General features: G+C 38.4%; 42 protein-coding genes. 23 read left to right on the top strand and 19 right to left on the bottom strand.

Annotated features, from left to right (window positions below; translation table 11 throughout):
- On the bottom strand, window positions 1–598 hold a 598-nt coding region (locus VIH09_RS04145; protein ID WP_331578179.1), incomplete at its 3' end, for an aminotransferase class V-fold PLP-dependent enzyme.
- Window positions 599–850: 252 nt separating this feature from the next.
- Here VIH09_RS04145 and VIH09_RS04140 point away from each other — a divergent pair.
- Together VIH09_RS04140 and VIH09_RS04135 are read left to right on the top strand one after the other, a co-directional pair.
- Complete coding sequence (locus VIH09_RS04140; RefSeq protein WP_331578177.1) at window positions 851–2197, top strand: serine hydrolase; 1347 nt, start codon at window positions 851–853, stop codon at window positions 2195–2197.
- A gap of 90 nt (window positions 2198–2287) precedes the next feature.
- Window positions 2288–2974, top strand: coding sequence for a hypothetical protein (locus VIH09_RS04135; protein ID WP_331578175.1), 687 nt, complete (start codon window positions 2288–2290; stop codon window positions 2972–2974).
- 190 nt (window positions 2975–3164) lie between these two features.
- Here VIH09_RS04135 and sufD read toward each other — a convergent pair whose 3' ends face one another.
- From sufD to VIH09_RS04110, 5 genes are all read right to left on the bottom strand, one after another.
- Window positions 3165–4481, bottom strand: coding sequence for a Fe-S cluster assembly protein SufD (sufD, locus tag VIH09_RS04130; RefSeq protein ID WP_331578173.1), 1317 nt, complete (start codon window positions 4479–4481; stop codon window positions 3165–3167).
- An 80-nt stretch (window positions 4482–4561) separates the two neighbouring features.
- Window positions 4562–5314 (bottom strand): Fe-S cluster assembly ATPase SufC, encoded by a 753-nt coding sequence (sufC, locus tag VIH09_RS04125; protein WP_331578171.1) that lies wholly within the window; start codon window positions 5312–5314, stop codon window positions 4562–4564.
- 36 nt (window positions 5315–5350) lie between these two features.
- A complete protein-coding gene (locus tag VIH09_RS04120) occupies window positions 5351–5839 on the bottom strand; it encodes an NAD(P)H-dependent oxidoreductase (protein ID WP_331578169.1) in 489 nt (162 codons plus the stop codon).
- 7 nt (window positions 5840–5846) lie between these two features.
- Window positions 5847–7295, bottom strand: coding sequence for a Fe-S cluster assembly protein SufB (gene sufB, locus VIH09_RS04115; RefSeq protein ID WP_331578167.1), 1449 nt, complete (start codon window positions 7293–7295; stop codon window positions 5847–5849).
- Between the two features lie 71 nt (window positions 7296–7366).
- Window positions 7367–7696: an iron-sulfur cluster assembly accessory protein gene (locus VIH09_RS04110; protein WP_331578165.1), complete on the bottom strand. Its 330-nt coding sequence runs from the start codon at window positions 7694–7696 to the stop codon at window positions 7367–7369.
- Window positions 7697–7955: 259 nt separating this feature from the next.
- Here VIH09_RS04110 and VIH09_RS04105 point away from each other — a divergent pair, with 259 nt between their 5' ends.
- From VIH09_RS04105 to VIH09_RS04090, 4 genes are all read left to right on the top strand, one after another.
- Window positions 7956–8816, top strand: coding sequence for an MBL fold metallo-hydrolase (locus VIH09_RS04105; RefSeq protein WP_331578163.1), 861 nt, complete (start codon window positions 7956–7958; stop codon window positions 8814–8816).
- 72 nt (window positions 8817–8888) lie between these two features.
- Window positions 8889–10511, top strand: a complete 1623-nt coding sequence (locus VIH09_RS04100; RefSeq protein WP_331578161.1) for a S8 family peptidase — start codon at window positions 8889–8891, stop codon at window positions 10509–10511.
- A gap of 180 nt (window positions 10512–10691) precedes the next feature.
- Window positions 10692–12305: a S8 family peptidase gene (locus VIH09_RS04095; protein WP_331578159.1), complete on the top strand. Its 1614-nt coding sequence runs from the start codon at window positions 10692–10694 to the stop codon at window positions 12303–12305.
- A 59-nt stretch (window positions 12306–12364) separates the two neighbouring features.
- Window positions 12365–14239, top strand: a complete 1875-nt coding sequence (locus tag VIH09_RS04090; RefSeq protein WP_331578157.1) for a M1 family metallopeptidase — start codon at window positions 12365–12367, stop codon at window positions 14237–14239.
- 46 nt (window positions 14240–14285) lie between these two features.
- Here the strand turns inward: VIH09_RS04090 and VIH09_RS04085 are convergent, their stop codons facing one another.
- Both VIH09_RS04085 and VIH09_RS04080 read right to left on the bottom strand, forming a co-directional pair.
- Window positions 14286–15521 carry an alpha/beta hydrolase-fold protein gene (locus tag VIH09_RS04085; protein WP_331578155.1) on the bottom strand — a complete coding sequence of 412 codons (1236 nt, stop codon included), beginning with the start codon at window positions 15519–15521 and terminating at the stop codon, window positions 14286–14288.
- 282 nt (window positions 15522–15803) lie between these two features.
- A complete protein-coding gene (locus VIH09_RS04080; protein ID WP_331578153.1) occupies window positions 15804–16751 on the bottom strand; it encodes an L-threonine 3-dehydrogenase in 948 nt (315 codons plus the stop codon).
- Between the two features lie 226 nt (window positions 16752–16977).
- On the opposite strand from VIH09_RS04080, the gene VIH09_RS04075 reads away from it, so the two are divergent.
- Together VIH09_RS04075 and mfd are read left to right on the top strand one after the other, a co-directional pair.
- Window positions 16978–17595 (top strand): hypothetical protein, encoded by a 618-nt coding sequence (locus VIH09_RS04075; RefSeq protein WP_331578151.1) that lies wholly within the window; start codon window positions 16978–16980, stop codon window positions 17593–17595.
- The gene (mfd, locus tag VIH09_RS04070) at window positions 17588–20962 is read left to right on the top strand and encodes a transcription-repair coupling factor (RefSeq protein WP_331578149.1); all 3375 of its coding nucleotides are present in this window, start codon (window positions 17588–17590) and stop codon (window positions 20960–20962) included. Before VIH09_RS04075 ends, mfd begins: the two co-directional genes overlap by 8 nt.
- Window positions 20963–21089: 127 nt before the next feature.
- Here mfd and VIH09_RS04065 read toward each other — a convergent pair whose 3' ends face one another.
- The 3 genes from VIH09_RS04065 to VIH09_RS04055 all read right to left on the bottom strand — a co-directional run bounded on the left by VIH09_RS04065 (window position 21090) and on the right by VIH09_RS04055 (window position 23188).
- Window positions 21090–21746, bottom strand: coding sequence for an aspartate kinase (locus VIH09_RS04065; RefSeq protein WP_331578147.1), 657 nt, complete (start codon window positions 21744–21746; stop codon window positions 21090–21092).
- Window positions 21747–21863: 117 nt separating this feature from the next.
- On the bottom strand, window positions 21864–22223 hold the full coding sequence (locus tag VIH09_RS04060) for a YraN family protein (protein ID WP_331578145.1): 360 nt from the start codon (window positions 22221–22223) through the stop codon (window positions 21864–21866).
- Between the two features lie 68 nt (window positions 22224–22291).
- A complete protein-coding gene (locus VIH09_RS04055; protein ID WP_331578143.1) occupies window positions 22292–23188 on the bottom strand; it encodes an LD-carboxypeptidase in 897 nt (298 codons plus the stop codon).
- A 263-nt stretch (window positions 23189–23451) separates the two neighbouring features.
- Between VIH09_RS04055 and VIH09_RS04050 the strand changes: the two genes are divergently transcribed.
- From VIH09_RS04050 to VIH09_RS04040, 3 genes are all read left to right on the top strand, one after another.
- On the top strand, window positions 23452–24561 hold the full coding sequence (locus VIH09_RS04050; protein WP_331578141.1) for an endonuclease/exonuclease/phosphatase family protein: 1110 nt from the start codon (window positions 23452–23454) through the stop codon (window positions 24559–24561).
- 121 nt (window positions 24562–24682) lie between these two features.
- Window positions 24683–25222, top strand: coding sequence for a 3-hydroxyanthranilate 3,4-dioxygenase (locus VIH09_RS04045; RefSeq protein ID WP_331578139.1), 540 nt, complete (start codon window positions 24683–24685; stop codon window positions 25220–25222).
- A 294-nt stretch (window positions 25223–25516) separates the two neighbouring features.
- Window positions 25517–27070, top strand: a complete 1554-nt coding sequence (locus VIH09_RS04040) for an aldehyde dehydrogenase family protein (RefSeq protein WP_331578137.1) — start codon at window positions 25517–25519, stop codon at window positions 27068–27070.
- A 103-nt stretch (window positions 27071–27173) separates the two neighbouring features.
- Here the strand turns inward: VIH09_RS04040 and VIH09_RS04035 are convergent, their stop codons facing one another.
- The 3 genes from VIH09_RS04035 to VIH09_RS04025 all read right to left on the bottom strand — a co-directional run bounded on the left by VIH09_RS04035 (window position 27174) and on the right by VIH09_RS04025 (window position 30104).
- The gene (locus VIH09_RS04035) at window positions 27174–27677 is read right to left on the bottom strand and encodes a DUF6646 family protein (RefSeq protein WP_331578135.1); all 504 of its coding nucleotides are present in this window, start codon (window positions 27675–27677) and stop codon (window positions 27174–27176) included.
- 47 nt (window positions 27678–27724) lie between these two features.
- On the bottom strand, window positions 27725–28459 hold the full coding sequence (locus VIH09_RS04030; RefSeq protein WP_331578133.1) for a metallophosphoesterase: 735 nt from the start codon (window positions 28457–28459) through the stop codon (window positions 27725–27727).
- 505 nt (window positions 28460–28964) lie between these two features.
- Window positions 28965–30104 carry an ATP-binding protein gene (locus VIH09_RS04025; protein WP_331578130.1) on the bottom strand — a complete coding sequence of 380 codons (1140 nt, stop codon included), beginning with the start codon at window positions 30102–30104 and terminating at the stop codon, window positions 28965–28967.
- A gap of 114 nt (window positions 30105–30218) precedes the next feature.
- Between VIH09_RS04025 and VIH09_RS04020 the strand changes: the two genes are divergently transcribed.
- Window positions 30219–31028 (top strand): DUF4382 domain-containing protein, encoded by an 810-nt coding sequence (locus VIH09_RS04020; RefSeq protein ID WP_331578128.1) that lies wholly within the window; start codon window positions 30219–30221, stop codon window positions 31026–31028.
- A gap of 130 nt (window positions 31029–31158) precedes the next feature.
- On the opposite strand, the gene VIH09_RS04015 is transcribed toward VIH09_RS04020, so the two are convergent.
- Together VIH09_RS04015 and VIH09_RS04010 are read right to left on the bottom strand one after the other, a co-directional pair.
- Window positions 31159–31911 carry an SDR family NAD(P)-dependent oxidoreductase gene (locus tag VIH09_RS04015; protein ID WP_331578126.1) on the bottom strand — a complete coding sequence of 251 codons (753 nt, stop codon included), beginning with the start codon at window positions 31909–31911 and terminating at the stop codon, window positions 31159–31161.
- Between the two features lie 79 nt (window positions 31912–31990).
- On the bottom strand, window positions 31991–32863 hold the full coding sequence (locus tag VIH09_RS04010; protein ID WP_331578124.1) for an aldo/keto reductase: 873 nt from the start codon (window positions 32861–32863) through the stop codon (window positions 31991–31993).
- 212 nt (window positions 32864–33075) lie between these two features.
- On the opposite strand from VIH09_RS04010, the gene VIH09_RS04005 reads away from it, so the two are divergent.
- The 8 genes from VIH09_RS04005 to VIH09_RS03970 all read left to right on the top strand — a co-directional run bounded on the left by VIH09_RS04005 (window position 33076) and on the right by VIH09_RS03970 (window position 42345).
- Window positions 33076–34080 carry a MoxR family ATPase gene (locus VIH09_RS04005; RefSeq protein ID WP_331578122.1) on the top strand — a complete coding sequence of 335 codons (1005 nt, stop codon included), beginning with the start codon at window positions 33076–33078 and terminating at the stop codon, window positions 34078–34080.
- Window positions 34081–34160: 80 nt separating this feature from the next.
- The gene (locus VIH09_RS04000; RefSeq protein ID WP_331578120.1) at window positions 34161–35024 is read left to right on the top strand and encodes a DUF58 domain-containing protein; all 864 of its coding nucleotides are present in this window, start codon (window positions 34161–34163) and stop codon (window positions 35022–35024) included.
- A 65-nt stretch (window positions 35025–35089) separates the two neighbouring features.
- Complete coding sequence (locus tag VIH09_RS03995; RefSeq protein WP_331578118.1) at window positions 35090–36724, top strand: hypothetical protein; 1635 nt, start codon at window positions 35090–35092, stop codon at window positions 36722–36724.
- Complete coding sequence (locus VIH09_RS03990; protein WP_331578116.1) at window positions 36724–37725, top strand: VWA domain-containing protein; 1002 nt, start codon at window positions 36724–36726, stop codon at window positions 37723–37725. The genes VIH09_RS03995 and VIH09_RS03990 overlap by 1 nt, the downstream gene beginning before the upstream one ends.
- A gap of 106 nt (window positions 37726–37831) precedes the next feature.
- Entirely contained in the window at window positions 37832–38866 is a 1035-nt protein-coding gene (locus VIH09_RS03985; protein WP_331578114.1) for a VWA domain-containing protein, read from the top strand.
- A gap of 53 nt (window positions 38867–38919) precedes the next feature.
- The gene (locus VIH09_RS03980) at window positions 38920–39690 is read left to right on the top strand and encodes a tetratricopeptide repeat protein (RefSeq protein WP_331578112.1); all 771 of its coding nucleotides are present in this window, start codon (window positions 38920–38922) and stop codon (window positions 39688–39690) included.
- 123 nt (window positions 39691–39813) lie between these two features.
- Window positions 39814–41562 (top strand): BatD family protein, encoded by a 1749-nt coding sequence (locus VIH09_RS03975; RefSeq protein WP_331578110.1) that lies wholly within the window; start codon window positions 39814–39816, stop codon window positions 41560–41562.
- Between the two features lie 39 nt (window positions 41563–41601).
- Window positions 41602–42345, top strand: coding sequence for a tetratricopeptide repeat protein (locus tag VIH09_RS03970; protein WP_331578108.1), 744 nt, complete (start codon window positions 41602–41604; stop codon window positions 42343–42345).
- Window positions 42346–42382: 37 nt separating this feature from the next.
- On the opposite strand, the gene VIH09_RS03965 is transcribed toward VIH09_RS03970, so the two are convergent.
- A complete protein-coding gene (locus VIH09_RS03965; protein ID WP_331578106.1) occupies window positions 42383–42904 on the bottom strand; it encodes a CvpA family protein in 522 nt (173 codons plus the stop codon).
- A gap of 144 nt (window positions 42905–43048) precedes the next feature.
- On the opposite strand from VIH09_RS03965, the gene VIH09_RS03960 reads away from it, so the two are divergent.
- The 3 genes from VIH09_RS03960 to VIH09_RS03950 all read left to right on the top strand — a co-directional run bounded on the left by VIH09_RS03960 (window position 43049) and on the right by VIH09_RS03950 (window position 45027).
- Complete coding sequence (locus VIH09_RS03960) at window positions 43049–43405, top strand: hypothetical protein (RefSeq protein ID WP_331578104.1); 357 nt, start codon at window positions 43049–43051, stop codon at window positions 43403–43405.
- Window positions 43406–43495: 90 nt separating this feature from the next.
- Complete coding sequence (gene pheS / locus VIH09_RS03955) at window positions 43496–44515, top strand: phenylalanine--tRNA ligase subunit alpha (RefSeq protein ID WP_331578102.1); 1020 nt, start codon at window positions 43496–43498, stop codon at window positions 44513–44515.
- A gap of 104 nt (window positions 44516–44619) precedes the next feature.
- Complete coding sequence (locus VIH09_RS03950) at window positions 44620–45027, top strand: hypothetical protein (RefSeq protein WP_331578100.1); 408 nt, start codon at window positions 44620–44622, stop codon at window positions 45025–45027.
- A gap of 105 nt (window positions 45028–45132) precedes the next feature.
- Here the strand turns inward: VIH09_RS03950 and VIH09_RS03945 are convergent, their stop codons facing one another.
- Both VIH09_RS03945 and VIH09_RS03940 read right to left on the bottom strand, forming a co-directional pair.
- Window positions 45133–46128, bottom strand: a complete 996-nt coding sequence (locus VIH09_RS03945; RefSeq protein WP_331578098.1) for an NAD(P)H-dependent glycerol-3-phosphate dehydrogenase — start codon at window positions 46126–46128, stop codon at window positions 45133–45135.
- 296 nt (window positions 46129–46424) lie between these two features.
- On the bottom strand, window positions 46425–47334 hold a 910-nt coding region (locus VIH09_RS03940; RefSeq protein ID WP_331578096.1), incomplete at its 5' end, for an iron-containing alcohol dehydrogenase.

The following is a 47334-nucleotide window of genomic DNA, read 5'->3' as shown; positions in this document are numbered from 1 at the left end:
CCCCATCTATTAAAATTGCAGCACCAAACTCATGGGCTTTGTCAATCATGTATTTTATGGGATTGACTGTTCCCAATGCATTCGAAATATGATTTACGGTTACGATTTTGGTTTTGTCCGACAGTAATTTGTCGTATTCCGCCATAATCAATTCGCCGTTGTCATTCATGGGAATCACTTTTAGCGTAGCGCCTGTTTTCTCGCACAACATTTGCCAAGGCACTATATTGCTGTGGTGTTCCAATGCGGAAACTAAAACTTCATCGCCTGGTTTTAAAATCGTAGCGAAGCCGTTGGCGACTAAATTAATCCCAAAAGTCGTTCCCGATGTAAAAAGCACTTCGTGCGAAAACTCAGCATTGATGTGGTTTTGGATTTTTCCGCGTGAGGCTTCGTAGGCGTCGGTTGCCAGTTGGCTCAAAGTGTGTACTCCACGGTGAATATTGGCGTTTATCTCCTCGTAATATTTTGAAATTGCGTCAATGACCACTTGCGGCTTCTGTGAAGTGGCTCCGTTGTCGAAATAAACCAATTGTTTTCCGTTTACTTTCTGGGAAAGGATAGGGAAATCGGCTCTAATTTTATTTATATCTGACATTGCTTTATTTAGAATTTTTCTAAATACAAAAGTAAGAAAAACTAAATTGTTTTAGCCATGAATTCGCCAATTTACTTGGATTAATTTCTGGGCTTTTATAAAATTGAATTGGAGATTTAGTAACTTAAAAATAATTATATTGCATTGTTTTACAACTGACTGCTATGAAATGAGCATAGTGAAAACTCGATATGAAAACCGATGAAGATATCCGAATTCCATATTCCGATACAAAACAAATATTAACTACGTATGAAAAAAATCTTTAAGCTTTTTAGTTTCGCTTTTTTTATAGCGATATTTTATTTGGGATTCACCACCTATCCAAAACTGGATTTGATTTCTGGATTTTCGGCCAAGAGTGTCGCTTCGGGTCATTTTATCGATAAGCGCTCACAGGAATTGATAGAAAAAGGGGACAACGATATCGATATGATTGATTTGGCTACCAACACTATTAACGAAAACGGAAAATTCGCTACCGCTTCAGTATATGGTTTGAAAGGGCGAAAAGCAATTTACCGCGAAGGTTTGGGAGCGACTTTAATCGACGATGATTTTGATGTGACAAAACCGTATTTGGTTCCCAAAAGAACAAAACTGAACAATGATTTACCTTTTCCGTATGGGAATAAGGAACAAAAAGACACGGTTTTTGAAAACGTTGATTATGCCAAATTAAATTCGGCTGTCACCAATGCTTTTGACGTTGAAGGGAAAAAGGACAAAAGAACCCGCTCGCTATTGGTGATTTACAAGGACAAAATCATTGCCGAAAAATACGATACGGGTTTCGGTAAAGACAGTAAAATTCTGGGCTGGTCAATAACCAAAAGCATAACCAGTGCGATGTTCGGAATCCTTGAAAAGCAAGGAAAATACGATATTTACAAACCTGCACCAATCAAGGAATGGGCAAACGACGAGCGCAAAAATATCACGACAAACGATTTGCTTCACATGAACTCAGGTTTGGAATGGGAAGAAAATTACAGTACGATTTGCGATGCGACCAAGATGCTTTTTCAGGCTGTAGACATGTCACGGTCACAGTTGGAAAAACCAGCGGCATTCAAACCCAACACGCATTGGAATTATTCGTCAGGAACTACTAATTTGCTTTCCGGGATTTTACGTCAGCAATTCAAAACGCATCAGGAATATCTAGATTTTTGGTATTCGGCCTTGATTGACAGAATTGGCATGAACTCCATGGTTATAGAAACGGATATGGCAGGGAATTATGTGGGTTCTTCCTATGGCTGGGCCACTACAAGAGATTGGTCAAAATTTGGTTTGCTGTATTTGCACAAAGGAAATTGGAACGGGGAACAGATTCTTGACGAAAGCTGGGTGAAATACTCGGCAAAACCAACAGATACATCCGACGGACAATATGGTGCGCAGTTTTGGTTGAATGCCGGCGGGAGATTCCCCGACGTCCCCAGAGAGATGTATTTCTGCAGCGGTTTTCAGGGGCAGATGGTGGCCATTTTCCCGTCACTTGATTTGGTGATTGTCCGTATGGGTCTGAAAGAAGATCCTGAATTTGACTTTAATGGGATGTTGAGCGGAATTATCGGGAGTTTGAAGAAGTAGTTGTTATTTTTGATTGTTTTTATTAATTTTTGCTGAAATATTAACAAATATTGTTAAAATTTAATATATTAGATTAACAAATATATAAATATGAAAAAAATTAATTTTTTAGCCTTATTAACGTTGCTTGCTTCTATGTTAATCACATCATGTTCTAGTGATGATTCTTCTTCCGATGTTTCAACTGAGGTTGCTAGTGATAGTTATTGGCCTTTGGCCATAAACAATCAGTGGGTCTATACTGAAAATGGAGAGCCTTATACCGTGAAAATCACAGGGACAGATACATTTGATGGAACTACCTATTACAGTATTACGGAGAAAAATGAGTATAATTTGCAAATATGGGTAGCTAAAAAGGACAACACTTATTTTTTAAAAACAGGAGCCTTAGACATTACAGAAGGTGACATTAATATTAAAATGGATAGTTATGAGTTGCCTGTATTGAAAGATAATTTAGCAAATAATGGGCAGTGGAATGGAACAGCGACAGTAAAAGTAACTTATAAAACAGGTACTGAATCTGCTTCTATTGACATGACTATAAAATGCTTGGGTGTCATTTTAGATAAAGACGCAACTGTAACGGTTAATAATAAGGTGTATACAAATGTTATTAATATGAGTTTAAGGCAAGAAGTTAGTATTGCCGGTGAAAGTACCATAACTGAATCCCTATACTGGTATGCAAAGGGAATCGGGCCAATAAAATCTATAAATACAGTCGACGGTAGTACTGTAGAGAGTATCTTGGTTAGCTATATTGTTAATTAATTATTGATCGCATTTTCAAAAATCTTGAATATAATTCTTTTCAATTTTTAGCCCCGATAGAAATGGAAATCCTTTTTGAGGTTTTTCACCGAAAAAAGATTGCAATGGATAGCGGGATTAGCTGCTAAAAAACAAACCCGACAGGTTTCTAAAATCTGTCGGGTTTTTTTATATCTGTTTTTGAATTATACTACAAATCAAAACCCAGCTTCACACCTAATTTCGTTGCGATAATTTTGGTGATTCGTTGTTTCAATTCGGGTATTTTGATGTTTTCGATAACAGAGTTCGAGAATGCGTACATCAATAACGCTTTGGCTTCTTTTTTAGGAATTCCGCGTGCTTGCATATAGAACATTGCCGTTTCGTCCAATTGTCCAACCGTGCAACCGTGAGAACATTTTACGTCATCGGCAAAAATTTCCAACTGCGGTTTTGCATTGATAGTTGCCTTGTCGCTCAACAAAATGTTGTTGCTTTTTTGGAACGCATTCGTTTTTTGAGCTTCTTTCTCGACATAAACCTTTCCGTTGAAAACGCCTGTGGAGCTGTCGGAATAAATTCCTTTGTAATCCTGGAAGCTCTCGCAATTTGGGGTGGAATGCTTCACCAAGGTGTAATGATCCACGTGTTGCTTTTCGCCAATAATCGTGATTCCGTTCAAGGTGCTTGTCAATCTTTCGCCAAAATGGTAAAAATTCAAGTTGTTTCTGGTTAGGTTACCTCCAAAAGAGAAGGTGTGTACCGAAACGTGACTTTCCTGTTTCTGGGAAACGTAGGTGTTATCTATAAGATTGGCCTTCAGACTGTCATTCTGTATTTTGTAATAATCAACAATCGCGCGTTTTTGGGCGAAAATCTCCGTCACGGAATTCGTCAACACTGGGTTTTCGGTCAAACTTTGGTGACGTTCGATAATTTGGACATGAGAATTCTCACCTACAATCACCAAGTTACGGGGTTGCACCATAAGAGCCGCTTCGTTCCCTGTAGAGAAATACATGATTTCAATAGGCTTGTCGGCAACTTTGCTTTTTGGGATATTAATGTAGGCACCTTCATTGGCGAAAGCCGTATTCAGTGAAGTCAAACTTTCCTCTTTGTTGACAATTTGGTTAAAATAGGTATCGATAACCATTTTATATTTTGGTTTGTTCAATGCCGATGACATTAGACAAACATCGATCCCGTCGTGAGTTGTTGACGACAAATGCGAACTGAAAACACCGTCAATAAACACTACCTTGTAGGTGTCTACTTCGTGTAAAAAGTATTTTTTTACTTGGTTGAATTCAATTGCTGTATCCTGCTTTGGAAAAACGGTAAAGTCATTTTTTAAGATGGCATTTAGCGAAGTGTATTTCCAAGCTTCGTCTTTTTTGGTTGGGAAACCTTTATCTTCAAAGTTTTTTATGGCCTCAGTTCTCACGTCATGAAGTTCAGAGTGAACATCGACGCGCTCCTCAAAAGCCATAAAAGACGATAATAATTTTTCTTTCAAATCCATTTTTTTATTGTTTAAAGTTTAAGGTTTAAAAGTTTAAAGAAGCTCGAGGCAACTTTAAAGTTTAAACTTCAAACAAAATTTTAAGCTTCTTGTTCTTGTTTGATCCAGTCATATCCTTTTTCTTCCAGCTCGTGAGCCAGCTCTTTTCCGCCCGATTTTACAATTTTACCATTGTAAAGAACGTGTACGAAATCAGGAACGATATAATCCAATAACCTTTGGTAGTGCGTGATGACTACTATTGCATTTTTGTCGCTTTTTAGTTTGTTGACACCATTGGCAACAATGCGCAAGGCATCGATATCCAATCCAGAATCGGTTTCGTCAAGGATAGCCAATTTTGGTTCCAACATCGCCATTTGGAAAATTTCATTACGTTTTTTCTCTCCACCTGAAAAACCTTCGTTTAGGGAACGGGAAAGGAACTTTCTGTCGATTTCCAATAATTCTGATTTCTCACGAATCACCTTTAGCATTTCGTTTGCTGGCATTTCTTCTTTGCCGTTTGCTTTGCGTGTTTCGTTGATGGCCGTTCTAATGAAATTCGTCACCGAAACTCCCGGGATTTCCACTGGGTACTGAAACGACAAGAAAACACCTTTATGTGCTCTTTCCTCTGGTGCTAAATCAGAAAGGTCTTCTCCATCTAGAGCGATTTCCCCTTCGGTCACTTCGTAAGTTTCATTTCCGGCAATGATTGACGCCAATGTGCTTTTTCCGGCACCGTTCGGTCCCATTATCGCATGAACCTCTCCTGCTTTCACTTCAAGATTGATTCCTTTTAATATTTCTTTGTCCCCGATCGAGGCGTGTAAATTTTTAATACTTAACATTTGTTTCTTTAATTTTAAAAAGATTTAAATTCTCTTTTATTCTAAAATACTGTTTATGTGTTCTTGGTCTTTTATTGTTTGATAGGATAAATGTTTTTGTCCTAAATAGGTCATTCCTAAATACTCTGCCGATAATCGGAAAGGCATATGGAAATCATAATCTAATTCATCTTGATCAGAATTTGAGATCACAAACATGTTCTTACCCCTTAATTTCCGGCCGAGTTCTTTTTCGATTCTGATCAAATCGGAAAAACGGTCAAAAAACACTTTCATGATCCCACTCATGGTGTACCAGTAAACCGGTGTCGCGAAAACCAGAGTGTCATATTTTTCAATTATTGATGTGATCAAAGGCATAAAGTCATCTTCCCTATTTTCACTTTCGTAATCATAATAGGAAATAGAATAGTCCCTTAAATCGATAACATCTGCATTTATTTGGGTGGAAATTTTGTCAACTATTTTTGAAGTGTTTCCATTGCTTCTGGAAGATCCCACTATAATAACGGTCTTGTTTTCCATGCTTGAATTATCCAACGCTTCCCTCAAGGGAAATTTCTAATAGTTTTTGTGCCTCTACCGCAAATTCCATCGGCAACTTATTCAAAACCTCTTTGGAGAAGCCGTTAACGATCAAAGCAATGGCTTTCTCGGTTGGGATTCCACGTTGGTTGCAATAGAAAACTTGGTCTTCGCCAATTTTACTTGTCGTAGCCTCATGTTCAATTTTGGCGGTTGGATTTTTACTTTCGATATATGGGAAAGTATGCGCTCCACAACGGTTCCCCATTAATAAGGAATCACATTGCGAAAAATTTCGGGCATTGTCAGCAGTTGGTCCAATTTTAACCAGACCACGGTAACTATTTTGCGATTGTCCAGCAGAAATACCTTTGGAAATGATCGTCGATTTGGTGTTTTTACCGATGTGGATCATTTTTGTTCCCGTATCGGCTTGTTGGAAATTATTGGTTACTGCAATAGAGTAAAATTCCCCTACTGAATTATCTCCTTTTAAGATAACAGAAGGATATTTCCAGGTTACTGCGGAACCGGTTTCTACTTGTGTCCAAGAAATTTTGGCGTTTTTCTCGCAGATTCCTCTTTTGGTAACAAAATTGAAAACCCCGCCTTTACCTTCTTTGTTTCCCGGATACCAGTTTTGTACTGTTGAATATTTGATTTCGGCATCTTCAAGAGCTATCAACTCCACTACAGCTGCGTGTAATTGGTTTTCATCGCGACTTGGTGCCGTACATCCTTCCAGATAAGATACATAACTTCCTTCATCTGCAATCAGTAATGTTCTTTCGAACTGTCCTGTTCCTGCTTGATTGATTCTGAAGTAAGTAGAAAGTTCCATCGGGCAACGAACGCCTTTTGGGATATAACAAAAAGAACCGTCAGAGAATACTGCTGAATTCAAAGCAGCATAAAAATTGTCTTTTTGTGGAACAACGGTCCCCAAATGTTTGCGAACTAATTCTGGATGCTCTTTGATAGCTTCAGAAATACTCATAAAGATAATTCCTTTTTCGCCTAATGTTTTCTTGAATGTTGTAGCTACTGAAACAGAGTCAACCACGATATCCATGGCCACATTATTCATCATTTTTTGCTCATCGACAGAGATACCTAACTTTTTGTACATTTCTAAAAGTTCAGGATCTACATCGTCTAATGTTTTATTAGGGTCAACCGCTTTTGGCGCTGAATAATAGGAAATTGCCTGAAAGTCTGGTTTTGTGTAATGCACATTTGCCCATTCCGGTTCGGTCATCTCTTGCCAAGCGCGAAAAGCCTCAATGCGCCAGTCGGTCATCCATTGCGGTTCTTCTTTTCTGTGGGAAATGGCGCGAACAATGTCTTCGTTTAAGCCAATAGGAAAAGTATCCGATTCTAATTCGGTATAAAATCCGTACTCATATTCTTTAGTTTCGAGTTCGATTTTTAAGTCGTCTTCAGTATATTTACTCATTCTTGTTTAAAGATTTAAAGATTTAAAGATTCAAAAAATGAATATTAAACTTTATTATTTGTGTCTAAATTTTAAAGAGAGAAACTCTCTCCGCAACCGCAGGTCCTGCTTGCATTCGGATTGTTGAAAACAAATCCTTTCCCATTTATTCCGCCTGAAAATTCCAGAATAGTCCCTGCCAGATAGAGGAACGATTTTTTCTCTACTGCAATTGTTATATCATTGTCTATGAATATCTTATCGTCTTCCCCCTTGGTTTTATCGAACTTCAAATCATAAGACAAGCCCGAACATCCGCCGCTTTTCACTCCGACTCTTACGTAGTCGACTGTAGCGTCAAAGCCATCTTCTTCCATCAAATCGATGATTTTCTTTTTGGCTGTATCAGAAACTTTTATCATTGTTATATTGATTTTGTCTAAATTAACCACAAAGGTACTATATAAAAATCTTTTTCCATAATCGATAACATTTTTATAACTAATGATAAAATAGAAAAAGTCTATATGATTTCTTTTAAAGCAGATCAATTTTCATAAATTGCAATCAATAATCGAAAAAGTGAAAGATGCAAAGTCTTTTCTTTTATCTACGGAAGGCCTAGAGAATCTAATTTGAATCCTCTGGTTCTTCAAATTTTTAACTTTTCAATTCAAAAAAATGAAACTATATCCTATTGAGACCGGTAATTTTAAATTGGATGGCGGCGCGATGTTTGGTGTGGTGCCCAAAACAATTTGGAACAAAACCAACCCGGCAGACGAAAATAATTTAATTGATATTGCGGCAAGATGTTTGCTGATAGAAGAGGGCAATCGGTTGATTTTGATAGACACCGGAATGGGGAACAAGCAATCGGAGAAGTTTTTTGGCTATTATTCGCTTTGGGGATCCCATTCGATGGATAAGTCCTTGGCTAAATATGGTTTTCATCGCGATGACGTCACCGACGTTTTTATGACGCATTTGCATTTTGACCATTGCGGCGGAAGCGTGCAGTGGAATGCGAACAGGACGGGATACGAACCCGCTTTCAAAAACGCCAAATTCTGGAGCAATGAAAACCATTGGGAATGGGCCACAAAACCGAACCCCAGGGAGAAGGCTTCTTTCCTTTCGGAAAATATTCTTCCAATGCAGGAAAGCGGCCAGTTGAACTTCATAAAAAGACCCGAAGGGGATTTCCTGGAAAAATCAGAGTTGGGGTTCGATATCTTTTTTGTCGATGGCCATACCGAAAAACAGATGATTCCGCATATTAAGTACAAGGATACAACAATCGTTTTTTGCGCTGATTTATTGGCGACAGCCGGACACATCCCAGTTCCTTACGTAATGGGTTACGATACGAGACCTTTGTTGACCATGCCAGAGAAAACAAAATTCCTGAATGCCGCTGCAGACAATAATTATTATTTGTTTTTGGAACATGATGCGCACAATGAAATTATCACAGTGCAACACACCGAGAAAGGCGTTCGATTGAAAGAAGTTTTCATGGCTGAACAAATATTAACTTAATGTTAATCATATTTTTATTGTAACAAAATAATTTATTTTAGACAAATATTTAAAACATAAACAAAATATTCAATGAATAGCATTAAACCCATTTGCCTTTCTGCTTTTGCCGTTTTGGTTTTAGCAGGTTGTGGAGCCCAAAGACAAGTTTCAAGTACTAGTTCACTAGTTCAAATTACCGCTCCTTTAAACATAAAAAAAGTTGCCCCATTAAAAGAAAACGAATTAAAACGTTGGAGTCACTTGGATATCGTAAATGATACGATTCCGGGAATGAGTGTTGACAGAGCTTATTCGGAATTATTGAAAAATAAAACTGGAGTAAAAGTTATTGTTGGAATCGTGGATTCGGGAGTGGATATCGAACATGAAGATTTGAAATCGGTGATTTGGACCAATTCCAAAGAAATTCCCGAGAATGGAATAGATGACGATAAAAACGGATATGTCGATGATATTCACGGTTGGAATTTTCTTGGGGATATCACCAAAGAAAATTTGGAGTACGAAAGAATCATCAAAAATAAAGACCTAGTTGATGAGGTAACGTACCAGGCTGCAAAAGCGGTAAATGATAAAAAAATTGCCGACGCTACTGCAGGTAAGGCTCGTACGGAACAAATGATCTTGACCTTAAATGAAAGCGACGCGACTTTGGTAAGACATTTTGGAAAATCGGTTTACACGATGGATGAGGTAAAGGCGATCGTTTCGCAAGAGCCGGAAATACAAAAAAGCAAAGCTGCTATGCAACAAATGCTTTCTTTTAATATGCCCATTGCGGACTTAAAGGTTGCTGTTCAAAAACAATTGGATGGTTTTAATGCGCTTCTAAATGGCGACAACCTAAAAACCGATTATAGAAAAGTCGTGGGTGATAATCCAAACGATATAACGGACACAAAATACGGGAACAACAATGTTATGGGGCCGGACAAGAATGAAATTCTTCACGGAACGCACGTTGCAGGAATCGTCGCTCAGGTTAGAAACAACGATATTGGAGGCGACGGAATTGCTAACAATGTTCAAATCTTGACTGTTCGTGCTGTCCCGGACGGTGATGAGTATGACAAAGATATTGCTCTTGGGATTCGTTATGCGGTTGATAATGGTGCAAAAGTGATTAACGGAAGTTTCGGTAAGAGCTTTTCTCCACACAAACAGTGGGTTTATGATGCCATTAAATATGCTGAAAAGAATGACGTATTAATTGTTCATGCAGCTGGAAATAGTGCGGAAGACATCGATAGTTACGATAATTACCCGAACGATTCAGATGATAAAGTGACTGAGTTTGCGGATAATATGATCACTATTGGAGCTTTGAATTTTGAATATGGTGATAAAGTGGTCGCCCGTTTTTCAAATATTGGGAAAGTGAATGTCGATGTTTTTGCTCCGGGGGTAAAAATTTATGCGACGACACCAAACGATACTTTTAAATACCTACAAGGAACTTCAATGGCTTCTCCAAATGTTGCCGGAGTGGCTGCCGTGATACGTTCTTATTATCCAAAATTATCGGCATCTCAAGTGAAACACATCTTGATGGATTCAGGAGTTTCGATTTCTACCGATGTTGTTGTTGGAGGAAAACCTGCTGACATGCGTTCGTTTACCACCTTATCCAAATCAGGGAAAATAGTGAATGCTTACAATGCTTTACTGATGGCACAAAAAATGTCTAAATAACAGTTTCAAACATTTATAAATGGAAGGGCAAATTGTCCTTCCATTTTTATTTTATCTAATTTGAAAAACGCTTTCATTTATTTTTTTACTTTCGACAAATCTTAACGGAGTGTTAATCCATCGATATTCTGATACAAAAAAACATAATTTAGGCCCGCATTCAATTTTAAAAATTTACAGATGAACACGATTAAACCTATCTATTATTTCGCGGTTGCTTTTTTTGCATTAGTGGGATGTAATGCCCAAAAACAAGCTATTAAAGCTAATGCACCAATGGCTGTAAGTTCGCCTTTGATCATTAAAAAAATTGCACCCATTAGCGACGTTGATTTAAAAAGGTGGAGTCATCTTGACCTAGTGAAGGACACGATTCCCGGAATGAGTGTTGATAAAGCGTATTCTGAATTGCTGAAAAACAGGAAAGGGGTTAAGGTCATCGTTGGTGTTATAGATTCAGGGGTTGATGTTGATCACGAAGATTTAAAATCCGTTATTTGGACGAATGCCAAGGAAATAGTGGGAAACGGAATCGACGATGACAAAAATGGGTTTGTCGACGATATTCACGGTTGGAATTTTCTCGGCGATTCGGGGCTTGAAAATTTAGAGATGACCCGCATTCTGAAAAAACCGGATGATGGATCTATGACCTATAAAAATGCTAAAGCGGATTATGAAAAAAAGTATAATGAAGCCTTGGAAGGAAAACAGCAGGTAGATTTTCTTTTGAGCACCCATAAAGCAATTCAAACGTATTTAAAGAAAGACGATTACACTCTTGAAGAACTGAATTCAATTGTCACCATTAATGAAGAGTTGAATAGAAGCAAAATGATTATGACTCGCATTATTGGCCAGTCAGGTCCTACATTCAGCGCCGATCTGGAAGAATACAGAAAGTATGTTTATGACCAATTAAACTACAATTTGAACAAGGAATTTAACGGCAGGGAATCAGTTGGCGATAATCCGGATGATATAAATGACACTGTATACGGCAACAACGTTGTGTACGGGCCTGACAAGGAAGAAGCACTTCACGGAACCCACGTTGCGGGAATAATTGCCCAAGTTAGGAATAACGGCATTGGAGGCGATGGAATTGCAAACAATGTTGAGATTATGGCGGTAAGAGCCGTTCCTAATGGCGACGAATACGACAAGGATATTGCTTTGGCGATACGTTATGCCGTTGATAATGGGGCGAAAGTAATCAACGGGAGTTTTGGAAAAAGCTATTCCCCTCGCAAGCAATGGGTTTTTGACGCCATTAAATATGCCGAAAGCAAAGATGTTTTGTTTGTGCATGCATCCGGAAACGATGGAAACAACATTGACTTGGAAAAAAACATCAGTTTTCCAAATGATTCTGAAGACAACAAAAAAGAGTTTGCCGGTAATGTCCTCACTGTTGGGGCGGTAAATAATATTTACGGACCAACTCTTGTGGCGGCATTTTCTAATTACGGCTCAATTAATGTAGATGTATATGCTCCGGGAATGGAAATTTATGCCTCGGTTCCAAATAATAAATATAAATACGAACAGGGAACATCAATGGCTTCGCCAAACGCGGCCGGAGTCGCAGCTTTAGTGCGTTCGTATTACCCTAAATTATCGGCCAAGCAAGTAAAACAGATTCTAATGGATTCCGGAACACCATTACCAGCTTCGATAGAACTGGGTGAGAACAATGATAAAAAATCGGCAGCCGACAGTTCAAAATCAGGTAAAATGATTAATGCTTATAATGCGCTCATTCTTGCGGATGCCATCTCCAAAAACAGCTAATAATAGATTTACTAATCCACTGGACGGACATTAGTCCTTTCATATATCAATTAAATACCATGAGAAAATTTCTTTTACTTTCAATTATGATGCTCCCTTTTGGGTCTATTTATGCACAAAGCGCCAGCTATTGGCAACAACATGTAGATTATAAAATGGATGTTACGATGGACGTTAAAAACTACCGATACAAGGGAAAACAGGAATTGGTTTACACCAATAATTCTCCTGACACCTTAAAAAGAGTTTATTATCATTTGTTCAACAACGCTTTCCAGCCAGGGAGTGAGATGGATGCGCGTTTGCATAGCATTAAGGATCCTGATGGAAGAATGGTCGTTAAAAAAGTTGTTGACGGAAAAGAGGTTAAAGTAAGCAGAATTGAAAGTTTGAAGCCAAATGAAATTGGTTACTTAAAAATCAGCAATTTCAAGCAAGACGGAGTTGACGCTTCCGCAAAAACAGTAGGGACAATACTTATTGTTGATTTGGCAAAGCCAATTTTGCCCAATTCCAAAACTACTTTTTCCCTAGATTTTGACGGGCAGGTGCCGGTTCAAATTCGCCGTTCAGGCAGAAACAACTCTGAGGGAGTTGAATTGTCGATGGCGCAATGGTACCCAAAAATGGCCGAATTTGATTTTGAAGGCTGGCATGCCGACCCTTACATCGCCAGAGAATTCCATGGAGTTTGGGGAGATTTTGACGTAAACATCACTATAGACAAGGACTATACATTAGGAGGGTCAGGTTATCTGCAAAACCAAAATGAAATAGGGCACGGTTACCAAGACGAAGGTGTTGAGGTGAAAATTCCGAAAAGAACAAAAAACCTGACTTGGCATTTTGTCGCGCCAATGGTTCATGATTTTACTTGGGCTGCCGATAAAGACTATGTTCATGATGTAGTAAAAGGGCCTAATGACGTTGCGTTGCACTTTTTGTACAAAAATTATCCGAAGACAGTTGAAAACTGGAAAAAACTGGAGCCGATGATGGTCAAGGTAATGGATTCTTACAATAAGAACATCGGGGATTATCCTTACAAGCAATACTCTTTCATACAAGGTGGCGACGGAGGAATGGAGTACGCCATGTGCACTTTGATGTTAGGGAACGGTACTCTTGAGGGGCTTTATGGAACCGCAACCCATGAATTGGGGCACTCTTGGTTCCAACATATTTTAGCTTCAAACGAATCCAAACACCCCTGGATGGACGAAGGTTTTACCACCTATGTTGAAGATTTTACAATAAACGAGCTATCTGGAAACAGAGTTGAAAACCCTTTCAAGGGGAATTATACTGCCTACTATAAATTAGTGGAATCGGGTAAGGAACAACCGCAAACGACGCACGGTGACCGTTATGATGAAAACAGACCCTATAGCATTTCGTCTTACGTGAAAGGAAGCATCTTCTTGTCGCAGTTAGCTTATGTAATTGGACAAGAAAATCTTGTTAAAACGATTAAAAGATATTACCATGATTTTAAGTTCAAGCATCCTACTCCAAATGACATCAAAAGAACGGCAGAACGTGTTTCAGGAGCCAATTTAGACTGGTATTTGGTTGATTGGACAGAGACAGCCAATACGATCGATTACGGAATAAAAGACGTGAAAGAAAATGGTGATTCAACTAAAATTAGCCTGGAAAGAATTGGAAGAATGCCAATGCCTATCGATTTGACTGTTGAGTATACGGATGGAACAACAGAGAGTTTCTATATTCCGTTGCGTATGATGAGTTTTGAAAAAGAAAACCCAAATCCATCAGTAAAAAGAACGGTTTTAAACGATTGGGCTTGGGCTGAATCCAACTATGATTTCAATATCTCTAAGGCAAAAAGCACGATCAAAAGAATCAGCATTGACCCAAGCGGATTGATGGCTGATGTGAGGCAAGCGAATAATGTTTATGAAATAAAGTAATTTTAAAAAGCCCCGAAAAAGGGCTTTTTTTAGGGTTTGTTTTTTCTTAATTCACTTGGAGTTTTTCCAGTTTATGTCTTGTTTCTGGAACTTCCATAATAGATAATGCTTTTTTGTAAGCCGTAATTGCTTTTTCTTTGTTCTTCGTGGCATCATAAAAATCTCCCAAAGAATCATAGGTATTAGCACTTTGGGGATAATTGGCAATATTTCCTTTAAATAAAGATTCAGCTTCTTCAAAATGCTTGGAGCTTAATGCTTGATAACCAAGAGTATTTATCAGGCCTTCTGGAGCTTTTACCTCATACCCAAATTTCTTTGACAAGTCTGCATAATGCGTTTCAATTTTAAATAGTAATGCCTTATTAACATTCATATAGTCAGACATACTTAGCTTTAATTTATAGTAATCAAAAATAAAACGAAGCGCATCATATTCGGTAATTAATGTTACAGAGTTGTGGTCATCGTCGTTATAATATTTGGACTGGTATTTTAATTGGTTTTGCTTATTCAGACTCAAATAGTTATCCAACTCCAAAATGGAACGAATATGTTTTGTGATATCGGATCTGTCCTTTTTGACTTTTGTGATATCCATTCCTTTTTCCATTGTATTGGCAATTCCTAAAAATAAGGAAACATTCGGGTATTTAGTAATAGCTAAAGCTTTTTTAGTTTCCATTAAAAGTTTTTTATTATCCCACCACATGCTGGGGTCGATGGCTACATAAGCGTTGAAAAGATTGGTATGATGAATGAAGGTATTCATTACGGTCAAACCACCGAAAGAATGTCCAATTAACATTCGGTAGGGTTCGGTAGGATACAATGAATCAATATGTGGCATTAGTTCTTTTTCCATAAAAGAAATGAAGGATTCACCTCCTCCGCTATTTTTTGCTGCAATGCTATCCATCATAGGCAGGTCAGATTTAATACGTGTTGGGGTTAGATCTCTCGTCCTGTCTGTATTTGGGATACCTACAACAATCATTTCAGGAAAAGAACTGTTTCTGCCAATTGAACTTAGTTGTTCAATCATCCCAACAATTGAATTAAAATGATCGTCCCCATCTAATATATAAATAACAGGATAGCGTTGTTTTGAATAAGGAACATTTTGAGCACTCTTGGGAATATGGATCAAAATCTTTCGTTGTTCCTTCAGTATTTTAGAATAAACACTATCAATAGTGCCTATTTCAATTTTGTTGTTTTTTTGGGCAGTTGCATAAAAAGAAAGAATTATTAGGGTAAAGGGGAGAAGAATTTTTTTCATAGCGAGGAATTATGGTTTAAAATTAGAGGATGAAAATGTGTTTCTTTCTTATTTAAAATTCGAGCAACTCAAAAGTAAGATTTTTTTTAACAATAAAGTTTAAATTCAGTATTATTTGTAAATCAATCAGTTAAGTCTATTTAGTCAATTAATTTGTCTTGTAAAATGGAATGTTGCATTCCATTAACTTCTAGAAGAGAGCAAACGCAAAAAAGTCCTGTTTTAGAAAATCAGGCAAATTGCCGAATTTCTAAAACAGGACTTTTTATAAGGGTTGTTTTTTTATTTAAATTTTTTCAAATTCTCCAGCATTTCCACAGTCATCGATTTTAAATCGTACTTGTGTTTCCATCCCCAGTCAGCTCTTGCATGACTGTCATCGATACTTGCTGGCCAGCTGTCGGCTATTTTTTGACGGAAGTCCGGTTCATATGTGATCGTAAATTCTGGAATGTGTTTCTTGATTTCTGCGGCAATTTCTGTTGGCGTAAAACTCATCGCAGCCAGGTTGTATGAAGAGTGAATTTTGATCTCCTCAACTGGTGCTTGCATAATTTTTATCGTCGCCGCAATCGCATCGTCCATATACATCATCGGCATTTTTGTTTCCGACGATAAAAAACATTCGTATTTTTTGTCAGAAAGCGCTTTGTGAAAAATATCCACCGCATAATCGGTAGTTCCGCCACCCGGAGGTGAAGACCAGCTGATTAAACCTGGATAACGGATGCTTCGCACATCAACTCCAAAGATATTATGGTAGTATTCGCACCATCTTTCACCGGCCTGTTTGCTGATTCCATAAACCGTAGAAGGCTCCATGATGGTATATTGTGGGGTGTTTTCTTTAGGTGTAGTAGGTCCAAAGACAGCTATACTGGATGGCCAGAATATTTTTTTTATTTTTTTGGCTTTAGCCAAATTCAAAACATGAAATAAGGAATTCATATTCAAATCCCAGGCAAAAGCGGGATTTTTCTCTGCCGTTGCCGATAGTAATGCCGCCATCAGATAGATCTCATCTATTTTATGTACTTCTACAAGATGCTCAATCTGATTGAAATCCAGGGCATTTATTACCTCAAAAGGGCCTGAGTTGACAACGTCATTGTTCAGTTTACGGATATCGGAAGCGATAACATTATCGGTTCCGTATATTTTTCTCAATGAATGGGTTAACTCGGTTCCAATTTGGCCACAAGCGCCAATAATCAATATTTTTGTACTCATTTTGAATAGGTTTTGAAATGCAAAGGTAACGTTTTCGTAAATATTTTCGCAGTACTGAATCAAGATTGCAAATACCATATAAAAACGGCTAAATCCATAATTTTCTTTCTGTTTTTTTGGCATATTTGGTGCTGAAAACGCAGTGTTTAGCGCGGAATTGCAATTCGCATTTTCGAATCTGTAATTATAAATTTACTTTGTAACTTTGTGCTTTAATGCAATAACAATGAAATACAAATTATCCTGTTTTCTTTTTCTGATTATTTTGCTTTCCTCATGTAAAAATAATGATCAAAAACGGCTGGCCGAAAATGAAAAAGATACCCAAAAAAAGGAAGTCATTTTCTCAAACATAAGCAAAGGCTGGGTCTTTTATGACACTCCTATTAATACCACTTCAGAGGCCAGTATGGCCACTTGGAATGAGTTGCGCCTTTTTTTGGCCGAACTGGCCATAAAACCAAAAAAAACCATTGGCGCTTTTCAACAAAAATCAGCGGCTATTTCTAAAAAAGCAATGTCGTTGAATGATAATATACCTGATCAGTTTAACAAACCGCAAATTAAAAGCAGGATTTCGACTTTGATTACCAAGGTGCGTTTGCTGGATTTATATATTCATTTGGACAACATTCCGGACAAAAAAGTGGTTCAAACGATTGCAGAAATTAATAATGAATTGTCTTCCCTGCAGAGACAAATGGATAAAATCACAGAAAAAAGCAAAATTCCCGTTGAAGAAGGGGAGTCTGAATTGAAGAAAATGATGGATGCCTCACGTGCAATCCCAAATACACCAAGTCCGAATACACCGGCCGACCCAAATACCCCTCGAGTTGAGTAAAACAGCCTTATATAATACATACGACAATTCCCCTAAAGTTAAACAAATTGTGGAGCGTTTGGTGGAGTCAAACCCAATAAAATTGCAGCTCGACGGCTTGTTGGGGTCTGCAGTTTCATTCATCATTCGTGCTTTGTTTAAAAAGGCGGAGCGTCCCTTTTTGGTTGTTTTAAACAACAAGGAGGAGGCGGCTTATTATTTGAATGATTTAGAACAGATGATTGGCGAACAAGACGTATTGTTTTATCCGGGCTCCTACCGTCGTCCATATCAAATTGAAGACACGGATAACGCCAATGTTTTGCTCCGTGCCGAAGTTCTCAACAGAATAAATTCGCGCAAAAAGCCAGCAGTTATCGTTAGCTATCCCGAGGCGCTGTTTGAAAAAGTGGTCACTCGAAAAGATCTGGACAAAAACACTTTAAAAGTCTCTGTTGGAGACAAAATTTCTATTGATTTCATCAACGAGGTTTTATTCGAATATGAATTCAAAAGGGTTGATTTCATTACCGAACCGGGCGAGTTTTCGGTGCGTGGAGGTATTGTCGATGTTTTTTCGTTTTCAAACGATAACCCATACCGTATCGAGTTTTTCGGGAACGAAGTGGACAGCATCCGAAGTTTTGATGTAGGCACGCAATTGTCCATAGAAATACAAAAAAAGATTACCATAATTCCAAACGTGGAAAACAAGATTTTTCAGGAAAATCGGGAGAGCTTTCTGGATTACATCTCGGAGAAAACGGTGATTTTCATTCAAAATACGGAGGACCTTTTATCGCAATTGGACAAGCAATTTGCCAAAGCGGAAGAGGCTTTCGAAAAATTGTCTAAAGACATAAAACATGCCACTCCAGAGCAGTTGTTCTTGAATCAATCCACTTTCATTAAAAGGGCATTAGACTTTTCTATAGTGGAACTGGGTTCCAAACCGATATTTAAAATAGACAAAAAATTCGAATTCCATATTCAGCCGCAGCCGTCATTCAACAAACAATTTGATCTGTTGTTGAATAACCTGAACGAGAATCATTTTAACGGATACAAAAACTATTTGTTCTGTTCTAATGAAAATCAGGCCAAACGTTTTCATGATATTTTTGAGACTTTGGACGAAGCTAATTCGGAGAACATTCGAAAACAATATAACACTATAGTTTTTCCTTTGTACCAAGGTTTTATTGATGAGGAGAATCAAATTACATGTTATACGGACCACCAGATTTTTGAGCGCTATCATAAATTTAGCATCAAGAACGGCTATTCTAAAAAGCAAAATATAACTTTAAAGGAACTCACCACTTTGTCTGTTGGGGATTATGTGACGCATATCGACCATGGAATAGGACGTTTTGGAGGACTGCAAAAAATACAAGTAGAGAATAGAACGCAAGAAGCCATCAAATTGGTGTATGCGGATAATGATATCGTATATGTAAGTATCCATTCACTGCACAAAATCTCGAAATACGCCGGAAAAGACGGAGCACCGCCCAAAATTTATAAATTGGGTTCGAATGCGTGGAAGGTTTTAAAACAAAAAACCAAGGCAAGAGTTAAGCATGTGGCGTTTAACTTGATACAGTTGTACGCCAAAAGGAGGTTAGATAAAGGATTCCAGTTTGCGCCTGACAGTTACCTACAAAATGAATTGGAAAGCTCATTTATTTACGAAGATACGCCGGATCAAACCAAATCGACGCAGGAAGTAAAGGCCGATATGGAAAGCGACCGACCGATGGATCGCTTGGTGTGTGGCGATGTGGGTTTTGGTAAAACTGAGGTAGCAATTCGTGCGGCTTTTAAAGCCGTTGACAATAGCAAACAGGTCGCTATTTTAGTGCCGACAACCATATTAGCATACCAACATTACCGTACCTTCACGGAGCGATTAAAAGACATGCCTGTTTCCGTTGGCTACTTAAACCGATTCAGAACGGCAAAACAAAAAGCGGAAACTTTAAAAGATTTAGCAGATGGGAAACTGGATATTGTTATCGGAACGCACCAATTGGTCAATAAAAATGTAGTCTTCAAAGACTTGGGATTGTTGATTGTGGATGAAGAGCAAAAGTTTGGGGTTAATGTAAAAGACAAATTAAAAACGATAGCCGCCAATGTCGACACATTGACTTTGACCGCCACGCCGATTCCAAGAACCTTGCAGTTTTCGTTAATGGCGGCAAGGGATTTATCCGTAATTACGACGCCACCACCCAACAGATATCCTATTGAAACGAATGTGGTTGGTTTCAGCGAGGAACTGATCCGGGACGCGATTTCGTACGAAATCCAGCGTAACGGACAGGTTTTCTTTATCAATAATAGAATTGAGAACATAAAGGAAGTCGCCGGAATGATTCAGCGATTGGTGCCCAATGCAAGAGTGGGGATCGGCCACGGACAGATGGAAGGCAGAAAACTCGAAGAGTTAATGCTGGCTTTCATGAACGGTGAATTTGATGTTCTGGTGGCGACTACCATTATCGAGAGCGGATTGGATGTTCCCAACGCCAATACGATTTTCATCAACAATGCCAATAATTTTGGCCTGTCTGATTTGCACCAAATGCGAGGTAGAGTTGGGCGAAGCAATAAGAAAGCCTTTTGTTATTTTATCTGCCCACCCTATTCGGCGATGACAGATGATGCCCGAAAACGAATCCAGGCATTGGAACAGTTCAGTGAACTGGGAAGCGGATTCAATATCGCCATGAAAGACCTCGAGATTCGCGGAGCCGGAGATTTATTGGGAGGGGAACAAAGCGGGTTTATCAATGAAATTGGTTTTGATACCTACCAAAAGATACTGAACGAAGCCATCGAGGAATTGAAGGAGAACGAATTCAAAGATTTGTATCCGGCCGAGAATGACATAGAGACCAAGGAATACGTAAAAGACCTTCAGATCGACACTGATTTCGAGTTGTTGTTTTCTGATGAATACGTCAATAATGTTACGGAGCGATTGAGTTTATACAACGAATTAGGCGCTGTGAAAAATGAAGAAGAATTACAGCTCTTCCAGAAAAAACTAATCGATAGATTTGGTCCTATGCCACCACGCGCTATTGCCTTGATGAATAGCATACGCATTAAATGGATTGCCAGCCGCGTGGGAATCGAGAAATTAGTGATGAAACAAGGGAAAATGGTTGGCTATTTTGTGTCCGACCAGCAATCCGATTATTACCAGTCGAATCGTTTTACTGATGTTATGCGTTTTGTCCAGAAACACAGTTCCATTTGTAAAATAAAGGAAAAAGAAACGAAGAACGGCTTGCGCTTGTTGTTGACTTTTGAGAATGTGAAATCAACAAGAAGGGCATTGGAATTGATGGAGTTGTTGGGTGGGGTAGAAAAATAATTTTCTATTTTTTGATATGTCTTAACTTTTTAATGGTTTTAAAAAAGTTAATTTGTCACTTTAAGGCAAATAAAAAAGCTTCCAATAATTTTCAATTGGAAGCTTTTTTTATGAAGTTGAATTTTTATTAATTCTTCAAATCCTTAATCACTTTAAAAGCGACATCTACCTGTTCTTCGCTCACTAATATCGTGAATTCATTAGAAGTCGAAATTACTTCGTTAATGATAATCCCTTCCCAAGCCAAACGTTGAAAAATGAAATAGTAGATCCCAGGTATGACGATATTTTCTTTTGGCAATTTAACGGTGATTGAAGCCAAATCATCCAGTTTTTGAATTAGTTTTTCATTGACAAAATGTTTGTCAACCAGTTGGTTTACACTTTTGCTCACCACAAGGTTAATTTCGTTTACCCCTCTGGATGAGGTATAAAAAACATCTGGGAAAGCGTTGATATCGGATATTAATTCCGCTTGTTTGTTTAGCACAGTTTCCGAAACTGCAAAAGTATAATCGGTCAAGGCAGAGCGAACTGTGATTTCACCTATGTTTTTTATCACTTTATTGATTTTGTGGTTTAGTCTAAAATCAAGTTCTTCGGTCAGTCTTTTTAATGACATTACAACCGCGCCTTGTTTCACTTCTTTCCCAAACTCACTTTCCAATTCGGACATGATGTTTCTGGATAATGAAGTCAGGTTGATAATCCCAAGCGACAATGCGTTTAATAAAAAGGGCTTTGTTTTGATGTAATTTTCTACAATTGAAGAGACGGTTTTCATAATTTTAAAATGTTTGCGTTTGGTAAGAACAACAAGATTGTTTGGTTTGTGTGACAAAAGTCTCTGCAAATATAAATAAAAAACAATTTGTTACAAATACAACATCGAAAAATATGCTTAAAAATGATAAAATGCGTCTATAAGGTGTTCAATCACAAAAGATTTGCCCTGTTTATGGACGGCAATGATGTCAAAACGGACATCAAGGTCCAAATCTTTTTCGTTTACATAGGCATCTACCGCTTTTACCAATAGTTGGATTTTTTTGGTTTTCACAAAATCTTGCGGCAAACCAAAATCTAAAGAAGAACGAGTTTTCACTTCTACAACGGCAAGGATATTTTCTTTTTTGGCGAGAATGTCTATTTCCGCCTTTTGGAAAGTCCAATTGGTTTCTAGGATGGCATAGCCATTTTTCTGTAGATATTCTACAGCCAACTCTTCCCCCAGTTTTCCTAATTCGTTGTGTTCGGCCATCAAAACTGTGTTAAGCGTTCAATCACGGTATGCGTAGATCAGCAAGCCAAAATCGTCAATCGATTTTATTATTCAAAAACAACGCTTGAACTGTTAGTGTCCACATTTAGGGTTACTTTGCTCCCCAGAATCAGGGCTCTATTATCACGAATATGCCCCGCCGGAAAACTGTATAGCACTGGGATGTTATATGTTTTTGTTACGTCTTCTATGATTTCAACGGCATTTTTTCCCCATGGAATATCATTGTCCCTCATTTTTGACATTGAGCCCACGATAATTCCCTTTATACTCTCAAGACAGCCATTGCGTTTTAAATTCATCATCATGCGATCGATATGGTATAAATATTCATCCAAGTCTTCTATAAACAAGATTTTATCGCTGCAATCAATAGCTGATTGCGATCCCAATAAACTGTATAGGATTGATAAATTTCCGCCCACTAACTCCCCCGTTGCGGTTCCAATTCTGTTCATCGCGTCGGGAGCGATCTGATAAGTCAAGCGGTCTCCAAATAATGCGAGCCTTAAACTTTCAACGGCTTCTTCAGATGCACGTGCTGTAGTGACAGGCATTATACCATGTATGGATTTAAAACCCATAGTATTCAAATGATTGTGCAAAACTGTAACGTCACTAAAGCCGATAATCCATTTTGGATTTTGTTTAAATTTAGTAAAATCCAATAAATCGACCATTCTAACAGTACCATATCCGCCTTTTACACACCAAATTCCTTTGATGTTAGGATTGTCTAATTGCTGCTGAAAATCAGCTGCTCTTTGTTCATCTGTTCCCGCAAGCTGGTTGTCATCTAAGCCAATCGTATTCCCAATAACGACTTCCAATCCCCAACTGTGTAGTAAATCTATTGCCGGTTTAAGATTGTCATCAATGTTTTTTCGGGCTGTAGCCAAAATGGCGATAGTGTCTCCTTTTTGTAAAGTTGGTGGTGTTGTCATCAGTGTATGGGCTTGGCTAGTGTAGGATTGTAAAATAAAAAATAAAAGTAGGAATTTGTATAAACCAAACCTACAGTTTGTAATCCAAAATCGAGTAGTATGCATGTTTTTATTTTCCTTATTTATTAATGTGAGTGCAGTCTATCTAACAGACAAAAACAAAGATAGGCAAATTGAAAATAAATTGGAGTTTGTTATTCAAATGAAGTATTTTTACTAGTGTTGAAGTATTTCCTATAGAATGTTTTTTTAATATATCAGATATGAGAACTATACGATTGTTTCCCTATTTCATTTTACTTTTCTCATTAACTAAGACTTCTGCGCAGCAAAAGAATTATGCGATCCATACTTTAGCGTTCTATAATTTCGAAAATTTGTTCGACACCATCAATGATCCCAACACCAATGATGATGAATGGACGCCAAAAGGAGCGCAGCATTGGACTTCCAAGAAATACCATCAGAAACTGCAAAACCTGTCCAGAGTCTTGCTCGAAATTGGTTCCTCCGAAAACACCAATTCCCCTACATTTATAGGTTGTTCCGAAATTGAAAACAGGGGCGTACTGGAGGATCTGATAAAAGAACCCAAACTCATCAATAAAGAATATGGGATAATTCATTTTGACTCTCCCGATAAGCGAGGTATTGATGTGGCCTTGTTGTACCAAAAGAAGTATTTCCGGCCTGCCACATACACCAATATTCCATTGATAGTATATCGAAAGGAAACGCCCACGAAAGTTCTCGCTAAATTCGAAACTGGCGACAAAACAGATGACAGCCTGGAAGTGAGTAATCAAAATAATCGGGTATTTACGCGGGACCAACTTCTGGTAACCGGTTTTCTCGATGGTGAAGAAATAAATATCATAATCAACCATTGGCCCTCCCGTTCCGGTGGAGAAAAAAAGTCCAGCCCATTCAGGGAAGCGGCAGGGGCATTGAACCGAAAAATAATCGATTCCTTGCAACGGATTAATCCTGATGCGAAAGTGATTACGTTGGGAGATTTAAACGACGGCCCTTTTAACAAAAGCGTAAAATTGGCCCTTGGCGCCAAAGCCAATAAGGCAGAAGTGCTTCCGTTAGGGATATACAATCCGTTTGAAGAAATGGGCAAAAAAGGATTGGGAACCATTGCCTATCGAGATTCATGGGATATTTTTGACCAAATAATGGTTTCGCAATCGCTGATTCAAAATGACTTCACATCCTTTCGATACTGGAAAGCGGGGATTTACAACAAGTCTTTTTTGATACAGGCATCTGGCCAATACAAAGGCTACCCGAAACGGCATTCCGCAACCGAGGTTGGTTTTAGCGATCACTTTCCGGTTTACATCTATCTGATCAAAGAAATGAGGTAGAATTAACAAAAGGAGTTAAAGAGAACGGTAAAAGCTCAGCAAGACTTTATGGGTTTATAAACTTCAAGACATGCGACTTTTTATTAACTTAGCAACTCATAAACTAAACATCTCTACAAACATGGCAATAGTGGCACCTTTTAACCTGAATAAATGGATTGACGAAAACCGCCATTTGCTCAAACCGCCCGTAGGCAATAAAAATTTGTACAAGGATTCTGGTGATTATATTGTTATGATTGTTGCGGGACCTAATGCTCGAAAAGATTTTCATTACAACGAAACTGAAGAACTGTTTTACCAACTCGAAGGTTCCATAAAGGTGATCGTTCAAGACGATGGGGAGCGAAAAGAACTCGAATTACATGCTGGTGACATGTACCTCCATAAGGCGAAAACGCCGCATTCCCCGGTCCGTTCCGAGGGTTCCATTGGCTTGGTGATCGAGCGTAAGAGAGCCGGAAAGGGATTTACGGATGGCTTGCTTTGGTATTGCGATAACTGCAACCATAAATTATATGAGGTATATTTCGAATTAAACGACATCGAAAAAGACTTTTTACCCCATTTCAAGCATTTCTACAATTCTTTGGCACTAAGAACCTGCGAAAAATGCGGGACAGTAATGGATACTGATCCCAGTTTCACGGACGAGAAGTAATATAGATCTGATATTTTTTAGTTTTTTGTAGCCATTTCCCGCTGTTCGTTTTATCTTTTCCTCCTTAAAGAAAGGAGAAAAAGGATGTCACTTCCATCGGGGCTAGAAAGCGGCTGTCATTAAATTTTATGAATTATTTCGAAGTTTCGGAATGCACAAGCCCACATGGCAGATGATTTAAATAAAAATCTCTCCGGACCTTAAGGATATTTTACAATCTGAATTTTGTATAATACGTCTTTAAACAATATCTTTACAAAAAATATTATAACAATTTATACCAAAAAAGTTACAATGATAACAATAGCAAATCAATTCGGAATGGAAGAGGCTTTGGCTCAGTTGGGCATAAAAGACATAAATGAAGGTACTTCAACAGGTTTAAATCATTTTTCAAACGGAGAAATCCTAGAAAGTTATTCACCTGTCGACGGACAATTGATAGCAAAAGTGAGAACTTCAACAGCTGCCGATTACGAAAAGGTAATGCAAACGGCAACAGAAGCTTTCAAAACATTCAGAACGATGCCAGCGCCACAACGTGGTGAAATCGTGCGTCAATTTGGAGAGAAATTGCGTAAAAACAAGGAAGCATTAGGGAAATTGGTTTCTTACGAAATGGGGAAATCATTACAAGAAGGATACGGAGAAGTTCAGGAAATGATTGACATCTGTGATTTTGCAGTGGGACTTTCCCGTCAATTGCACGGACTTACGATGCATTCTGAACGTCCTGGACACAGAATGTACGAACAATACCATCCAATGGGAGTTGTTGGAATCATTTCGGCTTTCAACTTTCCGGTAGCCGTTTGGGCTTGGAATACCGCTTTGGCTTGGATCTGTGGTGATGTTTGCGTTTGGAAACCATCAGAAAAAACACCGTTATGCGGAATTGCCTGTCAGAACATTATTGCTGAGGTGATTAAAGAAAATAACCTTCCAGAAGGAATCTCTTGTTTGATTAACGGAGATTACAAAGTGGGAGAAATGATGACTAACGACAAACGTATTCCTTTAATTTCTGCAACGGGTTCAACTCGTATGGGAAAAATTGTGGCACAAACAGTTGCTGGTCGATTGGGTAGATCATTATTGGAATTAGGAGGAAACAATGCGATTATTGTGACTCCGGATGCTGATATAAAAATGACTGTTATCGGTTCTGTTTTTGGAGCGGTAGGGACAGCGGGACAACGTTGTACGTCAACACGTCGTTTGATCATTCACGAAAGTATATACGATAAAGTAAAAGAAGCAATTGTTTCAGCATACAAACAATTGCGCATAGGAAATCCATTGGATGAAAACAACCATGTTGGTCCGCTGATCGACACGCATGCAGTTGAAATGTACAACAAAGCTTTAGCGAAAGTAGTTGCCGAAGGTGGGAAAATCCTTGTTGAAGGTGGCGTTCTTTCTGGCGAAGGTTACGAAAGCGGATGTTACGTTAAACCGGCAATTGCCGAAGCAGAAAACACATTCGAAATCGTGCAGCATGAGACTTTTGCACCAGTATTGTATTTGTTGAAATATTCTGGAGACGTGATGGATGCTATTGCTATCCAAAACGGAGTGGCACAAGGATTGTCATCTGCGATCATGACCAATAACTTGCGTGAGGCAGAATTGTTTTTATCTGTTGTAGGTTCAGATTGTGGGATTGCCAATGTAAACATCGGAACCTCAGGTGCTGAAATCGGTGGTGCTTTTGGAGGAGAAAAAGAAACGGGTGGCGGACGTGAGTCTGGATCTGATGCTTGGAAAGTGTATATGAGAAGACAAACCAATACCATCAACTACACCACAAGTTTACCTTTATCACAAGGAATAAAATTTGATTTGTAAGAAGAAATAATCATAATAAAAAAGGCAATTTGAAAACTCAAATTGCCTTTTTTTATTTTAGAACCTTTTTTAATCTTTTATAGAAATTGTTGCCTTAATGCTTCTACAAATTAAAAGAAGCACCAACATTTAATGTAAACTGGTTGTTTAGATTGTGTCCAAAATCAGTGTTATTTTTGTCATATTTGGCAATAGGAATTCCCGCTTCTCCAAACAATCCAAAACCGTCAGTGAAGAAATAGCGGAAACCCAGATGGGCACCAAAATTTTTCAATCCTAAATCCAGTCCAGGATAGATATCCATGTTAGGCTCTAGCTGCATTACACTTCCCAAGTTTGCATTAAATCTGGCTTTTAGGTCCACTCGATCTCCAAAAGTCGGGTTTTCACCATTCAATGGGTTGGTACGTACAGATAATAAGTAATTTCCGGTAAGCCCCAGAGACATGTTTTCCCCAATCCCAAAATCAGACGATAAAAAAATGCCGGTTCCGCCGTCTTGCAGGTTAAGCCCCACTTGTCCCTTAACATCTCCATTTCCTTTGAAGGCTTGAGCATTAATTAGACCAAAAGATAATAGTAATGATAGTGTAATAAATTTTTTCATGTTTCAGATGGGTTATAAATTCAGCGGCGAAATTAGTTTAATAAATCTTAATTCCGTCCTTTTTCATCAAAATACAGTACGTTCAAGGGTTCGCTTTGCCAGAATTCTTTAGTGTTGACATCCATGATTGTCAATGCGCCTTTGAATGCAGCCCCCGTGTCCATGTTCCAGACGCAGGCCATTTGGAGCGGAGTGGTTTTTCCGATGCGCGTAACAGGGGTGTGCCCAATATAGACTTCGTCATATAAAGTAAGTCGTTTGGGATATAATAAATCATTTGGCTTGATGCTCCGGTCCAACGATAAGGCAGTTTCCCACAAGGTTCTGTCCCAATAAAATAGTTTGGGGTAAAACTCATAGGTTACACCATTCATATTGGTAAAGCCCGCATGTACAAACAGACGATTCTTTTCATCAATATGATAATCTTGCAGAGAATCCAAGAAATCAATGTGCAGTTGCCTTCTGGTGGAATCCACGTCCTCATACGCTAAAACCGTTGCTTCGCCGCCATGTTTATACCATAAAAGGTTATCTGTATTGTCTTTGTTGTCTTTGAGCCAATGGAGGACCAGTTCGTCATGATTCCCACGAATGAAAATGCAGTTGTTTGTGCTGTTCAATTCGATTAAGAAATCAATGACCTGCGGAGATTGGCTCCAGCCATCGACATAATCTCCCAGAAAAATCAGGCTGTCTTGGGGAGTTACCTTCGCTCTTTCCATTATTTGATGCAGCGCGCGCAAACCGCCGTGTATGTCGCCTATGACTAATGTTCTCATTTGATGTGTTCTCAATTGGGTTTTCTAAAATAGATTAAATACTGTTTTATTAGTTCATAAAAATAGGCAAAAGAGGGAACACCCAAGGATTTTTAACTGTTTTTTTCGAAAAAAAATAGTATAAAGCGGCTCAATTTCATCCGTAATTTAACGAAAAATTCAATTTTGCTTGGTGACTAAACCTATGGGAACGAAATGATTGTTTTCGCCGACACTGAAATATACCCAGATTTGGTGATTGATTAGATTAAAAATTAAGGTTAACTTTACAAAAAAATTAAAACGCCAAGAAAATGAATGCAATTATCGCTTTTTCACTTTTAATTATACGTGCTATATTCCATTTTATAAATGATATTTTATTTGCGTAGAAGTATCGCTGTCTTTCTGCCAGAACTAAAGTAGGAGGTTAATAAAGCGCCTCTTGGTTTTATTAAAACAGTTGGGTCAGTTTGATGGTAGTGAAATAATACCCGTCATTGCCCCTGAAAAAGGCAACGGCGGCTTACTGCACGTCATATTTCATCTTCCGCAAAATCCTCATGGCTTCCTTAAAAGACAAATATATTTGTGGATAAGGTTTCAAAAACGGTTTGGCTTCAATCAGTTTTTCTTTGGCATCATCAAATCCGTTAAGATAACAAATCATGAAAGTCGAAGACAGATTTTCCATATCCTTTTGTTCCCGTTCATTTAATGTCTGCCCATTTTTCAGTTTTTTTAATAAGGCGATATTGGAGTTATAAATATGGTAAAGCATTTTACGATTGAATTCCGGCGGCTGAAAAAGCATTTCGCTTTCAATCTTATAGTAACCATTCTCATAAAAATAAATGGTTTGTTTCTCCAATGGATAATAGCTCGTTTTGTCATTCAAGCCCAAGGGAACATATTCCGTAATGGTAAATGAATCCTCGTCATAGGTAATCGTGACCACATCATGTGCCGAATAGAACAGCTTTACTTGTTCATTAATCAGTTCAATGTCAACACGGGACAAAAAAGTTTTATCACGGACTCTTTTAGGAACCCCAGCCCAGCAAATGACAAATAATTCCTTGAACACTTTGTATTTTGGAGACATGTCTTTATGGCGAAAATTCATGAAATCAAAAACGCCGTCCAGGGTATATTCGATGTTGTTGCGGGAACTGTTTTCAATTCCTATGACGGTTTCGGCGTTTTGATAGCTCTTTTCAATTTTGCCCTCGGTTGGTGTGGTATTGCTTCCCCGTCTGATAAAAACACTGCTGGCAGAAATGGTGTGAATTCCTTTTTTGAAAAAGGAACTGTTCTTTTTTGGTTTTATGGTTACCAGCCCAACCACTTTATCTTTGGGTAGATTCGGAAAAGGGACATTCTCATATTGGATTTTCGGCGGGTTTTCCAGATAGGCATTCACCAAATTCTGAATATGACTGTCGTCAAAAAAATCGTCCCCGACAATCTCGTTGTCCTGGTCTTCAACCCCTACAACAATATAGGAATTGTTTGCGGGATTAGAATTAGACAATGCGCAAATATGTTTCAAGAACTTTGCTTTTCCTTCTCGAGTGTGTAAATTCAACTGCCGTTTTTTGTCATAAAAACTGCACTCGTCATTGTAGGCGAGTAAGTTTTTGATTAAGAGGCGTTTGTTGATCATTTGATTGGTATTAGCGCGACTCGAGGCGTAGCTAAAAGCACATCTGTTCTTTTGACTTGCAATTTTAGTGTTTTTTTGCCGTTGTTAATATACTAATTATAATAAACAAAAAATATGAAAAGGATTAAAAATTACCTATTGGGTTTTTTCACAATGTCGTTAATGGGACTGGTTCTCGTAGGATGTGAAAGTAATAATGATGCCTCAGGGACATCAACGATCATGGTCAGAATGACCGATGCCCCGGGAGATTATGACGAGGTAAATATTGATGTTAAGGACGTTCTGATGAAAACAACGACAGAAACTGATGACAGCGAAGGCTGGGTTAGTATCGGGAACGTTACTCCAGGAATGTACAATTTATTGGATTTAACCGGCGGAGTAAATGTTTTATTGGCAGACAATGTCGTTCCTTCAGGTTATTTGGGGCAAATTAGATTGCTTCTGGGGGATAATAATACGGTGGTTAAAGATGGTGTGACTTATCCATTGAAGACGCCAAGCGCTCAACAGTCAGGATTGAAGTTGAAAATTAACCAAACCCTACTTGCTGGTGCGACCTATGATTTTCTGTTGGATTTCGATGTAGAACATTCAATTGTTGTTCAAGCCGGGACTTCAGGGAATTACAACCTACATCCAGTGATTAATGTGTCAACAATGGTGACCTCAGGAGTCATCAAGGGGGTTATTGACCCGGTTCTGGTAGGATTTCAGGTTATGGCTTCCGTTCAAGTGGGAGACGTCACAGTTACTGCTTATGCAAACGAAGAAGGTATGTTTCAACTAAACGGCATTCCGGCAGGAACATACAGCGTTACTTTGACTCCGGATGTGGCTTCAGGGAAGGAAATAAAAACAATTTTGGATGTGGTTGTGACAAATGGAATAGTTACCGACATGGGTAATATTACGTTGTAAAACACTAATCAAAAAATATTTAAACAAAAAAACAGCTGTATTTCAGCTGTTTTTTTTGTTCTCTTAATTTGCAAAAGATTTATGGCTATTTCGGTATTCCATACCAATTAAAAACTGGCTCTTAGTTTAATTAATTTTTTTTCACAATGGTCGACGATGCTTGAGCCGTACCCATAACGACCAAATCGGCAATGTTGACGTGATACGGTCTGGAAACCACAAAATGAATGATGTCAGCGATGTCCTCAGGCTGCAATGGATCGAAGCCCTTATATACATTTGAGGCTCTGTCAACATCTCCTTTGAAACGGACCTCACTGAATTCCGTTTGCACCATTCCGGGATGAATGGCTCCAACCCTTATTCCAAATGGGTTCAGGTCCATACGCATTCCTTGGTTCAAGGCATCAACGGCGTGTTTTGTGGCGCAATAGACATTTCCGTTCGGATACACTTCCTTAGCGGCAGTGGAACCGATATTGATGATATGACCCGATTTTCTTTCGATCATCTGGGGGATGATGGCTTTTGAAACATATAAAAGTCCTTTTACATTGATGTCAATCATGGCATCCCAATCGTCCAAATCACCGTTTTGAATGGGGTCTAAACCATGTGCGTTACCCGCGTTGTTAATCAGAATGTCGATTTTGGAAAAAGCTTCGGGTAAAGAATCGATTTGTTCCGAAACGGCTTTCTTGTCACGAACATCAAATTGCAGAGTGTGAACTTCGGTTAGTTTTGAAAGTGCAGATTCAAGGTCAACCAAGCGGTCTTCTCGCCTTCCGCAAAGGACGATCTTATACTTGTTTTTTGCCAATAGTTCCGCTGTTGCTCTACCGATTCCGCTTGTGGCACCAGTTATTAGGACTGTTTTATTCATAGTTTGTATTGCTAATTTCGATTGTTTGTAAATGTTTACTTGCGGAAGCAATTGTGAACGGGACAATTGAAGTCGTGATTTAAGGGACGTCCTCTCCCATGCTTTCTGCCCAGATGGCAAACCAATCTTCCTTGTCGAGATCCAATTCGACCGCTTTCATCAAGGATTGTATTCGGGCCACATTTACGGTTCCCGCGATCGGAATCACTTTTGCAGGATGTTTCAAAACCCAAGAAAGCAAAATCGTGTCGGAACCCAAATGGTATTTGGAAACTAATGTCGCCAATAGTTTTTTCAATCGGTGCGTTTGCGGAATATCTTTCCTGAAAACACAGCCTAAGGGATTCCATGACATGGGACGAATGTCATGCATTTGCATATAATCAAAACTTCCGTCTAGCATAGGTTCGAAATTAGTTGCCGAGAACTGTACCTGATTGTAGCCGATTTCTGTTTTCTGACGAATCAGTTCAGTTTGTGAAGAGGTGAAATTTGAAAGTCCAAAAGCGATGATTTTTCCCTCAGATTTTAGTTTTTCAACCGCTTCTGCAATCTCGTCGGCCTGCATCAAAGGACTCGGTCTGTGCAGCAAAAATACGTCTAAATAATCAGTCTGCAGATTCTTTAACGATTGTTCAACCGAGCGGATAATATGCGATTTGGAATAGTCGTAATGTTTGACGGTATTGTTTCTATTTTCTGACGGCATCTGAATGCCGCATTTAGAAATCAATTGCATTTTTTCTCTGGGTATTTTGCTTGAGGCAAATGCTTTTCCGAAATCGGCTTCGGTGGTATATGAACCATAAATATCGGCGTGATCAAAGGTGGTTATTTTGTTTTCCAGACAAACGTGAATCATGTTTTCCATTTCCTTTGGAGTGAGGTTTTTATCCCAAACTCCCCAATTCATGGTGCCCGCGATTATGGGTGATAATGTTGTTTTATTCATGTTTTTTATTTTTTGATGAAATCCGCGATTCTGCGATTCCGAAGTATATTTTTCAAAGTTCTTAAAAATATAAAAATTGTATCATAATTCGACCTTAAAATTAGGGCATTGGCCGAAGTTTTAACCATTTTTTAACATCTTACCTCTAAAAAAAAATTCAATTTGCACTCTCAAAAGTAAGGCATTAAACTCAAGGTTTTAAAAATATCAATATGGAAGAAAATACATCGACTTTAGACATTAGAGCAATCAATGAAAAAATAGAAAGAGAGAGCGCTTTTATCGATCTCCTGACTATGGAAATGAATAAGGTGATTGTGGGTCAAAAGCACATGGTGGAACGATTATTAATTGGACTTTTGGGTCAGGGGCATATTTTGTTGGAAGGTGTTCCTGGATTGGCAAAGACACTGGCCATAAATACGCTTTCGCAAGCGGTGCATGGCTCATTCAGCAGAATCCAGTTTACGCCCGATTTATTGCCTGCGGATGTTGTGGGAACCATGATTTACAACATAAAACAAAATGAATTCTCCATTAAAAAGGGGCCAATTTTCGCCAATTTTGTGCTAGCCGATGAGATTAACCGTGCGCCAGCCAAAGTGCAATCGGCATTATTGGAAGCGATGCAGGAAAAGCAAGTGACCATTGGCGACACTACTTTCAAGTTGGAAAGACCTTTCTTGGTTTTGGCGACTCAAAATCCAATTGAGCAAGAGGGGACATACCAACTTCCGGAAGCGCAAGTCGATCGTTTTATGTTGAAAACGGTTATCGATTACCCGAAAATGGACGAAGAGCGAATGGTTATTCGTCAAAATCTAAAAGGAAGCTACGAGAAAGTGAATCAAGTGGTTTCTGTGGAACAGATTTTACGCGCACAAGAAGCGGTTCGCGAAGTCTACATGGATGAAAAAATAGAAAAATACATTCTTGATATTGTTTTTGCCACTCGTTTTCCGGAGAAATACAAACTTGCCGATTTGAAACCGTTAATCAGTTTTGGGGCTTCGCCACGTGGAAGCATCAACTTAGCCAATGCTGCAAAATGTTACGCTTTCATCAAACGTCGCGGTTATGTTATTCCTGAGGATGTTCGTGCCGTTGTTCACGACGTGTTGCGTCACAGAATTGGGATTACCTATGAGGCGGAAGCAGAAAACATTACCTCTGTAGACATCATCAATAAAATCATCAACGAAGTAGAAGTACCTTAAAGTTTGTTTAATGTTTAAAGTTTCAAGTTGTCAGATGACAACATTGGAACATTAAACTTTTAAACTTTAAACAAATCAAAATGGATACAAAAGAGCTTTTAAAGAAAGTACGCAAAATAGAAATAAAAACCCGAAGATTGAGCGATCATATCTTTTCGGGGGAATACCATACCTCATTCAAAGGGCGTGGAATGACCTTCAGCGAGGTGCGCCAATATCAATATGGAGATGACATTCGTGCTATTGACTGGAACGTGACAGCGCGATATAACGAAGCACATGTCAAAGTTTTTGAAGAAGAACGGGAATTGACGATGATGTTGATGGTTGATATTTCTGGCTCTGAGAGTTTTGGTTCCAAAAAAGAATTCAAAAAAGACATTGTTACTGAAATTGCCGCGACAATGGCTTTCTCTGCAACGCAAAACAACGATAAAATTGGGTTGATTTTATTTTCAGACCAAATCGAACTTTACATTCCGCCCAAAAAAGGAAGATCGCATGTACTGCGCATCATACGGGAATTGATAGAATTTCAGCCGCAAAGCCAAAAAACGGACATTTCCCAGGCATTGAAGTTCTTATCGAGCACTCAAAAGAAGAAAGCCATCGTGTTCATGATTTCTGATTTCATGTCCGAAGATTATGAACAAACCCTGAAAATAGCCTCCAAGAAGCATGACATCACCGGTATTCGAGTATTTGATATTCGGGAAGAAAAGATGCCCAATATCGGCATGGTTTCGATGCTTGATGCCGAAACGGGTCAAACGCAATTGATTGATACCAGTTCGAAAACGATCCGACTCAATTACGAAAAATATTATAGGGATAAGGTGAATTATTTTAAGGAAACCTTCAGCAAGTCGGGTTCGGGCATTGTTAATACCAGAGTTGATGAAAGTTATGTGACCAAATTGTTAGGGTATTTCAAATCGAGATAGAGATTTTAGATAGATCTGAAATCAAAAATCGTTGATCTGAAATCAAAAATTTGCAAAAGTAAAAAATGAAAAACAAAGTATACCTACTAATACTGCTTCTTTCCACTGCTATTTTTGCTCAGCAAAAAAGGCTGGAAACGAGCATAGATACAACAAAAAATAAAATTGGTGCCGAGTTTAAACTAACGATAAAAACTTCGGTGGATACTTTGTCTAAAGTTGTTTTTCCTAATCTTAAAAATATTGGCGCTCTCGAAGTGATCCGTTCTTACCCTATTGATACGGTAAAAAATGACGACCGCTATGAGCTAATCAAGAAATACGGATTGACCCAATTTGATTCAGGGAAATATTCCATTCCGAGTATAAAGATTTTCATCAACAGCAAGCCGTACATGACGGATTCTCTTTTGGTGGAAGTCGCTAATGTCCAAGTCGATACTTTAAAACAAAAAATGTATGACATTAAAGGAATTACGCCAGTAAAGAGTTCGTTGGGCGACTGGTGGAAATACCTATTGGTACTGGCTTTAATTCTAGGTATTGGCGCGCTGGTGTATTGGTTTGTGAAAAAACAACAAAAGAAAAAAATTGAGGAAGAGGTTTACAAGACTCCTATTGAAAAAGCTACTAGTCTGCTTAACAGCTTAGAAAAGAAAGAGCTTTGGCAAAAAGGGGAGGTTAAAGAGTATTATAGCGAATTAACTGATATTGCGCGAAATTACATCGAGGAAGCGATAGAAATTCCCGCTATGGAAAGCACTACTTCGGAGCTGATATTGGGACTTAGAGCCGCTTCCGTCAGGAAAAAAATGACGGTTTCACAGGAAACGATACAAAACCTGGAAAGGGTTTTGAAACAGGCCGATTTAGTGAAATTTGCCAAGTCAAAACCGTTGGATTACGAAATAGAAGAAGACAAAAATAAAATTCAAAAAGCAATTATAACACTAGACAGTTCTATTCCTGTTGAGCTGGAAATCGAAGAAGACGCGATACTGAATGAAGCACAAAAGCAAAAACAGATTCAAATCCAATTACGTAAAAAGAGAAAAAGAAGAATTCTGATTACGGCCGCTTCAGTTATTTTCTTGCTGTTAGCCATAACAAGTTACTTCGTTGCGACTAAAGGTTTTCGCTACGTGAAGGATACGATAGTCGGAAACCAAAGTAAAGAATTACTGGAAGGGGAATGGATAAAAAGCACCTACGGAAATCCAGGGGTTAATATAGAAACTCCAGAAGTGCTGAAAAGGATAGATTTGACAAAGTCATTGCCCAAAAACGGATTGGCGCTCATCAAAGAAATGAATTCTTTTGCCCTTGGCGGTGTTACTGATGATTTTTACTTGATGGTTTCCACTTATAAATACAAACAAGACTCAACAGCAGTTGATTTGAAAAAGTCATTAGAAGTTACCTTGCAGACATTAGAATCGCAGGGAGCGCAAAACATGATCGTGAAACAAGAAGATTTCGAAACGAAAGAGGGCATAACCGGGATAAAAGGATACGGTACCTTTTTGAGAGTAAATGACAAATCGGTAGGAAGCGAAAAATTATATTACGAAATAATTTTATTCGGCCAAGAAGGGGGATTGCAACAAATTATGATTATCCACGAAGATGGCGATTCCTATGCAAACGAAATAGCAGACAGGGTGTTGAGCTCGGTCGAATTAATACAAGTAAGTAAATAATGACGAAAATAACTTTTCTAAATCCTGATTTTTTCTGGTTGTTCCTTTTGATTCCAATTGCCATTATCTGGCAGGTTTTGAAAAGAAATGATCAATCGGTGACTTTAAAAATCAGTTCAATTCAAGGATTCAAGGGATCGACCTCTTTGCTGGCAAGGCTGAAACCTTTTTTGAGCGTATTGCGATTATTGGCGTTAAGCTCCTTAATTGTAGCCATGGCGAGACCAAGAACGGTCGATATAAGCAATAGAACTAAAACGACCAAGGGAATCGATATTGTCATGGCTGTTGACGTTTCCGGAAGTATGTTGGCCAAAGACTTGAAACCGAACCGGATGGAAGCCCTGAAAAGAGTGGCAGCCGATTTTGTGGACGAAAGACCTAACGATAGGATTGGACTTGTGGTGTATGCCTCCGAAGCCTATACAAAAACGCCGGTAACCAGCGACAAAGCGGTCGTTCTCGAGGCGATCAAGAGCATAAAATACGACAATGTTTTGCAAGACGGAACAGGAATTGGGATGGGATTGGCCACGGCAGTAAACAGGTTGAAAGACAGCAAGGCCAAAAGTAAAGTGATTATTCTTTTGACGGACGGGGTTAATAATGCCGGTTTTATTGAGCCGGAGACGGCAGCAGACATTGCCAAACAATATGGAATAAAAGTATACACTATAGGAATAGGAACGAACGGTATGGCTGAATTCCCTTATGCAGTAGCTCCAAACGGTCAGTTTTTGTTTCAAATGATGAAAGTGGAAATTGATGAGAGACTAATGAAAAGCATCGCCAAAAAAACGGAAGGAAGGTATTTCCGTGCTACGAGCAACAGCAAATTGGCCGAAATTTATGGTGAAATCAACAAATTGGAAACTACCGAAATCGAAGAACTGAAGTTCTATGATTACGACGAGAAATACAGGCCTTTTGTTTGGCTTGCAGGATTTTTGCTTTTGGCAGAAATTGGTTTAAGAAATACTGTTTACAAAAGCTTCATTTAGTTTGTTAAAGAATGGAGTAAAGAGAGTCATAAATGGCACTCTATGATTTAAAATAATTTGGTGTGCTATGTTTTAGAACTTAGCGCCCTTTGTGTTTAAAAAAAATATGGAATTAGACGAAAAAAAATATTTATACCTGCTATTCATTCTTCCGTTATTGGTGTTGTTATTTCTATACAATTTGTATTGGAAACGAAAAAAACAGCGTGAATTTGGGGATTCAGACGCTATAAAGAAATTAAGTCCGGAGAAATCTACTTTTAAACCCACTTTCAAACTGGTAATTATCCTTTTGGCGTTGGCTGGATTGATAGTTGGGTTGGTGAATCCCAAAATAGGGACCAAAATGGAAACTGTGAAACGGGAGGGAATCGATATCGTTTTTGCGATGGATATTTCTAAAAGTATGCTTGCCGAAGATGTGGCTCCGAGCCGATTGGAAAAAAGCAAACAGATTGTTTCGCAGATCATAAACCAATTAGGAAACGACAGGATAGGTATCGTAGCTTACGCGGGAAGTGCGTTTCCGGTCTTGCCCATAACCACCGATTACAGCGTAGCTAAAATGTTTTTGCAAAGCATGAATCCCGGAATGGTTTCCTCGCAAGGAACCTCTCTCGATGAAGCCATCAAATTATCGGCGACCTATTTTGACGATAAAAGCAAAACGAGCAAGTTGTTGATTTTGATTTCGGACGGTGAAGACCACTCTGAAGGTGCCCAAGCGGCGGCGGAAGAAGCCAATAAGCAGGGGATGAGAATCATTACAGTGGGCATTGGAACCGAAAAAGGTGGTACTATTCCTTTGAAAAGGAACGGAATCGTAGAAAGCTATCAAAGAGACAACAATGACCAAGTTGTGGTGACTAAATTAAACCGTGCCAGTTTGGATGCCATTGCGAAGGCTACAAAAGGGGGATATGTGAACGGAAATAACACTAAGGAAGTGCTGGAATACATAAAGACAACTTTGGATAAAATTCAAAAAACAGAATTTGAATCCACGCAAATGGCCGATTTTCAGTCTCAATTTCAATGGTTTCTTGGAATAGCCTTTGGCTTGCTGTTTTTGGATTTTTTCTTATTGGAAAGAAAAACTAACTGGGTTAGGAAGTTGAATTTATTTAATGAAGAAAAGTAAATTCATATTCTTTGAAGGATTAAACCTTCTAGAATTAACAGAATTAAATTAAAATGAAAAACAATAAAAAATACATATTTACGTCTTTCTTGTTTCTGCTTTGGGGACTGGGAGCGGTATTTGCGCAGGTGAGGGATAGAAGTTTGCCTAAAGCGAATGAGGAATACGCAGACAGCAAATTTGTTGATGCTGAGGCGAATTACAGGATTTCGAACTCAAAATTCCCAAGCAGGACCATTGCTTCCTACAATTTGGGGAATGCCATATATAAGCAAAATCAGGCTTCGGAAGCAAAATTTGCATATGCAAAGTCAATTAAAAACGCCAAAACGAGACCCCAAAAACACAAAGCCTATCATAATTTGGGCAATGTTTTTATGAAGGAAAAAAATTACACCGAGGCCGTGGAGGCATATAAAAACGCGCTGCGCAACAAACCTTCGGACGATGAAACGAGATACAATTATGCCTTGGCGAAAAAAATGCTGAAGGAAAACCCTCCCAAAGACGATAAGAACAAGGACAAAAAAGATCAAGATAAAAAGGATAAAGACAACAAGGATAAGAAAGACCAAGACAAGGATAAAAAAGACGACAAGGGCGACAAGGATAAGGATAAAAAAGACAAAAAGGATAAAGACGGAAAAAATAAGGACGACAAATCTAAGGATGAAGAAAAACCAAAGCCAGCTCCTGGCGGGATTTCTAAACAACGATTAGAAAATCTTTTGGACGCGGTCAGTAACGAAGAAAAGAAAGTTCAAGACAAAGTGAACGCTTCGAAAATAAAAGGAAAGCCTACGAAAACAGAGAAAGATTGGTAAATTAATTTTAAGAAAGTAATAATTAGGCGCTGTACAGATGGCGGGTATACAAATTATAATAACAACGTAATATACTCCGTTTTGACTCCCTCTCCTTTGGAGAGGGTTGGGGAGAGGAAAAAAATGAAAAGATATATATATTTAATACTGATCAGTTTTCAGGGACTTATGGCTCAAGTGCAATTTGAGGCCAAAGTCAGCAAAACAACGCTTGGATTAAACGAAAGACTTCGTATTGATTTTGCCATGAATATTGATGGCGACAACTTTAACGAACCTTCTTTTGATGGATTTAGGGTGATTGCAGGGCCCAGCCAGCAAGTAAGCCAATCATGGGTAAATGGAAGAAGTTCCTTCGAAAAAATCTACTCATATTATCTTTTGCCGAGTCAAAAAGGAGCCTTGGTGATCAAACAAGCCACAATTGAATACAATGGTCAGGTGTACAAGACATCTCCGATAAAAATCAATGTTACGGCGGCGGTCGAACAACCAAAGGACCCAAATGACAGCAGTGTTTCAGCGGACAACAATATATATCTGGTGGCCGATATTTCTAAAATGAACCCTTATGTAAATGAACCCATTACGATAGTTTATAAATTGTATTTTACCAATGTGGGAATTTCCAATTTCAGAGAATTGGACAAGCCCAAATACAATGATTTTTGGAGCCAAAACATCGAAATAAAGCAACTTGTTGCCGAAGAGGGGATGTTTAAGGGGCAGAATTTCCGTTATGTTGTATTAAAAAAGGTGGTGTTGTATCCCCAAAAATCGGGCAAGCTTAGTATTGAGCCATTGTCGATGGATATTGACGTGCAATTGCCCAGCAACCGAAGGGATGTTTTTGGCAGAATGGTGCTGACCGAAGGCAGTAAAAGGGTGTCTGCGGGTGCGAAAACTATATTGGTAAGAGCACTTCCTGAAAAAGGCAAACCGGAAGATTTCTCGGGAGCCGTGGGTAATTTTGATTTTAAAGTTACACCCACAAAAACGGACTTGAAAAATGGAGAAAGTCTTGATTTGATCGTAAGTGTAAGCGGTAAGGGAAACATGAAATTGTTCAATTTGCCCAAGCCGGTCGTTCCTAATGCATTGGAAATGTACGATCCCGTTCACAATGAACAAGTCAACACTTCCTTGGCGGGAATGTCCGGAAAAGTGTCTGACAGTTATACTATTGTGCCTCAATACAAAGGGAACTATCCCATAAAACCGATGCGATTTTCCTATTTCGACCTGAGGTCAAGAACCTATAAAACGATAACTTCTGCCGAGGTAATGGTCAATGTGCTTGATGGACCGTCAGCCAACGACAATTCAATCTCTTCCAATTCTGAAAATGGAAAGAATAAAATTTATGGCCAGGAACAATTCAAGTTCATAAAACTCAAAACGAATCTTATCTCGAAAGACCAAAACGATTTCTTTGGTTCTCAATTGTTTTATGGATTAATATTTTTACCTTTTTTGATGTTGCCTCTTATTGTATTGTTCAAAAAGAAAAAAGAAGCTATCGATGGGGATGTGGTAGGAAACAGGATCAGAAGGAATAACAAATTAGCCAAGAAATACCTGTCGGAAGCCAAGAAACAAATCAACAATAAGGAGCCTTTTTATGTTGCCTTGGAAAAAGCCATGCATAATTTCTTGAAAGCCAAGTTGCATATAGAGACTTCTGAAATGAGCAAGGACAACATAAAGGAACTATTATTGGGCAAAAATGCCAGTCCAGCGGGAGTGAATGATTTTATTGCCCTTACCGAAAATTGTGAAATTGCTAGATATGCTCCTGCCTCAAGTGCAACAATCCAGAAGGATTACGATAAGGCGGTTGCCATAATTTCCGAACTTGAAAAACAGATATAACAATTGATAATCAGTCATACAATTGACAATTGAAATAAAATGAAAAATATTTTTTATATACTACTACTGGCCACCCAAGTTTTCTTTGCCCAAAATGGTTTTGAATCGGGGAACGATTTGTACCAAAAAGGCAAATACAAGGAAGCGGTTGAGGCCTACGAAAATGTTTTGAAAGCCAACAAACAATCAGCGGAATTGTATTTTAATCTTGGTAACTGCTATTACAAGCTCAATAAGGTGGCGCCAGCTATTTATAATTATGAAAAGGCCTTAGTGCTTAGTCCAAATGATAAAGAAGCGCAAACCAATTTGCGATTCGCGCAAAAGCGCACCATCGATGAAGTAAAAGTGATCCCTAAAGTGGGTTTCGGAAAATTACTTCGGGATTTCACGGGTATCTTTCATTATAATACCTGGGGCTGGATTTCGGTTTCCTTTTCGGTGTTGTTTCTATTGTCGTTTATTGGGTATTATTTTTCTGAATTAACCCTGTCCAAAAGGATATTCTTCTTCGGAATGTTTGTCATGTTTGTTTTGCTGCTGATCAGCGTTGCAGCAGCAATTTTCGAAAAAAGCCACTATAAAAATGAAATACCGGCGGTAGTCTTTGCCGAAATGGTTGAGGTAAAAGCAGAACCCCAAAAATTGGCGTCTAATGTTGTGACACTGCACGAAGGGACAAAAGTTTATGTGAAGGAAACGCTGCAAAACTGGAAAAAAATCCAGTTAACTGACGGCACCGAAGGTTGGATTGATAAGACCGCCATCAAAGAAGTGAAGTGATTTAGATTCCCGAATTACTAGCTTCAAAAAAGTCGTTTTAAACGACGTGCTCATCTTTTTCGTTCTTGAAATCGTTGTACCAGGTTTCCAGTGAAGGATAAATGTATTTTGATGTTTCTTGTATGGGGTTGTAAAATATGGAGTTGTTGAGTGTTTCTTCTTTGGCGATCATATTGTTTACATTGATTTTCTGAAAAAGATTGAATACGATACTCAGGAGCAATATGGTCTTTATGGCACTAAAGAAGCCTCCTGCCAGTTTGTTGATCCACCCTAAAAAAGCGAAGTCCATAATCCCGGTAAAAATTTTCGCCAATAGATGTACAGCCAAAACAACAGCTATAAATGTCAGTCCAAATGCGATTACCTCTACGTATTTTGGCGACCAAGATACGTAGCCTGCAAGGGATTTTCGAACTACATACGAGAATTTTATGGCGATGTAGATTCCCAAAATTAAAGATATCAAGGAGGCCAGCTCTAAAAAAAGGCCGTTTTTCATCCCTTTGTACAAGGCGTAAATAAGTAAAGAACCTAAAATAATATCCAAAAAACCCATAATAAGTGACTTTAGCAAAGTGAATCAACAAATATAAAAGAATAATCAAACATCCATTGTCAATTTTCAAGTTGTTATCTTTGTCGAAATAATTTTAGCGATTATGAGCCCACAATTCATAATTATTAATTCATAATTAAAATAATGTCAAGAGACACACAACTTAAAGACCGCTGGGAAAAGCTAGTGACCATACTTTCAGATCAATTTTCACAAGGTGAGGATTTGGATTTGGATGCCATCATTTATTTAATCGGAGTGCAAGAACTTGGAAAAGTTCACAGAGAATATAAAAAAGACGAGAAATTAAACCTGATGCATATCGCCATTTGCAGATTATTGGAACCTTACGGTTTCTATGAATTCGAATTTTTTGATGAAGACGGTTGGCCCCATTACAGGGTCAAAGAAGAGTTGCCGCCCCTAAAAGCGGGAGAGCAATCCGTTTTGATGAAAGAGGCAATTGTTAGTTATTTTTTGGAACGAGAAGTTATAGATTAAGGATTTTAGATTTTAGATCGCAAACTTTGAACTTTAAACTTAAACCTGAAACAAATTTTGTAAATTTGCACTCTCAATTATTGCATTAAAATGATAGATAAGATAAAAGAATATATTGGTGAAGCACAAGCTTTCTCAACACAAAACCCAGCAGAATTAGAAGCTTTCCGAATTAAATTTCTTGGAAGTAAAGGGTTGTTAAAAGAGTTTTTTGCCGAATTCAAAAATGTTCCCAACGAACAGAAAAAGGAATTTGGACAAGTAATTAACTTGTTGAAAACTTCAGCGGAAGAAAAAGTAAAATCTATACAGGAAGCTTTGGAAAACAAAGAAGAAAGCAAGGGTTTTTATGGTGATTTAACAAGATCTGGCGAGCCCGTTACTATAGGCTCCCGTCATCCTATATCCTTGGTGAAAAACCAAATCATTGACATCTTTTCAAACATTGGGTTTAACGTTTCCGAAGGACCCGAAATCGAAGATGATTGGCATAATTTCACAGCATTAAACTTGCCGGAATACCATCCTGCGCGTGACATGCAAGACACTTTTTTCATCCAGACAGATCCTGATATTTTGTTGCGTACACACACATCATCTGTGCAGGTACGTTATATGGAAAATAACAAACCGCCCATTCGTACCATTTCTCCGGGAAGGGTTTTTCGTAATGAGGCCGTTTCGTCTCGTTCACACTGTATTTTCCATCAAGTGGAAGGATTGTACATCGATAAAGACGTTTCGTTTGCTGATTTAAAGCAAACCTTGTTGCATTTCACAAAGGAAATGTTCGGGAAATCAAAAATCCGTTTGCGTCCCTCTTATTTTCCTTTTACGGAACCAAGTGCGGAAATTGATATTTACTGGGGACTGAAAACCGAAACCGATTACAGAATTACAAAGGGAACTGGATGGTTGGAAATTGGTGGTTGCGGTATGGTAGACCCTAATGTGCTTAAAAACTGCGGTATTGATTCAGAAGAATATACTGGTTTTGCGTTCGGAATGGGAATCGAGAGAATCGCGATGCTGAACTATCAGATCGGTGATATCCGAATGTTCTATGAAAATGACGTTCGTTTCTTGGAGCAATTTAAGGCGAGTATTTAAATTAGTCAAAGGTATTAAAGTCCAAAGTCGAAAGAGATGCAAATTTATATGTAATCAGACTTTTAACTTGAAGACATTAAAACTTTCAACTTTAAGACTAAGTTATGAAAAAAGACATCATCATCCCAGAAGTGGAAAACGTATTTGTAGCCGCCGTTCAAGAATGGAGCGACGATTTCATGGAGAAAGTGTGGTACGCCTATTTAGTAAATGATAGTGACTTTCTCATCGAAAGCGTTATGGTCGTTTCAAAGGCTTTTGGGACCATAGAAGGTGAAATGAAAAAAACCTCTCTATTGCGTCATGCTTTTGTAGAAGTGCCTCCTGTTTCAGTTGTGAAGATTGAAATGATGGAGAAAAGCGTTTTGGCGCTTAACAACGAGTTTATGGTTACCTTTTTCATGGACAATAAACTGTACGACAAGAAATTTATTTTTAAAGCACAATCAGTTAATGAAGAATCGACTGAAGAGGTTCCCATTTTATTCGTTGAAGGTATCATTGTGAGGTGAGTTTTATTTAAAATATATAGCAAAAAACAAAGGCGCTATCCTGATTGGATAGCGCCTTTGTTTTTATTTTTGATTATTTTATAGCTTTTAACTTAGCGAAGGCATTTAATCTAGTTTGTCCGTTAATTCTTTAAAAATGCTTTTGGCATCCTTTCCTTCGTATAAAATCTGATAGACAGCATCAATAATAGGTGTTTTGGCGCCATATCCCTGATTGAGTTTAAAGGCACTTTTTGTGGCATAATAGCCTTCAGAAACCATGCTCATTTCCAGCATAGCGCTTTTTACCGTATATCCCTTTCCAATCATGTTTCCGAACATCCTGTTTCTTGAAAAGACGGAATATCCAGTCACCAATAGATCGCCCAAATAAGCCGAATCGTTGATGTTTCGTTTCATTTTGTGGACTTTCTTGATGAATTTTTTCATCTCGCGGATGCCGTTGCTCATCAAAACGGATTGAAAATTATCACCGTAACCCAATCCATGAGCGATACCGGCAGCGATAGCGTAGATGTTTTTTAACATGGCCGCATATTCCGTTCCAATGATATCGTCGGTAATCTTGGTTTTAATGTAATTTCCGGATAGATTTTTGGCGACTATTTTTGCCTTTTCCGCGTCTCCGCAGGCTATGGTTAGATAGGACAGGCGCTCCAAGGCCACTTCTTCTGCATGACATGGACCGGTGATGACACCGATATTATAGTAAGGGATGTCGTATTTGAAGTGAAAATGTTCTCCCACAATCATGCTCGTTTCGGGAACTATCCCTTTGATGGCAGAGAAAATAACCTTGTCTTGTAGCGAAACGGTTAGTTTTTCTAGTTCGCCATTTAAAAATGCGGAAGGGATGGCAAATATGATGTAATCAGCGTAAGCGACAGCTTCATTAATGTCACTGGTCAGTTTAAGTTTTTTTGTGTCAAACTCTACTGAACTAAGATAATTAGGGTTGTGCTTGTAAGTTTTAAGATGTTCAATGGCAGATTCATTACGCATATACCATGAAACTTCAGAAAGATTCACACACAACATTTTTGTAATTGCCGTTGCCCAACTTCCGCCGCCAATCACTGCAAATTTTATATTTTCGGTCATTTTTTCATTAAATTTAACCAAAAGTACTTAAAAATGGATTAATTAAACAAAAAAATAATTGAAGATGCTTAAGTCATAAGGGGACAGAAAGAGGAACAAAGCAATTAAAACGTTTTTTATTATAATACCATACAATAAATATATTTTATTAACGTTTTAACCTACTATAAATTAAGTTTTTAATAAAAAAATAGAATTGAATTAGTTAGTTTTGTTTTGGTGTTATGAAAAGGCGTCCTGAATTAAATTCGAGAACGCCTTTTTATTTAAACGGAAAGAATTCCGGCATTTTAAATTTAATAACTCATTTCCACGATAGCTTTTACTTTGTCTAATGTGATATTTTGTTTTTCGCCTAAACCTTTCCATCCTCTCTCATCAAAACGATTCACAATGAAATCTGCCGTAGCGTCATATTCTTTGGTATAGTCAGAAAGTTTAGTGTCCATTCCCATTTTATGGAAAAATTCGACCGTTTTGTTAATGGCTTCGTTGGCCATTTCGTCTTCCGTGCCCTCTAAGTTGAAGATGCGTTTTCCGTATTGCGCCAATTTTCCTTTCTTAGTTTCAAACATGACTTTGTATAAACTTGGAGCAATAACAGCCAGTGTTCTTGCATGGTCTATTCCGTACATTGCGGTTAGTTCGTGGCCAATCATGTGAGTTGCCCAATCGCTAGGAACACCTTTTTGAATTAAGCCGTTCAAAGCCATGGTGCAGCTCCACATAAAGTTAGACGCCAAGGCATAATCTTTAGGGTTTTCAACCACTTTTGGGCCAACTTCAATTAAGGTTTGTAGAATTCCTTCGGCAATACGGTCTTGTAAATATCCTTCGTGAGGGTAGGTCAAGTATTGTTCCATGACGTGCGTATAGGCGTCAACGACTCCGTTTTGTAACTGTCTTTTCGGTAAAGATTCGATTACTGTAGGGTCGCAGATAGAGAATTTTGGAAACAAAGCAGAACCTCCAAAAGCTAATTTCTCTTTGGTGGATTCAATCGTCACTACCGCACCAGAATTCATTTCGCTTCCTGTAGCAGGCAAGGTTAATACGGTTCCGAAAGGCACTGCATTTTCCTTAATCAACAAACGTTTTTGTAAAATGTCTATTGGGTTTCCTTCAAAATTAACGGCAGCCGAAATAAATTTCACACCATCAATTACAGATCCTCCGCCGACGGCGAGGATGAAGTCGATTTTTTGT

It is taken from the genome of Flavobacterium sp., from assembly GCF_036515215.1.
In the GTDB taxonomy this organism is placed as follows: domain Bacteria; phylum Bacteroidota; class Bacteroidia; order Flavobacteriales; family Flavobacteriaceae; genus Flavobacterium.
Note: the sequence above shows the minus strand (reverse complement) of the source record. Positions and strands in the feature narration are given on the sequence as shown.

Coding starts and splice junctions, on each gene's coding strand:
- VIH09_RS04140 (WP_331578177.1), top strand. CDS start 851: ATGAAAAAAATCTTTAAGCTTTTTAGTTTCGCTTTTTTTATAGCGATA.
- VIH09_RS04135 (WP_331578175.1), top strand. CDS start 2,288: ATGAAAAAAATTAATTTTTTAGCCTTATTAACGTTGCTTGCTTCTATG.
- sufD (WP_331578173.1), bottom strand. CDS start 4,481: ATGGATTTGAAAGAAAAATTATTATCGTCTTTTATGGCTTTTGAGGAG.
- sufC (WP_331578171.1), bottom strand. CDS start 5,314: ATGTTAAGTATTAAAAATTTACACGCCTCGATCGGGGACAAAGAAATA.
- VIH09_RS04120 (WP_331578169.1), bottom strand. CDS start 5,839: ATGGAAAACAAGACCGTTATTATAGTGGGATCTTCCAGAAGCAATGGA.
- sufB (WP_331578167.1), bottom strand. CDS start 7,295: ATGAGTAAATATACTGAAGACGACTTAAAAATCGAACTCGAAACTAAA.
- VIH09_RS04110 (WP_331578165.1), bottom strand. CDS start 7,696: ATGATAAAAGTTTCTGATACAGCCAAAAAGAAAATCATCGATTTGATG.
- VIH09_RS04105 (WP_331578163.1), top strand. CDS start 7,956: ATGAAACTATATCCTATTGAGACCGGTAATTTTAAATTGGATGGCGGC.
- VIH09_RS04100 (WP_331578161.1), top strand. CDS start 8,889: ATGAATAGCATTAAACCCATTTGCCTTTCTGCTTTTGCCGTTTTGGTT.
- VIH09_RS04095 (WP_331578159.1), top strand. CDS start 10,692: ATGAACACGATTAAACCTATCTATTATTTCGCGGTTGCTTTTTTTGCA.
- VIH09_RS04090 (WP_331578157.1), top strand. CDS start 12,365: ATGAGAAAATTTCTTTTACTTTCAATTATGATGCTCCCTTTTGGGTCT.
- VIH09_RS04085 (WP_331578155.1), bottom strand. CDS start 15,521: ATGAAAAAAATTCTTCTCCCCTTTACCCTAATAATTCTTTCTTTTTAT.
- VIH09_RS04080 (WP_331578153.1), bottom strand. CDS start 16,751: ATGAGTACAAAAATATTGATTATTGGCGCTTGTGGCCAAATTGGAACC.
- VIH09_RS04075 (WP_331578151.1), top strand. CDS start 16,978: ATGAAATACAAATTATCCTGTTTTCTTTTTCTGATTATTTTGCTTTCC.
- VIH09_RS04065 (WP_331578147.1), bottom strand. CDS start 21,746: ATGAAAACCGTCTCTTCAATTGTAGAAAATTACATCAAAACAAAGCCC.
- VIH09_RS04060 (WP_331578145.1), bottom strand. CDS start 22,223: ATGGCCGAACACAACGAATTAGGAAAACTGGGGGAAGAGTTGGCTGTA.
- VIH09_RS04055 (WP_331578143.1), bottom strand. CDS start 23,188: ATGACAACACCACCAACTTTACAAAAAGGAGACACTATCGCCATTTTG.
- VIH09_RS04050 (WP_331578141.1), top strand. CDS start 23,452: ATGAGAACTATACGATTGTTTCCCTATTTCATTTTACTTTTCTCATTA.
- VIH09_RS04045 (WP_331578139.1), top strand. CDS start 24,683: ATGGCAATAGTGGCACCTTTTAACCTGAATAAATGGATTGACGAAAAC.
- VIH09_RS04040 (WP_331578137.1), top strand. CDS start 25,517: ATGATAACAATAGCAAATCAATTCGGAATGGAAGAGGCTTTGGCTCAG.
- VIH09_RS04035 (WP_331578135.1), bottom strand. CDS start 27,677: ATGAAAAAATTTATTACACTATCATTACTATTATCTTTTGGTCTAATT.
- VIH09_RS04030 (WP_331578133.1), bottom strand. CDS start 28,459: ATGAGAACATTAGTCATAGGCGACATACACGGCGGTTTGCGCGCGCTG.
- VIH09_RS04025 (WP_331578130.1), bottom strand. CDS start 30,104: ATGATCAACAAACGCCTCTTAATCAAAAACTTACTCGCCTACAATGAC.
- VIH09_RS04020 (WP_331578128.1), top strand. CDS start 30,219: ATGAAAAGGATTAAAAATTACCTATTGGGTTTTTTCACAATGTCGTTA.
- VIH09_RS04015 (WP_331578126.1), bottom strand. CDS start 31,911: ATGAATAAAACAGTCCTAATAACTGGTGCCACAAGCGGAATCGGTAGA.
- VIH09_RS04010 (WP_331578124.1), bottom strand. CDS start 32,863: ATGAATAAAACAACATTATCACCCATAATCGCGGGCACCATGAATTGG.
- VIH09_RS04005 (WP_331578122.1), top strand. CDS start 33,076: ATGGAAGAAAATACATCGACTTTAGACATTAGAGCAATCAATGAAAAA.
- VIH09_RS04000 (WP_331578120.1), top strand. CDS start 34,161: ATGGATACAAAAGAGCTTTTAAAGAAAGTACGCAAAATAGAAATAAAA.
- VIH09_RS03995 (WP_331578118.1), top strand. CDS start 35,090: ATGAAAAACAAAGTATACCTACTAATACTGCTTCTTTCCACTGCTATT.
- VIH09_RS03990 (WP_331578116.1), top strand. CDS start 36,724: ATGACGAAAATAACTTTTCTAAATCCTGATTTTTTCTGGTTGTTCCTT.
- VIH09_RS03985 (WP_331578114.1), top strand. CDS start 37,832: ATGGAATTAGACGAAAAAAAATATTTATACCTGCTATTCATTCTTCCG.
- VIH09_RS03980 (WP_331578112.1), top strand. CDS start 38,920: ATGAAAAACAATAAAAAATACATATTTACGTCTTTCTTGTTTCTGCTT.
- VIH09_RS03975 (WP_331578110.1), top strand. CDS start 39,814: ATGAAAAGATATATATATTTAATACTGATCAGTTTTCAGGGACTTATG.
- VIH09_RS03970 (WP_331578108.1), top strand. CDS start 41,602: ATGAAAAATATTTTTTATATACTACTACTGGCCACCCAAGTTTTCTTT.
- VIH09_RS03965 (WP_331578106.1), bottom strand. CDS start 42,904: ATGGGTTTTTTGGATATTATTTTAGGTTCTTTACTTATTTACGCCTTG.
- VIH09_RS03960 (WP_331578104.1), top strand. CDS start 43,049: ATGTCAAGAGACACACAACTTAAAGACCGCTGGGAAAAGCTAGTGACC.
- pheS (WP_331578102.1), top strand. CDS start 43,496: ATGATAGATAAGATAAAAGAATATATTGGTGAAGCACAAGCTTTCTCA.
- VIH09_RS03950 (WP_331578100.1), top strand. CDS start 44,620: ATGAAAAAAGACATCATCATCCCAGAAGTGGAAAACGTATTTGTAGCC.
- VIH09_RS03945 (WP_331578098.1), bottom strand. CDS start 46,128: ATGACCGAAAATATAAAATTTGCAGTGATTGGCGGCGGAAGTTGGGCA.